Consider the following 53,898-nt stretch of genomic DNA (forward strand, 5'->3'; position numbering starts at 1 on the left):
CTCAACCTCGAAACCCCCGCCTACCGCCTCAACCAGCTACTTCTCGAAGCAAAAACCCCCGCGTTGCCCTGACCACTTGACTTTGCCGACGCAAAACGGCCGCGAACTCACGGCTCGGCGATCAAAACTCACGGCTCGGCGAGGCAGCCGCCACGAGATGCCACCTTCGGCCCCATGTACTGCCCAATGCTCGAGGCGGGGCGCGGAAAACGCGCGAACCTCTGCGAAACGCAGCAGGCAGCATCCGTTGTTGGCGCACTTAACGCCGTTAACAGAACGGGAGGCAATGGCCGCAGCCACCGCCTCCCGAGATCAGCCCGTCAGGCGCGTGAAACCTACGCGGCACCGTCGAACATCGAGGTGACCGAACCCTCGTCGAAGACCTCATGGATCGCGCGCGCGAGCAGCGGAGCGATCGGCAGCACGGTCAGGGTGGGGAAGCGCTTCTCCGGCGGGATCGGCAGCGTGTCGGTCACGACGACGGCGCTGATGGCCGGGTTCTGCAGCATGTCGACGGCCGGGTCGCTGAACACGGCGTGTGTCGCGGCGACGACAACGCCGATGGCGCCGGCCTCACGGAGGGCTTCGGCGGCCAGGGCGATGGTGCGTCCGGTGTCGATCATGTCGTCAACGAGCAGGCAGACGCGGCCGCTGACCTGGCCGACGATCTCGTGCACGGAGACGCGGTTCGGCACGAGCGGGTCGCGACGCTTGTGGATGATGGCCAGCGGCACACCGAGGCGGTCGCTCCAGATGTCAGCGACGCGCACGCGACCCATATCGGGCGAGACTACGGTGAGGGTGGCCGGGTCGAGCTTCTCGCGGAAGTGCTCGAGCAGCACCGGCATCGCGAACAGGTGGTCGACGGGGCCGTCGAAGAAGCCCTGAATCTGGGCCGCGTGCAGGTCGATCGACATGATGCGGTCGGCGCCGGCGACCTTGAACAGGTCGGCGACGAGGCGGGCCGAGATCGGCTCGCGACCGCGGCCCTTTTTGTCCTGGCGGGCATAGGGGTAGAACGGCGCGACCACCGTGATGCGCTTGGCCGAGGCACGCTTGAGGGCGTCGACCATGATGAGCTGTTCCATCAGCCATTCGTTGATCGGCGCGGTGTGCGACTGGATGACGAAGGCATCCGAGCCGCGCACGCTCTCGTCGAACCGGGCGTACAGTTCGCCGTTGGCGAAAGTGCGTGCGTCGGTGTGGAGCAGCTCAGAACCAAGCTCCGTGGCGATATCGAGAGCGAGCTGCGGGTGTGCTCGCCCCGAAACCAGTACTAGTCGTTTGTCGCCGCTGGTCTTGATTTCCGACACTTATTCTCCAGTCTCTGTGGTGCTGCTCGCTGCGGCTGCTGTCGCCGCAGCTGTGCCGGCCCGGTTGGTCTCGACCCAGCCGTCCATATTGCGTTGCGGGGCCACGTTAATGGCCAAAGCGCCGGCCGGAACGTTTTTGCGAACGACCGTGCCAGCCCCCGTATACGCCCCGTCTCCAATTGTAATCGGGGCGACGAACACGTTGTGCGACCCGGTGCGCACGTGCGAACCGATCGCCGAGTGGTGTTTGGCCACTCCGTCATAGTTAGCGAATATTGTTCCGGCGCCGATATTGGATTCGACCCCGACCGTGGCATCGCCAACGTAGCTCAGGTGCGGCACCTTGCTGCCCGCGCCGATCTGGGCGTTTTTGGTCTCGACGAAGGCACCGATCTTGCCATCGGCACCGAGCACTGTGTTCGGGCGCAGATATGAGAACGGGCCGACGGATGCCCCGGCCTCGATCACCGCGAGGGTCGCGTCTGTACGGTTGACGCGCGCGCCCTCGCCGATTTCGCAGTCGCGCAAGGTCGTGTCCGGGCCCACGATGGCGCCGGTGGCCACGACGGTGGCTCCCTCAATCTGGGTGCCCGGCAGCAGAGTGACGTCGGCTGCGAGCACGGCCTTAAGGTCGATCCAGGTCGTGGCCGGGTCTTGCACGGTCACGCCGGCCAGCTGCCAGCCGCGCACGATCAGGGCGTTGAGCTTCTGCGCGGTGTCGCCGAGCTGGGCGCGGTCGTTGATGCCGGCGACGATCCAGGCATCGGCGACGGGAACGGCGCTCACCTCGGAGCCGGCCCGGCGCAGCAGTTCGATCACATCGGTGAGGTACTTCTCACCCTGCGCGTTCGCGGTGGTGAGCTGCGCGAGCTGTTTGCGCAGCTCGGCCAGGCCAAACAGGTAGACACCGGCGTTGATCTCGGTGACGGCCAATTCGGCATCCGTCGCATCTTTTTGCTCGACGATGCGGTCGAAAACACCCTCGATCGAGCGGATGATGCGGCCGTAGCCGGTCGCATCGTCGGGGTAGGCGGAGAGTACGGTGCCGGCGGCGGCACCGGTACGGTGCGAGGCGATGAAGGAGGCGAGCGTGGAGGCGTTCAGCAGCGGCACGTCACCGTTAATGACGAGCACGTCACCGTCCCAGCCCGCAGGAAGCGCGGCGACGGCCTGCTCGACGGCACGACCGGTGCCGGGAATCTCGTCCTGGTCGATGATGGTGCTCTCCGGCAGGTCCTGCGCGACGACAGCGGCGAGCAGGTCGCGCTCGTGCCGCACGACGGTGATGACGTGGGCGGCGTCCAGTGCGCGCGCGGTCGCGAGAACGTGACTGACGATGGGCACCCCGGCGAGCGGATGCAGCAGCTTTGGCAGGCTGGACTTCATGCGGGTGCCCTGGCCGGCGGCCAACACGATGATGGCGAGGCGGGCGTCTGTCACAGGATTCCTAACGCATTTGGTGAAGAAAGTGAGGGCTCCGCCACCAGGATTCGAACCTGGACCGAACAACTCCAAAGGTTGCCGTGCTGCCGTTACACTATGGCGGACCATGCTGACCGGGGCCAGCAACCTGTCAAGTCTGCCAGATTCCGGCGGCCAGCATGCACCGCTGGCACCTGCAAGAGGCCTCTGGGCGAAGAAAGCACCCGGTAAGCGGGATAATGGAGCAATGCCTGGCCATGATGAAGTCGATCGAATCGTTGATTCGTGGCTGCGTGAACGGCCCGATCTCGACTTCGCGCCGCTGCAGGTGCTCAGCCGCGTCGCCCGGCTGTCCAAGCATCTCGACCGTGCCCGCCGTACCGCATTCTCCCGTTCGGAGCTCGCGTCCTGGGAATTCGACGTATTGTCGGCCCTGCGCCGGGCCGGCAGTCCCTTTGAGCTCAGCCCGAAGGCCCTGCTGCAGCAGACCCTGGTCTCAAGCGGCACCATGACGAACCGCATCGACGGGCTCGTCGAACGCGGGCTCGTGAAGCGCCGCTCCGCACCGAACGACGGTCGCGGAATCCTGGTGGGCATGACGCCCGCCGGCCTCAGCCGAGTGGACGCCGCGATCACCCGGCTGGTCGAAGCCGAGGCTGCTCTGCTCGCGACCCTCTCGGTGAGCGACCAGGAGCGCCTGGCCGGCCTGCTGCGCAAGTTGAGCCTCGACTTCGACTAAGCGCCGGCGCCAGCGCGGCCGTTTGCTGCACGCGCGGCAAGCGGATGCCCGCCCGCCGGCATCCGCTTGCCGCAGCCAGAAACCGGCTGGTTATCCAAACCGACCGTTGACGTAGTAGGCGGTGCGGCTGTCGATCGGGTCACCGAACATGGCGTCGGTGGGACCGTGCTCCACGATGCCACCGGGCGTGCCCTGGGCAGCCAGAAAGAAGGCGCAATTCTGCGATACCCGCTGCGCCTGCTGCATATTGTGCGTCACAATCACGATCGTGACCTCCTGAGCGAGCTCCAGCATGGTCTCTTCGATCACCCGGGTCGACGTCGGGTCGAGCGCGGAACACGGTTCGTCCATCAGCAGGATGCGCGGGGTAACCGCCAGTGATCGGGCAATGCACAAGCGTTGCTGCTGTCCGCCGGACAACCCGCTTCCCGGCGAGCGGAGTCGGTCTCGCACCTCCTTCCATAACCCGGCCTTGGTGAGGCAACTTTCAACGAGGTAGTCCTTTTCGGCACTCGATGCCCTGGTACCGGTGAGAGTCAGGCCCGCAATCACGTTGTCGTAGATGGACATCGACGGGAACGGGTTTGGTTTCTGAAAGACCATACCGATGCTCTTCCTGGCATCAACGAGCTTGCGTTCTGCGTTGTAGATGTCCTCACCGTCGAGGAGCACCTCTCCGGCGAGGCTGGCCGATGGCACGAGCTCGTGCATGCGATTCAGGATGCGCAGAAACGTGGATTTTCCGCAGCCTGAGGGGCCGATCAACGAGGTAATGACACCGGCCGGCATGGTGAGTGACACTCGGTCGAGCACTTGGCGTTCACCGAACCACGCTGAGACGTTGCGGCCTTCCAGGGTGGCCAGCGCTGGGATGTTTGTCTGTTCGGGAGCGGATACTCCCGCTGCTGCGACGCCCCGTGCCGATTCTGAGGAGTCGACCGAACGTCGGCTCCAGGGAGCGCGCGCACGTAGTTGATTCACGGGCGCGTGCAGCCGCCCGACCAGGCTCGAGCGCGACGCCCCCTGCATGGGCAATGTAAGGGTTCGGTCATTGTCGCGGAACAGTGGAGTCATGACCACATCTTTTCTTTAGTGCCCCGTGACTCGGGACGATATGAATAGTTGAAGGAAAAAATACTGGTGGCAGAGCGAGTTAGAGCAGGTTGGGCAGCAGCCGGACGACCTGGTCGGCGACGACCAGACCGCTCAGCACTCCCACCGGGATGAAAACGATCCAGGTCTTCTGTGCGCCAACGCGAGGAATGGACCAGACCACGGCAAATTCGACCAGCAGAAAGAATTGCAGGGCAAAGGCCAGCGCCCACACCGTAGACAGGTCACTGGCAAGTTCCCGCTCGGCCGGACGGAGAGTGGCAAAGGTGGTTTGGCGCTGACCGGCTGGGTGCGTTGTACTGACTAATTCGGCATCCACCCTGGCAATGCCATTGGGCACAAAGGCCAAACCGCGAGCCGTCTCCAGGATGAGACGACCCTGGTCAGCTCGGGGCGATGCCGGAGCCGGATCGCCGGCATACCGAACCCCGATGACCGAGAAAGTCGACTTGCCCTGACCGGTCAGCACGGTGAATTTCTGTCCGGGTCGCAGCTCCTGAATGCGCGCGAACGGTGCACCGTAGGCTGCGGCACGCCCCATCACCACGCTCACTCCCGCTTGGCCGGGGAGCACAGTGTCGCGGCGGTGACCCGGCCCGTTTTGGGTCGTACCCGAGTCCGTTCCCTCTACGATGATTTCGTGAACGTCAAGGGCCGGGATGTCGATGAGTGCAACCGGGGCACCATCGGCGAGCAGCACCTTCTCGACCGTGCCCTCACTGACCGGGGCCGTTCCCTCGGCCAGCTGGAGGCGAAATGTGTCGGTGAGCTGTTGTTGAGCGACGAGGTGTTGGAGTTGTCCAACAACGGTCACCTGCGCCAAAAAGCCGAAGAGAAGCGCGGCGACCATGGCCAGGGAACTCCGAACGAGCCGTTCTCGCGCGGTCAGCACGATCCGCGGGCTCGCCACCGGCGCCGCCCACAGTGGCGGTTTGGTTGGAAGGGTCTGACCCGGCTTCCAGCCACGTGGAGGCATAATCCGCTGGCGCGGCTGTGCTGGGCGGATCGACCGCAGTAGGCGTCGGGTCGACGGCAGGCTGCGCCTGGCACTCATCATGTTGTGGCCTCGACCGAGACTTCAGACGCACCGATTGCCGGCGCATTCTGGCGACGAGACCGCTGCCACGCCAATAAAAAGCGTGCAGCGAAGACAAGTACGCCAAGGATGCCCACAACAAGCATCACGAAGTAGGGGGGCAGGATCACCAGGGTGTCGCGGGTGACCGGTGTTAGCACGGCTCCGTTTACGGTATCTGGCGGAGTGAAGGTCATATGGGCGTTGAGAACGCCCCACTGGCCAACGTCAGACAGAGTGATGCTGACGGTCTTCGTTTGCCCCGGCTCCAGATCAATCACGCGACTGTCGGTGGGGTGGGCAACATCCATTCCAACGGAGTTCTCCAGCCAGAATCGCAAGTCAGCGCTGAGCGGCCACGAGGTGACATTCTTCGCCGTGAACGCGAGGGTGATGTCCCCACCCTCGGGACCAACGACCGACGCTGCGCTGCCAACCAAGCCGCTCAAGTAGAAGACGCCGCCCAAATCAAATGGGGCTTCACCCAGTGCATCGGCCGCGGCAGCCGGAGTGTTCGCCACGACTTCAGTCACGCCACCTAACGGGCTGGTGATGCTCCTCACTGACGGGATTATGGACGCCGCTGAGGGTGCCTCGCGCGTCTCCGGCTGTGCCAGGAGTCCACCGGCAGTGATCAGGAATTGTGAAATGATCCAGTCCGCTGCCGTCCCGTCTGCTCTCGTTCCGGTCACCGACACGGTGTGATTACCGGTTTCCAGCCCGGCGGGCAGAGCCACCGAAACGGTGAATGATCCGGCAGCATCAGCGTGACCGCTCGCGAGCAAGACCGGTGTGGAGTTGACGAAAATTTCTATAAACGAGAAAGGCTTGAGGCCTGTGAGGGTGATGACCACCGGCGCGTTCGTCGCTGACGACCCAAACGGCAGGGCGATAGTGGACTGCGGCTCTGTCGCCGTCGACGAATCAACGACGGGAACACTAATGCCGATACCGCTGTCATCGTTCGCGGCTTGGGCGCCCGATATTCCGGTGCTTGAGCCCAAGAAAACGAGAAGGGCAAGGACACCGACGAGTCGAATTCTTGGGGATCGGCGTTGGTTGGACACAGTCACGTCACTCCCCCCGAGCCTGGCGTCGCGCCTCGGCCTCGGTGTATTCGATCCAGGCGGCGGCACGTTGCGTGCCCCTGAGGCGAGTGAACCGCACTAGGAAATAAATCAGGCCTGCGAGCGACAGGATGATGAGAGCGCCCCACGGAACGACAATCAGGTCGGTGTCCCGACTCGCGGTGGGCAGCACCCCGGGGTTGATGGCTTCTTTGTCGATCGTTGCGGCAAGATTGACCTGCGGATTGAGGTAAATCCACGAACCAACACCTGGCACGGTCATGGTCAGGGTGCGCGTGCTGCCGGGCAGCATCTCGGGAATTTCTTCCCGGCTGATTCCTGATAGCGGAATGCCGAAGATGCCGCGCACTCGCGACACGGTCGTAGCACCGAGCGCCACATTGCCGGTGTTATTGAGCGTCACGGTGAGCTGGGTCTTGCCAGAAAACGGATTCAATTCGGCCTGATAGGACGACGCAATGCTACTAATGGTCAGGCCCGTTTGAAGTGCGCCCTTGACGCGAACGTAGAGACGAATGGCAACCCGTCGGTCCAGCGAAATTTGTCCGGATGGGGACAGCGCGGAGACAATTATGCCGCCGGCATGGTCCCCGGGACGGGCATCAGCGGGCGTCGTCACGGTGAAGGGAATCACCTGGGACGCGCCGGGCTCCAAGGTCGCTGTGATCTGGTCCGCGCCGTTGGCAAAGGTCACCCAGCGTCCGACGTCCACCGGGGATACGCCTCCGTTTAAGAGCGAGAAGGCGCCGTCATCCCCGTTGAAGGCGTCGGTAGCGTAGACGGTGACAGACTGGGCCGTCGTTCCGGTGTTCTGCACCAGGTACTCATCGGAGACCGCCTGTCCCGGATCCATCTGGTAGCTGTAGCGCGAGCGGGATTGGTCGACCCCACCGTCGGCTGAGGGGGCACCCGCAATACCGTCGGACTCGGCTGCCGATGAGCTCATGGCTTGCACCGCTCCCGTTCCCACGGTCAATCCGATGATGAGGAGCGCTCCGGCCAACAGACCGAGAGGGCGTATAAGGCGATGGATCATCACGCTGGACTTTCTCTTTTCTGCACAAATGTCGACAATTGAAAGCAAAGGAAGAGGCGCCCCACCACCTCTCCCCCTGCTATCGGGATCTTGCTTTTACCGAGGAGTCGTTACTTCGAGACGACCGTGAGGGTGAGGGTCGAGACGTAGGTGCCCGCAGCTTTGTTGGCTGGCGCCACAAACGTGAGGTCGGCGTTGAGCACAGTGTTGCCCACCGTGTTTGCCGCTGCGCCCGACGCGAAGAGCGACGAGTACGTTGCCAAACCGGCGACCTGGGCGGTACCAGCGGTCACGCCGGTCGCTTCGGAGGAGACGATCTTCGGTATCAGACCGAGCTGAGCCTTGCTGATCGTGTTGGTAGCGTCACTGGCGTTGACAAAGTCGGTGACGCTGGCATTCAGGTCCCAACCCTTACGGCTGACGCTACGACCGTCGGCGACGGTCACGTTGCCTAAAGTACCGGTCGTGGTCGACTTGTTGTTGACCAGGGTTGGGGCGGCGAATACAGCCGAGGCACCGACGGGAACGATCAAGCTGAGCACTCCGTCGTTGGCGCCGACAGTCTGGGGCGACATCGCGACGCTGCCGGTAGTGTCGGTGTTGGCGGGGGGCGGCGTCGTCGTCGTGTCTTCCGTCACCGCGGTCATCGTGTAGGAGCCGGTGCCGGCGGTGATGGATGCCGTACGGTAAAACGCTCCGACGATGGTGTTGCCGTTGTTGTTCGTGCACGCGATACCGAGGCTGTACGTTCCACCGTTGGACTTGACCGTGCCGTAGTTACCTGAGGTCAGCGCAACACCGGGGGTCAGGGTTGCGGCGATCACGTCTTTGGTTCCCGGTGCAAATGCGCTATCGCCATAGGCGCTCCACGCAGCCTTCGTCCGTTCGTTTCCGGCCGTTGCCACGAAGATGTAGGCATCATCGGCCGTTGTCGGACAGGTTGTCGGCGCATCGTAGGAGACCTTGTTACCCGAGCCAAAGTTGTCGGCGGTCCAGGTGAAAACCGTCGACGGATCGGTAACGAGGGCAATGTTCGCGTCATAGCTGTACAGCGCTGCGTCAGAACCATTCGGCTGGACCGCGGCCGAGGCAACCGCGGTCGCACCGGCCACGAGGGCCAGGGAGACGAAACCGACTGCTGCAATACGCATTTTCTTATTCATGTACATTTCTTAACCTTCCAGTGCTTAGGGGAATGGATTAAGCGGTCTTGGCAACGCGGAATGCGACGACACCTGCGGTGGGCGCTAGGAAGCCATACTTCTTCTTCACTGCTCCCGAACGCGACACCACGGGCGAGGAATTGGTCAGAGCACTCGATACGGCGGAGTCCATCAGCGTGGCGAGGCCGGCGTCGAACTTGGCGCTTGCCGGGTCAACCCGAGCATTCTCCACGACCAGATAGGTGTCGCGACCCCAGGTGGTGTCGGCGTAGTAGGGAGCGTTCGGAACCATGGACGATCCGGTTCCGGTCACCGGAACGACTCCGGCGACGAGAGAGCCGAGGGTGCCGGTACCGCGCTTGTCGTAGCTGGCGCCGGTGTTCATGGCGATCCAACGGGAAACAGCCATGGGCATGACCGACTCGGCCGTGAGGTTCGTCGCGTCGTGCTCCTGGTCTTCGACGACACAGCCAGCTTCGCTGATCGTCTTCATCAGGGTTTCGGTGGAGCCGATCTTGTTCAGGAAGTCCTTGCGGGTGCCCGAGCCAGCCTGCGGGATGATCGGCGTGACGGTTACGCCACCGATCTGGAAGCCAGCAGAGCACTCGTAGAGGCTCTTCATTTGTGATGCCGTCAAAGTTTCGATGCCGGTTGCCGAACCCTTGTAGGCGTAGGCGATGGCATCGCGGCCGAACGGAACGTACAGCAGTTCTCCCGCGGCGTTGGCCGTGCCACCACTGGATGAGCGGGCAATATCCACCTGACCGGTGATGACCACGCTCGCAGGGCTCCCGACCGTGGCGGACGTATACGCGGCACCGTCAATCGAGCGGCTGAGTGCCTTCACGCCATCGCCGGAACCGTTGGGTCGGCCGAACCTTACTCCGGAAGATTTTGTGGTGATGTAAGGAGAACCAGTGGCGTCAAACGAACCAATGGTGGTGTTGTTGACCGTGGAACGAACGCTCGAGCCGGTGATGGCTGTCCCGTTGGCGAGTGCGTTGACGACGTCTTCGAGGGTGTCGGAACCGACAATCGAGTAGCTGTTGGAAACGGGCTCGGCGTGTGCCGGAGCGGAGATGACGATGCCGGAAACGACAACGCCGACTGTTGCGCAAAGTGCAATAGTCCTCTTCGAAATCACTGTTATGCCTTTCGGTCTCTTACCTTGGAACGGACTCGATCGAGTCCGTTTTTCTCCTAAACCGATCCGACCGGAATGCTGGAGGTCGAACGGTCAAGCCTCAACGCCTCAAAGTCTTCTTCGGAAGCGCGAAATCATGGGGACAGCACCAGCAGCCGCGAGGCCGGATAATAGGCCGGCCGGTATAGCCAGTCCCGCCGGACCTGCCGGAGGGTCCTTGGGGGTGGCCAGCCCGAGCAAAGGTCCGGCGGCATTGCCGGTAACTGCCGGTGTCGTCACGACCGGCGCGGTCTCAGGCGCCATGACGGGTGATTGGACCGAACCCGGCCGGGGTGCGCTGGCCGCCACCGCCACCGCCGCCGATGTTGGGGCGACGTTCGCGACAGCCGCAGGGATCGGGCTGATGCCCTTCTCAATGGCGGTGGCCGCAGTCTGAGCCTGGGATACCCAGCTTGCCGGCAGCGGGGCATACCCCTCGGGCAGTTGCCCAATCTCCGGGCCGGATATCTGTCCGGCACCCACAGCGTAGCGGATCATATTGGCGTACTTGGCACGAAGAACGGCATCGGTCTGCAATGGGTTCAGCGCTGCATAGATTGGCATGGCCAGGGGGTAAGCATTGGATGCCGCGATCGCAGCCGATGAATCCGGATCAAATTCCACAACCTTCGGCTGGACCACAGAAGGTGTCATTGCCGCGGCGGCGGCGGTCAGAGACGACTCCGTTGGTGTGACGTACTCGCCGGCCGGATTCAACAGCGACGCCGTAACGTTTTGATACCGAGCGGCGGAAGCCGTTGTCGTCAACCCGAGAACACCCTGCTCACCAACTAGGCTGCGTGCGGTCTTGGCATATTTCGGCGGCGTGTAGCTGGTGTCCCAACCGCCGAGCAGCTGGCCGTCACCACGGAGGGTCAGATAGGCGCCATTTTCGAAGTCCGAGGTGTAGGGGCGCCAGGTTACGAGATTCACCGGACCCTCCCCATTGGACCCGGTCGTTCCGGCTTTCTCAACGGGGTCCGCCTTGGGAAAATTGTCCCGCGGCAGACTCAGGCCAACCGTGCTCGGATTGACCGTTGCACTCGTGGAATACCACGGGTTCACGATCATGCCCCAGGGATCCGGTGTTCCGGACAGGAAAGCAACGGCGTCCGGATCGCTCAGAACATAACGCCACAGAGCCACGGCTAGGTCTGACCGGCCGGAGGGAATCAGAAGGTCAGCCAAAGACGTACTGTTCAGGTCCTGAGAAGCCCATTCCTCGTCGTTGATCGCGAGAAAGTCACGATCGCGCGTGAGGTTGGCTGGATTTTTACCCTGATCAGCAAAACTGTGGTAATTCACGTGGGTCAGGTCAGCCCCCGGCGGCAGGGACGAAATGTAGGACGACGTTAAGAGCTTCGCCACGAGGCGCGGAGTGAGCTTGAGGCTCGAAAAAGCTTGCGTTTCCCGGTCTCTATATTCTTGTTTGATGCCGTCGATCGGTGTGACGCGGCGGTCGACGGCAAACGAAACGGACAGTCCAGAGATTCCGACGGGAGCGTACTGCAGAGGGTCAGCGGCTCCGTTCAAGAAGTCTGCGCCTAGGGGCCGGGACGTGAGCGCCAGCGGACTGGGCACGGTCTTGCTTGCCTTGAACGCAGCATCCGCTTCATTGCCCGTGCTCAAGACGAAGGCCGAGTTCGTGGTACCCGCGCAGAGGCTGGGCTGCCATGATGCGATCGCACCCCCGATCAGTTCACTGCCCGAAAGTGCGGCTTCGGCCCCACCGATTTCACAGCGGATGCCGACCGGTTTGAAATCTAGCTTGACGGCGACATGATGCTGCCAGGCATCCCAAAACAGACCCGGCCTGGTGATGCTCTTTACGCCGGAGTCGCCGGTGCCGCGGGGGATGATCACGAGCCAGCAGGACTGCCCAACAATGGGTCGACCGCTCACGATGATCGGCTGGCCACAGCCCAAACCCGGCGACTGCATCGACGTTTGAACCTCGAACTTTACGGAACCAGCTCCGGTGTCATCGGCGCCGGCCCATTTGATTTCGTTGGAGGTGAACTGGGTAAAGAACTCGTTCGTATTCACGTCAATGGACGTATCGTGTTTCAGCACGCCTTCGGCATTCGGCGCCACGGACGCGACCGTTTCACCGCTCACAGCCCGGAACGGAATGGACGTGTACGTTGGCACCAATCCGCCGGTGCCCTTGGCCGTGTATTGCTCGTCCTCCGGCGCGATGCTCTTAAGATTGAACGTCTCGTCGTTGGGGTCAGTGACGTTGTCGAGGACGTTGGAGTCGCGGCCGACGTTGGGGAACGCGCCGTACTGGCACGTCGTACGGTCGGGATGTCCCGGGTTCAGTGGGTCCTCGCCCCAGCACTGGGCGATCTGCATGAAGTTTTCGCCGCCAACGCTTCCCTGCGGTCGCACGGATTTTTTGCCTCCGGTCCAACTCACCAGAATTCCCTGGGAGACCAGTTCGCTGGTTTTCGACACCGTCACCGCGAGGTCGGGAAAGGGGGCATTGCCGTAGTCGAGGTCGTATCCCCGGGCGGCAACGGTCACCACACTCGAGGTTGAGGCCTCGGCCGGCGTCGGCAGCAGCGTTGACACCAACGACATCCCCATGCCGACGATCAATCCGACAACCACTCCGGTAGCGCCAGCGCGAGTCGCCGTCGACCTACCCAGGAACAGGCGCCGCTGGCGAGACATCATTGCACTCATTTGGCAACGACCTTGGCCGGCGTGCGCTTTAGCCGAGGCCAGATTAGGGGCGGAAGCAGTGCCGCTGCCAGAAGGAGGACTGCGGCGAAGAGCATGGTCGATTGGCCGGATCCCCACGCGGAGGATGCCAGGGTGAACGGTGAAGCAACCGCAGACCCTGAGATACCGGTTCCGCTAATCAAAGCGCCGTTTTCGTCGTAGCTTGCCGTCACGCCAGCGGTGGCGCCGGCGGCGCCGGCGGCCGCAGCGGTTGCCGGATCCGCTGAGCCAGCCACGGCATTGGACGCGGTCCCGCCGGTGCCCGCACCGGAAATGGGCGTCTCGGCCAAGGATCCGCCCGTGCCAGTGGTGCACTGGTTCGCGCCGACCTTGTCGCATTCCGCGGGCTGCGGAGCTGTCAGTGCGAGCTGGTTATTCGACGGGGAGTCGCCCGGCTTGAAAGTCGGGTTGTTGCAGGCGTTGGGATCGGGTGCGGGCGCTGCGCCAGGAATGCGGCCGATCTGGTCAAATCCGGCCAGGACCAGGTTCATAGGTAATGGCGAATAGCCGAGGGCTTCGGCCTGCTGCTGGCCCTCGCACAGCATGTAACTCGCGAAGGCACCGAGCGTGGCGCCCTTCTTCGCGGTGAAGACTCCTCCGGCGACCACTTCGGTCGGCACAATCATGTAGGAGTAGCTCGACAGTGGATAGGTGCGCGGGTCCGTGCTGTTATATACGCCATCCAGAATCTGGGTGAGGTAGTCGGGGCCGGGGGTGGTGTTGATCTGCGCCTGCATCAGGGCGACGGCTACGCTCGGCGCGGTGGGTTCGACATAATATCCGGAGGCGTTCAGCACCTTGGCCACCGGATAACCCGATTCCAAGGCATAGGAGTATTCGACGTAGGTGATGGCACCTTCGCCGTAGTCTTGGCTGACGTAGCCGGCGACGCCGGAGGAACCGCTCTGGCCCTTCATATTGCCGGTGAGTGGATACTGCGAAGTGAGTCCGCACGGGGTCGCCTTGCCAACGGATGCGCAGTACGAGTTCCACAGTGCCGGGTGCTGCTTCGACATCCACAGGGTGAACTGCGCCGTCGAGCCGGAGCCGTCAGAGCGCACGACCGGCACGATGCCTTTGTCCGGCATGGTTAGGCCCGGATTGTCGGTGGCGATGATCGGGTCGTTCCATTTGGTGATCACCCCGGTAAATATCTTGGTGATCGTTTCACCACTCAGTCGCAGGTTCGACACCCGCACCCCACCGATCTTCAGGTTGTACATGAAGGAGGAGCCACCAGCCACAATGGGCATGTACGCAAAACCGCGGGTGGGCACCTCCGGGGCCGAACCGTCTTCGGGTTTGGACTGAAAAGGGATCTCACTGACGGCGTAGTCCACGCTGCCGGCGGCAAAATCGCGACGACCGGCCGAGGAACCGACTCCCGAATAGTTCACGGTCATTCCATAATTGGCGGCAACGTTTTTACGCCACTGGTCGAGGGCGTTCTGCGACCACGTCGACCCGGTACCGGTGATCGGATCGTACGTGACTGCCTGGGCCGGAACCACGGTCGCCACGCTCAACGCCACGACGAAGGCCGCAGTCAGCGTTTGGGCTGCGCGCGCCCAGTAATTTTTCCGCGTCACGATGACGACTCCTCTTTCGATGGTGCGGGACGTTCTGGCGTGGAGGGAAGGCCTGGAGCTGGGTCAGGTTCCGGAACCGCGGCCACAGGCTGACGACGGTCCGCCGCAATCGTGATGCGCCGCACGTCTCGAGCGGATGCCTCCAGCACTCGACGCTGCTGACCGTGGGAGAGTTCTCCCGGTCCACGACCACCGATCAGCCGGGCCACCGCGAATAGGGCCAGCACGAGCAGGATTAGAACGGCCGCGGTACCGAAACCGCGGGCAATCATGTTCGGTTCTGGCGACTTGACGAAGTCGAAGACCTGCAGCGGCAACGAGATCATGGGGCCGGAGAACGGGTTGAGATTTGTCACCGCGGTGACTCCGGAGGTCAGCAGCACCGGCGATGTCTCGCCGATGCCGCGCGCTGTGCCGAGAATGACGGCCGTCGCCAGCCCCGGTCGGGCCGTGGGCAGCACGACATGCCAGACCGTACGCCAACGGGTAGCGCCCAAAGCGTACGCCGCTTCACGCAGGTTCCCGGCGACCAGCCGCAGCACAATGTCGGAGGCGCGAATGACGATGGGCAGCATCATGACGGTGATGGCCATGGCTGCTGCAAATCCAGAACGCTGGTGCGTGATCAACACGATGATCGCCGAATACACGAACAGGCCCGCCACAATCGAGGGCAACGCCGTCATGGCGTCGGCAATTGTTCGAACGAACTTCGCGAAGCGGCCACCAATCTCGTTTAAAAACAATGCGGTGAGAATGCCCAGCGGAATGGTGATCGCCAGCGCGATGCTGATCTGAATCAGAGTGCCGAGAACAGCGTGCAGGATTCCACCCGCGGACAGCGGATCGAGCGGGCCAGCCAATTCCATGTTCTCGATGAAGAAGTTGAGGTGCGGCAACGCGTCCTGCCCACGCACCAGGGTGTAAGCGACGACGAAGACCAGGGCGCCGAATAAGATCACGCCGGCGCTGGCCAGGAGCACCGAAACTACCCGGTCCTTGATTTCCTGGCGATCCGCCTTCATCCCCACCAACACGGCGTAGAACGTGATGAAGGAGAGGAAGGACACGATGGTCCACCCCACACCACCAGACAGGGGCGTGAACCAGCCGAAGAGCAGCGTTCCCACAGCGATGCCGGCTACACCAGCGCCAATGAGGTCGAAGCGATCGTCGAGGCGCACGGATCGAACCCGACGCCGCGGCCCGATCTCAATCCCCTCCGAGGAGGGAATGACGGTGGTCGTCTTGGTCGGCGCCGTGCCAGGAGTGAGAGTGTCGATGAGCATGCTCAGGCCTCACTATCGGCGCCGGAACGCGAACGGGCCACGATAGACGAGGCGGTGAAGTTGACCATCAGGGTAATCAAAAAGAGCACGAGGCCCGCCGCCATGAGCGCCGAGAGACCAAACTCGCTCGACTCGCCGTAGCGCAGCGCGATGAGCGCAGACACCGAGTTGCTGCCGGTCTTGAGCACCTGCCAGTTGATCGTGAAGATGGGCGAAATGATCATGTAGACGGCAATGGTCTCCCCGAGTGCTCGGCCAAGGCCGAGCATCGTTCCGCCGATGATTCCACCACGGCCAAACGGCAAAACAACGGAGCGGATCATGCCCCAGCGGGTCGACCCGAGGGCGAATGCAGCCTCACGCTCGCCGTTCGGGGCCTGCGAGAAGGCCTCACGCATAACGGATGTCTGGGTCGGCACGACCATCAGGCCCACGACGATTCCGGCGATGAAGGCCGATGACGTGAAGGCGCTGGCTTCGGTCAACACCTGACCGGAGGCATCCGTCACTTGAAAGAAGGGAATCCAACCGAAGTAGGTCGAGATCCAAGAAGCCACCGGGATGACGTTGGCCTGCAGGAAGAAGACGCCCCAGAGTCCGAAGACGACGCTGGGCACGGCCGCCATCAGGTCGACCAGGGTGATCAGGGTCTTGCGCAGCTGGCCCTGGGCTATCTCGGAGATGAGTAGTGCTGTGCCGAGGGCGAGCGGCACGGCAACGCACATCGCAATCAGGGCGATGGTGATGGTGCCAAAGAGGATCGATGCGATTCCGAAGACCTGAGTTTCCGGTGACCACTGCTGTTCGACCAGAAAGGAGAACCCGGATACCTGCAGCGCACTGCTCGCCCGGAACGAGAGGAACAACCCGACGGCAAGCATGATGCCCACTGTGGTCGCACCGGCTGTGACAGCGACCGACTTGAACACGGAGTCTGACAGCGATGGCCGCGGAAGCAGGGACCGGCGCGGAGCATCGTCGAAATCGGGTGTCCAGCCCACCGACGTGGCCGGTTGGCCGAGCGGCCCAGTGGGGTTAGTCGTAGTCACGATGCGTCCTCAGTCAGTCTCGGAAAGTGGCTGAAACAGTGGGAGCTTCGTGGCCTGAGGTCGATTTTGATTTTGGAAGGTGAACAGCAGGTGCCAATTAGGTTATCCACCGGTTATCTACTGGTTATCCACTGGTTGCGGGATGTGCAGTGCCGCTGGGTGTTGGAGACTCAGCCCATGAACGTTGTCGGTGCCGGAGGAGTAGTGTGCGTCGGGATAGGCGTTGGCGTTGGCGTTGGCGTTGGCGTTGGCGTGACCGCGGGGGTGCCAATGGGTGTCGGTGCCTGGCCGGTTGACACCACTATCGTGACGATCTCGCCCAGCCTGTGCACGACCCCCTCGTCGGGTTCGCTCGTCACAACCGTGCCAGCAAGTGCAGTTGCGCTGGTCCGAAAATCGATCTGCGTGCTGAATCCGGCGGCCTGCAGCACGGTTGTGGCGCCATCAGGTGAGCGATTCCGAAGGGAGGGAATCGGGTTGAACCCCGAGGCGATCGCCAGGTCGACGATCCCGCCGGAAACGATGCGGGTGCCCGCGACCGGCGCGAGCGCCAGCACGCTGTCACCCGGATTCGCTGAATTCTCTATGGTGAGTGTTCCCACTCTCAGCCCCGCAGCTTCGAGTACAGCTTTCGCCGCCGCAAGGCTGAGGGACACCAGCTCTGGAACGACGATCGAGGCAGCAACTGGCACCACAGACTGCTCCACCGGGGCCGCCACTGGCGGTGACACGCTGGGAGAAGCAACCGGAATCTGGCTCGCGGAGTCATTCGCCGGCTGGCCCTGTCCTTGGGCAGCCAGCACCCAGCCCCCGGCCACGGAGGAAGTGACGAGCAGAAGTGCGAGCCAGCCAGCGAATCCGGGATGAGGCCGTCTCCGGCGCGAAAGCGCCCGCACGCCCGGCTCGTTGCCCCGAGCGGTCGCCGTCGTCGCGGTCAGCTGCCGTGCAAGCACAGACGTGATCTGATCGGCAGCGCCCAGCGCTGGCCCGGTGAGAATTCTGGTTCTCGCCTCCGCAGTGGAAACGCTCGTCGCTGCGAGCGATTCGATCGACGAGAGCATGTCACCGGCACTCGCAAACCGATTTCCGCGATCCTTGAGCAACGCCTTGACCACGATGCCATCGAGCGCGCGGGATACGCCCGACCTCACCACGGAAGGGACCGGGGGCGGCGACTGCGCGTGTGCGCGCAAGACTGCGGCAACCGTCTCTCGCGCAAACGGCGGCCGGCCGGTCAGAGCGAAGTAGAGCACCCCGCCCATCTGATAGATGTCGCCGCGTTCGTCGACCGCCAGTCCCCGAGCCTGTTCTGGTGACAGATAGTTCATCGTGCCGAGAACCCCCGGCGGGGCACCCTGAACGGCACTCGGCGCAGCCATTTCTGCGCTTACGGTGGCGGTACTACGCCCCGCAGCATCGGCCAGGCCGAAGTCGAGCAACACAACTCGTTCGGGCCATAGGGAACCGTCTGGTTCCGGCGCCACCATGATATTGGCCGGCGACACGTCGCGGTGGATGAGCCCCGCGGAATGTACCGCGACAAGGGCCTGCAGCACTCCCTTGGCCATAGCGAGTGCACTACTGACAGATAGCGGGCCGTCTCTCTCCACCATCTCGGCCAGACTCAATCCGGGAGCAAGCGCCAGGGCAATCCAGGCCGGGGGTACGTCGACGGGTTCCCCCGTGCCGTCCTGGTCTCCGGCATCACGGTGCCGTACGACGGCGTCCTCTCCCCCGATACCGAGAACGTTGACGACGTTCGGATGGTGCACCTCGGAGGCCGAACGGGCCTCGGCGAAGAACGCCGCCCGGGACTCAACCGAACCAGACAGGTGCGGATGCAGAATCTTCAAAGCCACGGGCAGCCCCGAGGCGGCCTCGACGGCTGAGAAGACCGACGCTGTCCCTCCCGTGCCGAGCAGATTCCCCAGGCGGTACCGGCCAGCGATAAGACCGTCAGCGGAGGCATCCGTCATCGACGCTACCTACCCGAACGTCGTTGGGTCACCACGACAAAATTTTCGTCGCTTCTGGCTGCTCGTGTGCGCCGCTATTCTGTGGCACTGGAGCATCGGCTATGACCATCGCACCGCCCAACGCCTCGATGGTAGCCGCAGCAGCTTCGAGGCTCGCCGCGGCAGCAGCAAACCAGCGACCGTTGGTCATCACGACCGTTTCGTCCAGAAATATGCAGAAACCGTAAGTTCCCGACGCGGGGCCGATTACCGACGCTGCGCGCATTTCCGCCACGAGGCCCTGAAGCCGCAGAACGTGTGCCCGGGCACTCCCCAGCGAACTGTAAACCGACGCGCTGCGACCGAGTTCTCGATTGTTGGGGGCGAGAAGGCGCCACAGTCCAGCCTGAACGGCGGCCACATCAGGCAACGTCCGGGCAGCTACCGGGCGAGAGATGGGCGTCATCGACGGCGAACCAGCGTTAATTTGACCACGAAGAGTTGCCCAGCCCTGCAGTCGCGGATCGGCCAGTGTGCTAAATGCCGAAAACACGACGTGACTTCTGCCTGGCATGCTGGCTCCCGTAAACAATGAGCGCACACCTTGTCCGTCTCGGTGGTGCGACGGCTGGAGTAAACCCGGCTAGACGAGAACTTTCCGTCGCTAAGGTGACGATCAGTTGGCTGGCAGGTTACGAGGAGGTGAACGACGAGAGTCTAATCGGCGATTAGTCCGCACGCGCAGCCTCAACTAGCGGCGAAGCGCCTTGCGGGCGAGGTAGTTGCCGAAGAACTGCACGAACTGCACCAGCACGATGATCAGCAGCACGGCCGCCCAGGTCACGATCGGGTTGAACTGGCGGTAGCCGTACTGCAGGGCGAAGTTGCCCAGGCCGCCGCCGCCGACGTAGCCGGCGACCGCCGACATGTCCACGAGCGCCACGAAGATGAAGGTATAGCCGAGAATCAGCGGTCCGAGCGCTTCGGGCAGCAGCACCGTGAAGATGATGCGAATCGGCCCGGCACCGACGCTGCGCGCCGCGTCGATCACGCCGGGCGTCACGGTGAGCAGGTTCTGCTCGACGATGCGCGCCATGGCGAAGGACGCCGCGAGAGCGATCGTGAAGATGATCGCGTTATTGCCGATGCCGCTGCCGGTGACGGCCCGGGCCAGTGGTTGCGCCGCCGCGAGAAAGATGATGAACGGAATCGGGCGAATGAAGTTCACCAGCAGGTTGAGCACGAAGAACAACGGTTTGTTCTCGAGGATACTGCCGGCCCGGGTGAGGTAGAGCCCGAGGCCCACCACCAGCCCACCGAGGCCACCGAAGAAGAGAGTGAGCGCGACGATGTAGAGCGTCTCGTAGGTGGCCGTCCAGAGTTCGGGCAGCAGATTGATCAGGGCATCCATCAGCGCACCTCCGTGACGGTCGTGAGCGTTCGAATATGGGCGAGTACCTGGTCGACGACCGGGTCAGCGCCGGTGAGGGCGAGAGTGAGGTGCCCGAACGGGCGTCCCTGAATCTCGTTAATGCCGCCGTAGACGACCTCGAAGGCGATGCCGGCCCTGGCCAGTTCACCGAAGACGGCGCCCTGGTCGACCGCGCTGTCGCGAAAGGCCAGCGTGACGATGCGGCCGGCGTGACGTTCGCGCAGCACGGCGAGTTCGGCCGGAGATGGCACCCCCTTGACCACGGTTGAGACGAACCGAGCGGATGCCGCGGCTTGCGGGTTCGAGAACACATCAAAGACGGGTCCGCGTTCAATGACCCGGCCCTGGTCCATCACGGCGACCTTGGTCGCGATGGTCTGGATGACATCCATTTCGTGGGTGATCACGATGATGGTGACCCCGAATTCCGCATTCACTCGCTTCAGCAGGGCGAGGACTTCGTGGGTGGTTTCCGGGTCGAGGGCGCTCGTGGCCTCGTCGGCGAGCAGGATGCTCGGCTGGGTTGCGAGGGCACGGGCAATACCGACCCGCTGCTTCTGGCCACCGGAGAGCTGGTCGGGAAAGGACCCGGCCTTGTCGCTGAGGCCGACGAAGTCGAGCAGCTCGGCCACGCGTGCGGCGCGCTTCTCCTTGGGATATCCGGCGACTTCGAGCGGGTAGGCCACATTGCGGGCCACCGTGCGGGAGCCGAGCAGGTTGAACTGCTGAAAGATCATGCCGATGCCGAGGCGCACCTGGCGCAGCTCGCGCTCTCGCAGCGCGGCGATGTTCTGCCCGTTGACCCAGATTTCACCGGAAGTCGAACGCTCGAGAGCATTGACCAGACGCACCAGGGTGCTCTTGCCGGCACCGGAATAGCCGATAATGCCGTAAATATCACCGGCTTCAACGTCGAGGCTGACATCGGCGATCGCCGTGACGCTCGCGCCGTCTTTGGACGTGGGCGGGTAGATCTTGCCCACATTGCGCAGACTGACTACAGCCATCCGTTTGCCTCGCTCATTTCATGCTCCGTGATACCCGACACAACAGCGCAGTCCAGGGCGCCTGCTCCCCCGGACTGCGCTGATGAAGCGGATGCTTACTTGGCGGCCTTGATATCGGCCTGAACCGTCGCGAGCGACTTGGCCAGGTCGGAGGCGGGGGTGGTCACCATTTCGGCGGTGTCGCCCGAGACGGCCAGCACGCCGTCCTGCACGTCCTGGGTGTTCTGGTAGATCTCGACGAGCTGCTGGAAGGTCGCGTTGTCCTTGTCTTCGTCCCGCGAGGCGAAGATGTTGACGTAGGGCAGCGCCTGCGGGTCGGTCGCGTCATCGGTGGCGATGGCGTCCTCGAACTTGAGTCCGCCCTTCTCGGCGAAGTCGTTGTTGATGACCGCGGCGGCGACGTCGGGCAGCGACGCGACGGTGAGCGAGGCGTCGAGGGCCGTGACCTTGACCTTGGAGGCCTCCTCGTCGATGTCGGACAGGCTCGAGAAGATGGATCCGCCGTCTTTCAGAACGATGAGACCGTTGGACTGCAGAATGACGAGCGCGCGTGCCTGATTGCTGTCGTCGTCGGGCACGGCGATGGTGTCGCCCTTCACGATGTCATCGACGTTGCTGTACTCGGTGGAGTACAGGCCCAGCGGGTAGATGGCCGTGGCGCCGATCGGAGCCAGGTTGTCGCCGCTCGCCTCGTTGTATTCGGCGAGGTAGACGATGTGCTGGAACTGGTTGAGGTCGACCTCTCCGGCGGCGAGGGCCGGGTTCACCTGCGGGTACTGCGCGAAGTCGACGATCTCGATCTCAATGCCCTCGGCCGCTGCGGCCTCGGTGTAGATCTCCCAGTACGGGTCGCTCGCTCCGACGACGCCGATCTTGATGGCATCACCCTCGGTACCGGTGGCCGGTCCTTCGGAGGCTCCGGCACAGCCGGCCAGCAGGGCGACGAGCGGTACGAGGGCGAGACCAGCGAGCAGGCTCTTCTTGTTCACGATTTTCTTCACGGTAATTCCTTCAGGCGCTGTGGGTTCGGTTTCGTATGGCAGGGCGCAGCACAGTGCATTTCGTCACGGTTCAACGAGACGCACTGACAGCTTGCGGGCACACAACAACGACCGGTCAAACCAGAAGGCTGCGCCCACGAGGAGCTGTGTACCGCGGCTGCGCAGGCACCCCTTAACGATACGTGCCGAAGCTGCGACGCGTGGCCTGCACCGACACACTGCGTCACAGCTTCTGCGAAACTAGCCCTCGATCAGCTCAGTAAGTTCGACCCAGCGGGTTTCCAGCGTGGCGATGGTCTCTTCGAGTTCGGTCAGCTTCACGCCGAGTTCGCCGAGACCGGCAAAATCGGACTGGTCGTGGGCGGCGAGCTTCTCGTGCTTCTGCGCAATACGCTCCTGCAACTTGACCACCTTGCGGTCGATGGAGCCGAGCTCCTTCTGGGCGTTGCGCAGTTCAGCGCCGCCCAGGCTGGGGATCTTTTTGGTCTTGCCAGCGGCATCCGTTGGAGAACCGGCTGCCGGGCCGGCGACCGCCCTGCGGCGTACCTCGAGGTACTGGTCGACGCCGCCGGGCAGGTGACGAAAGCCGCCGTCCATGACCGCGTACTGGTTGTCGGTGACGCGCTCGATGAGGTACCGGTCGTGCGACACGACGAGCAGGGTGCCGGGAAAGGAGTCGAGCAGGTCTTCCATGGCGGCGAGCATGTCGGTGTCGAGGTCGTTGGTGGGCTCGTCGAGGATGAGCACGTTCGGCTCGCTCAGCACGATGAGCAGCAGTTGCAGACGGCGCTTCTGGCCACCGGAGAGGTCCTTGACCTGGGTGGTGAGCTGTGCGCTCAAGAAGCCCATGCGTTCGAGCATCTGGCCAGGCGTGATCTCTTTGCCGCCGGCCATGTAGCTGGTTTTCTGGCGGCCGATGACGTCGCTGACCCGGTCGTTGCGAATCTCGTCGAGTTCGAACAGCTGCTGGGTGAGCACGGCCACCTTGATGGTCTTGCCGCGCTTGACCGTTCCCGTCGTCGGCTGCAGGGTGCCGGCGACGAGGTTCAGCAGGGTGGACTTTCCTGCGCCGTTGACGCCCATGATGCCGGTGCGCTCCCCCGGCGCGATGCGCCAGGTGATGTCGTTCAGCACGGTCTTGTCGCCGAATTTCACGCCGATGTCGATGAGGTCGACGACGTCCTTGCCGAGGCGCTGCATCGCCATCGACTGCATCGTGACGGTGTCGCGGGGCGGCGGCTCATTCTCGATCAGCACGTTGGCGGCATCGATGCGGAACTTGGGCTTGGCGGTGCGGGCCGGGGCGCCGCGGCGCAGCCAGGCCAGTTCTTTCTTCATGAGGTTCTGGCGCTTGGATTCAACGACGGAACTCATGCGGTCGCGCTCGACGCGCTGCAGAATGTAGGCGGCGTAGCCACCCTCGAACGGCTCAATCAGGCGGTCGTGCACCTCCCAGGTGATATTGCAGACCTCGTCGAGGAACCACCGGTCGTGGGTGACGACCACGAGTCCGCCCGACTGGGCTGCCCAGCGGGTCTTGAGGTGACCGGCGAGCCAGGAAATGCCTTCCACGTCGAGGTGGTTGGTGGGCTCATCGAGGAAGATGCAGTCGTAATCGCCGATGAGCACGGCGGCGAGGGCAACGCGGCGGCGCTGGCCACCGGAGAGGTCGTCGACGAGGGCGTCCCAGGGGATGTCGCGCACGAGGCCGCCGATGACGTCGCGCACCTTGGCGTCGCCAGCCCAGACGTGTTCTTCGATCCCGCCGACGATGGTGTGGCCGACGGTCTGGCCGCTGGCGAGGTCGTCGGACTGGTCGAGCATGCCGATCGTGACGCCGCGGCGACGGGTGACCCGGCCTTCGTCGGGTTCCATGCGGCCGGCGAGCAGACGCATCAGGGTGGACTTGCCGTCGCCGTTCTTGCCGACGACGCCGATGCGGTCGCCTTCGTTGAGGCCAACGGTGACGCTGTCAAAGATGACGCGGGTGGGAAATTCGAGGTGCAGGGACTCAGCCCCGAGAAGATGTGCCATAGCCTCCAAGTTTACGGCACGCCGGGGCGTACGATTCCGGACTAGTCGTTGATCAGGCGGGCGCCGTGCACCGGGCCGGTGGCGCGCACGACGCGCAGGCGGGAGGCGGAGAGCGCGACCTGCAATTCGAGCGCGCTGTCGGCATCCGCTACCAGAAAGGCCACGGTCGGGCCGGAGCCGGAGAGGATACCGGCGAGGGCTCCGTTTTCTTCACCGAGCTGCAGCACCTTGCCGAGGCCGGGCGCGAGGTGCAGAGCGGGGGCCTGTAGGTCGTTGTGCAGCACGTCGGCGAGCATGTGCGGGTCGCCGGCCCGCAACGCCTGCAGCACGTTTGCGTCGACGGAGGGCTGGTGCTGGGCAGGAAAAATATCCTGGGCGTGGCGGTCGCGGTGCCGATCGAGTTCCTGATAAACACCGGGTGTCGACATACCGAAGTCGGCGAGGGCGAGCACCCACTGAAATTTGCCCTTGGCCAGCGCCGGGCTGAGCTGGTCGCCGCGGCCGGTGCCGATCGCGGTGCCGCCGGTGAAGGAGAACGGCACGTCGGCGCCGAGCTTGGCGGCGATCCCGAGCAACTCGTCCTTGGTGGCGTTGGTGCCCCAGAGCGCGTCGCAGGCTAGAAGGGTGGCTGCGGCGTCCGCGGAGCCGCCGCCCATTCCACCGGCAATGGGTACGTTCTTTTCGATCTCGAGGTGCACGCCGCCGCGATAGCCCGCCTTGCGGGCCAGGGCCCGAGCGGCCTTGATGGCGAGGTTGGTGCCGCCGGTCGCGAGGCCGGAGGCGTCGATGCTGCCGCTGAATTCGACCGAGAAGTCGGTAGCGGGCGTGGCGCGCACTTCTTCGAACAGGGAAACGGCCTGGTAGGCCGTCGCGAGGTCGTGGTAGCCGTCTTCCATGACGGCACCGACCTTGAGAAAGACGTTGATTTTGCCGGGAGCCCGCGCGTGCACAACGGGGCTGCCGGCGGTCGTCATCATGCTTTTAACTTAGCCCAGCCTGTCTACCCGCACGGACAGCACGCTCGTGCTAGGCCGGTATCCAGACCCGGGCGATGGCAAGAAAGTCGTGCACGGTCAGCTGTTCGCCGCGGGTGGTCGGGTCGATTCCGGCCTCCGACATGAGAGCGGATGCCGCCGACGAGTCCCCGAGAACGACCGACAGTGACTGGCGCAGCATCTTGCGGCGCTGTTGAAAAGCGGCGTCGACGAGCGCGAAGGTCTTCAGCCGCAGTTCCTCGGATTCCAGCGGGGTGGCGCGACGATCGAAGGCGATCAGGATCGAATCGACGTTGGGAACCGGCCAGAACACCTGGCGGCTGACCTTGCCGGCGGTGCGAAAATCGCCGTACCAGGCGGCTTTGACGCTTGGGCTGCCGTAGACCTTGTTGCCGGGAGGAGCGGCGAGACGCTCGCCGACCTCGGCCTGCACCATGACCACACCAGCGCGAATCGAATCGAAGTGCTCGAGCAGGTAGAGCAGCACCGGAACGGACACGTTGTAGGGCAGGTTGGCGACGAGCCGGGTCGGGTCGCCGGGCAGTTCGGTGATCTTGAGGGCGTCGGCGCGGATGACCGTGAGCGCAGCACCGGGCTGCATGAGATCGACCGTCAGCGGAAGCTGCTCGGCGAGGCGGTCGTCGATCTCCACGGCGACAACGGCCGCGCCGATTTCGAGCATGCCGAGGGTGAGTGAGCCGAGGCCCGGGCCGACCTCGACAACGGTGTCACCCGGCGCGACCCGGGCGACCTTGACGATGCGCCGCACGGTGTTGCCGTCGATGACGAAGTTCTGGCCGAGCTTCTTGGTGGGGTTGACTCCGAGCATCTCGGCGAGGTCGCGAATCTCGGCGGGGCCGAGGAGCGTCTTGGTGGGCTTGGCCGCGATGGCGGGGTCAGCGGGGACGGGCTCCGGGGAGTGGCGGCCGGTCATGCGAGGCCGCCGAGTGGGGCCTGATCGGGATTTTGCTCGTCGTTTGGGGCGGCGAAGGCAGCGGTGACGGGCTCGGCGTCCCAGCGTCCGTAGACCAGCTCGGTGTTGGCGGTGATTTGCGCGGAGAGCAGGGAGACATCCGTTTCGAGGTGGGCGGCCATGCCGCGCAGCGTGTTGGGCAGCAGGTACGGCGCATTGGGCCGGCCACGGTAGGGCAGCGGCGTGAGAAAGGGGGCATCCGTTTCGACCAGCAGCAGGTTGCGCGGGGCGGCGAACAGGGCTTCCCGCAGGTTGCCGGCGTTCTTGAACGTGACATTGCCGGCGAAGGACATATACCAGCCGTGCTCGGCGCACAGCCGAGCCATGTCGGCGTCGCCGGAGAAGCAGTGAAAGACCGTACGTTCGGGGGCGCCAACCCGAAGCAGAGTTTCGATCACGGCCTCGTGGGCGTCGCGGTCGTGAATTTGAAGTGCAAGGTTGTGCTCCTTGGCGATGCGGATATGCGCTTCGAAGGAGCGGAACTGGGCGGCGCGACCGTCGTGACCCGTACGAAAGAAGTCGAGGCCGGTCTCCCCGACCGCGACCACGCGCGGCTGGCCGGCGAGTTCGTTGATCACGGCGAGGGCGTCGTCGAGAGTTCCGGCTTCCTCGAGATCGGGTGCCTCGTTGGGATGGATCGCGACGGCGGCCAGCATGCGCGGCTCGATCCGGGCAGCAGCAGCCGACCAACGTGAGGTTTCGACGTCTCCGCCGACCTGGATCACACCACGCACGCCAACGCTCGAGGCGCGGTCGAGCTGTTCCCGATAGCTGAGCGGATGCTCCCCATCGGCGATTTCGAGATGGGTGTGGTTGTCGTAGACGGGAACCGTGAGTGGCTCCGGTAGCGGTGGGTAGCTCAGGTCGCGGCCCGCGGTATTGTCGCGGCGGCGAATGGCACTGCCGTAGCCGTCGATGCCGTCAGGAGCAGGCCCGTCATTAGGCACCGCGTCATTAGGCATCGGCTGGCTCCACGATCGATTCGATGCGCGGGAACAGCGGTTCGAGCGGGCTGACCTGGGCGCCGCCGGTCCACTCCCAGGCCCGGTCGACGCGCTGGTCGGTGAGGGCGCCGTCGCCGCCGAGGGCGGTCCACAGCTTGGCGGTGGCAATGGGAATGACCGGAGAGAGCAGCACGGTGAGGGTGCCGAGGCCGCGCACGGCCGTGTGCAGCACGGTCTCCAGGCGCGCCCGGGTTTCCGGGTTCTTGGCCAGGGCCCACGGTTCCTGCAGGGTGATGTAGCCGTTGAGTTCGTCGACGAGTTCCCACACGCTGGTGAGGGCGTCGTGGATGGCGAGGGTCTCGATGGCTTGCGCCGCGGCATCCGTCACCCGCTGTTCGGTGGCAGCAATCGCGAGGTCATCGGCTGTGAGCTCGCCGGCGGCCGGCACAACGCCGACGCAGTAGCGCACGACCATGGCGATCACGCGGGAGGCGAGGTTGCCGAAGCCGTTGGCGAGTTCGGACTGGTAGCGGGCCGAGAGGTCTTCCCAGCTGAACGAACCGTCTTGGCCGAAGCTGATGGCACGCATGAAGTAGTAACGAAAGGCATCGGAGCCGAAAGTGTCGGTGATCTGGCTCGGGGCGATACCGGTGAGCTTGGACTTGCTCATCTTCTCGCCGCCGACCAGCAGCCAGCCGTGGCCGAAGACCTGCTTGGGTACCTCGATACCGGCGGCCATGAGCATGGCCGGCCAGATGACGGCGTGAAAACGCAGAATATCCTTGCCGACGATGTGGGTCGCGGGCCAGCGGCTCGCGAATTCCTCGTCGTTCTGGCCGTAGCCGGCCGCGGTGATGTAGTTGAGCAGCGCGTCGAACCAGACGTAGACGACGTGCGATTCGTCCCACGGCACTTTGATGCCCCAGTCGAAGCTCGAGCGGGAGATCGACAGGTCACTCAGGCCGCGCTTGACGAAGGACATGACCTCGTTGCGGGCCGCTTCCGGCTGCACGAAGTCAGGGTTTTCTTCGTAGAGCGCGAGCAGACGGTCGGCGAAGGCGCTCATCTTGAAGAAGTAGTTCTTCTCGTGCAGCAGTTCGACCGGCTTGGAGTGGATCGCGCAGACCGGTTGGCCGGCGTATTCGCCGGTGCCGTCGACGAGGTCGGTGGTCTGCTTGTATTCCTCGCAGCCGACGCAGTAGTAGCCCTCATACTCGCCGGTGTAGATGTGGCCCTCGTCGTGCAGGTGCTGCAGAAACTTCTGCGCGTTCACCTCGTGGCGTTCGTCGGTGGTGCGGATGAAGTCGTCGTTGGCAATATTGACGGTCTCCAGCAGCGGCTTCCACGCGGTCTCGACCAGCCGGTCGGCCCATTCCTTCGGCGTGACGCCGTTGGCGGTGGCGGTGCGCAGAATCTTCTGGCCGTGTTCGTCGGTGCCGGTGAGCAGCCAGGCGTCATCGCCCGACTGCCGGTGCCAGCGCGCGAGCACATCGGCGGCGACCTCGGTGTAGGCGTGCCCGATGTGCGGCACATCATTCACGTAGAAAATGGGCGTGGTGATGTAAAAAGAGCCTGCGGACATGCGTTCATCTTATGCGCAGCGTGCGGACCTGACGTTTTGTTACTCGCTGTGGGAGCTCTCCGCCGCTGGGCCGGCGGCTGCCAGGTGGTGTCGGTGGCCGAAGACCGGCGGGAGCGCCTCGTGGATGGGCGGAACCGGCGGGCGGTTCGGGACATCCTTCGTTACCTCGCTCTCGCGCACGTCGATGCCACGTACCTTCTGGTGCGCATACTCGACTGGCATCATGCACAGCACGATCTTGCCGTGGGCATGCCCAGCTTCCAGCTCCCGATAGGCGTCCCGCACCCGTTCGAATGGGTAAATGGCGGCAACCGGAATCACGATCTGATGGTCGGCGATCAGGCGCGCAATCTTCTCAAGCACGACGGTGTCGGTCGAGTCAACATTCATCAGTCCGTTGTCGCCCAGGCGATTCAGCTCGGTATCAACACCATCGGGCGCAATCCGCCGCAACCGCTCGTCGAATCCTGGACCGTATTCCACCGGTATCACGCCGATTTGGCGCAGGTAGTCAAAACTGTTCGGGCTGGCGGTGCCGATAACTCGGGCTCCGCGTCGTTTGGCCAACTGTGCCGCGATCACGCCGACACCACCGTGTGCGGCGTGCACGAGCACCGTGCGACCCGGGCCGGGGCTCGCGCCGGAGACCGCCTGCCACGCGGTCGCTGCAGCAACGTAAAGGCTGCCGGCGATCTCCCACGGCAACCGCTCGGGCTTGTGAATGATGTTCCCTACCGGGACTGTGACAAAATTCGCCTGGGAACCGCGCACCGTGTGACCGAGCACCGCGTCGCCGATTTTCCACCCGGTGACGCCCGCTCCGGCGCCCGCGATAAAGCCGGCGAAGTCGCTGCCCTGTCCTGCCGGGAAGTGCGCAGGCCACTCGTTGTCGAGTCGCCCTTCCCGAATACTGGATTCGCCAGGGTTCAGGCCTGCCGCCATGACCTCAACGACCACCTCACCGACACCAGGAACCGGCGCGGTCATCTCGACCAGATCGAGAACTTCCGGCCCCCCATAGCGGGAGAATTGCACCGAGCGCCACATGAGAACCTCCCGAGGTTGGTCGCGACCGTGCGACTTACACTTATCGAACCTAACGCTGAAGAGGACTCGGGTATTCCGGTTTTTTTACGGCAGGTTTTCCCGGGCCGGCCTTCGCCTGCAGCGCGTGCTCGTACAGTTCACGCTTGCCAAGTCCGCTGGCCGCGGACACGTCGGCCGCAGCTTCTTTCAAGCGGATGCCGCCAGCCACCAAATCCAGCACCTCGGCCACGCCCATGGCCAGGTCCAGCACCCGCACTTCCGCACCGGCAACGACGACACAGATCTCGCCACGCACCCCCGCTGCCGCCCAATCGGCCAGTTCGCTTGCCGTGCCGCGCTTGACCTCCTCAAAAAATTTGGTCAGCTCGCGACAGACCACGACGCGGCGGTCAGGGCCGAGCGTTGCGGCGAGGTCGAGCAGCGAGTCCGCCAGGCGATTGGGCGATTCGAAGAAGACCATAGTGCGGCGTTCAGCGCTGAGATCGCGCAGCAGTTTGACCCGCTCGCCGTGTTTGCGCGGCAGGAACCCCTCGAACGTGAACCGGTCGGTCGGCAGCCCGGACACGGCGAGGGCGGTCAGCACGGCGGACGGGCCGGGCAGGGCGGTTACCTGCACGCCGGCGGCGACCGCGGCATCCACTAAATGAAAGCCGGGATCAGAGACGGTGGGCATGCCGGCGTCGCTGAGTACGAGAATGTCCGTGTCGCGAGCCAGTTCGACCAGTTCGGCGGCCTTGCCGCGTTCGTTGTGATCGTGCAGGGCAATGAGTCTGGGCCGATTCTCGATGCCGAGGGCCTTGAGCAGGTGAACGGTGACGCGGGTGTCTTCGGCCGCCACGATGGTGATGGTGCTCAGGGTCTCGATCAGGCGCCGGGAGGCGTCGCCGAGGTTTCCGATCGGGGTGGCAGCAAGAATGATCATGCTGCAATTCTCGCAGCACCAGCCGAGCATCCGTTCTTCGGTCCCTCTGTACGATGGTCACGTGCTCGCTACTAGTCGATGGGTTCGCTGGGGCGCTCCCCTCGCAGTGGTCCTCCTGGCCGCGGTGCTACGGCTGTGGAACCTCGGTGTGCCGCACGCGCTCGTCTTCGACGAGACGTTCTATGTCAAGGACGCCTGGAGCCTGTTCAATAACGGCTACGAGTCCACCTGGCCGGCAGACGCCAACGTTCAGTTCGAGGCGGGCCACACCGACATATTCACAACCGACCCGTCCTTTGTCGTGCATCCACCGCTCGGAAAATGGCTCATCGGGCTCGGCATGAATTTGCTCGGCCCCGGCAACCCGTGGGGCTGGCGGCTGGCGACGGTCGTGGTGGGGGTGCTCGCGGTCGTGCTCATCATGCTCGTGGCGCAGAAGCTGTTTCAGTCCCGCTTGCTCGCCCTGATCACCGGTTTTCTGCTCGCGATCGACGGTCACGCCATCGTCATGAGCCGCGTGGCGCTGCTCGACAACTTCGTGATGTTCTTCGCCTTGCTCGGTTTCGGGGCAATCTTGCTGGACCGCGAGTGGCACGCGACTCGACTGGCCAGCCGACTGGCCGGGCTCCGTGAGCAGGGCTGGGGTCCGGCGCTGTGGTGGCGGCCCTGGCTGCTCGCCGCCGGCCTCGCCTTCGGTCTGGCCAGCTCGGTGAAATGGTCCGGCGTCTATTTTCTCGCCGCGTTCGGCATCTACCTCGTCGTCGTGGATGCGCTGGCCCGGCGCCGTAATGGCGTGTCATTCTGGCTCAGCGCCGCCATCCTCAAACAGGCCCCGGTCACGTTTCTGCTGCTGGTTCCGATTGCCGTCATGACGTTCCTGGTTTCCTGGACCGGCTGGTTTGTCACGCGCGGTGGGTACTACCGCCAATGGGCCGATTCGACCGGGGCCGACGGGGCGGGGGCCGTCTGGACCGGTCCGCTCGCCTGGGTTCCGCATACCCTGCAGAGCTTCTGGCATTACCAGGCGGCTGCGTACACGTATCACGTGGGGCTCGCCACACCGCATCCGTACCAGGCAAACCCGTTGTCCTGGCTGTTCATGACCCGACCGACCAGCATGTACTACCGCGGTTCCAGCTCGGGTGAACTCGGCTGCCAGCTGCAGAGCTGCTCTGAGGCCATCACGTCGGTCGGTAACCCCCTCATCTGGTGGGCGGCGACGGCAGCGTTGTTCTACCTCGTCTACCGGCTGGCTCGGTATCGGGAATGGCGGGTCGGTTTCATATTGATGGGCATGGTCGCCGGCTACCTACCGTGGTTGATGTACCTCAACCGCACGGTTTTTCAGTTTTATACGATCGCCTTCGAACCGTATCTGCTGCTCGGACTCACCTTCGTCATTGGCCTGGTACTGAAGCAAATTCCCGACCAGGCGCGGCCCAAACGCAGGCATTCAGCACATTCGCAGGTACCGGAATACGATCCCCAACCTCAGCTTGGGGCTCTTCGGGCGGTCATCGTCGGCCTCGGCGTCGCCCTGCTGCTCACAGCGTTTTTCTTCCCGGTATGGACCGGAATGCAGACATCCTTCCTGTTTTGGCAACTGCATGTATGGATGCCAAGTTGGCGATAGAACGGTCGAATACATTCCATTTTTGGCATATAATGACTGGGAATGCTGTGTGAATAAAGCACGAATCGCGGTCGGACAACCGTAGACTGACGACTATCTGCACGACGAGTAATCGCTCACGTCCCGACTGAGAAGTCCCGATCCACTAAGGCCTCATGTCGGAAGCACTAGCCGCACCCTCGGTCCGTATCATCAGGACCCGCCCGGGTGGAGACACCAAGAACCCCACAACCGAATACTCCGCACTCCTGCACACCGTGCGCAATCTGGGCCTGCTCGGCCGGCGCACCGGTTTCTACTGGATGGTGTTCTCCATCCTCGTCGTCGCCACGGGCGGCGCTATTGCCGGTTTCGTTCTGCTCGGTGACACCTGGTATCAGCTGATCATCGCCGCAGCCCTCGGCCTCATCTTCACCCAGTTCGCTTTCTTGGCGCACGAAGCTTCACACCGTGCCGTGTTCACCTCCGGCAAAGCCAACGACCGAGCCGGTCGCATCCTGGCCAACCTGTTCGTCGGCATCAGCTACGCCTGGTGGATGACCAAGCACAGCCGGCACCACGCCAACCCGAACGTCATCGGCAAGGACCCCGACATCGAGCCCGACTTCATCGTGTTCCGCGAGGAAGACGCCAAGAAGGTTAGCCGCCTCGGCGCACTCGTCACCCGCAAGCAGGGCTACTTCTTCTTCCCGCTATTGATGTTCGAGGGCATCAACCTGCACATTCAGGGCTTCAAGACGGTCTTCGGCAAGCACAAGGTCGACCAGCGCTGGATCGAGATCACGATGCTCGTCACCCGCATCTCGCTCTACCTCGCCGTCATCTTCTTCTTTCTGCCGCTCGGCATGGCCTTCGCCTTCGTCGGCGTGCAGATGGCCGTGTTCGGCGTCTACATGGGTGCGTCCTTTGCCCCCAACCACAAGGGGATGCCGCAGCTTCCGGCCGAAAGCAAGGTCGACTTTCTGCGCCGCCAGGTGCTGACCAGCCGCAATATTCGCGGTGGTACCTTTATCGACACCTATATGGGCGGGCTCAATTACCAGATTGAGCACCACCTGTTTCCGAACATGGCCCGACCGCACCTGCGCAAGGCGCAGGAAATCGCCAAGGAATACTGCCAGTCGCACGGCGTGAAGTACACCGAGACCGGCGTCTTCGAAAGCTACGGCATCGTCATCGCTTACCTCAACAAGGTCGGCCTGGCCGCTCGTGACCCGTTCGACTGCCCGATGACCGCACGGTTCCGCACGCACTAGTTCCACACGCACTAGTTCCACACGCACTAGTTCCGCAGCACCGAAAACCTGAAGGCCGTCCCTCCGGAGGCGGCCTTCGTGCATCGCAGCTGGACCATTTCTGAGAATGTGTCAAATGGGTGCTGTTCGGTGTCAAATGGGTATTGTTTGGTGTCAGAGCTTGCTACTGGCCGCCGCCCTGCTCGCGCCGGTTGGTCTGGCCCTGGCCATTCCACAGTCGGCCCAGGCCATCGATGACGGAACCCTGGGCATCCGTCCCCCACTTGAGTCTGACTTCGTTCACATTGCTCTCGCGCCGAGGGCGCCTTCGCCCTGGCGGCGCAGGCAGACACGAGCGTGGGAGTGGGCGCCTGGGTCGCCCTCGATGCTGGGGAAATACCCGTTCCGGCCAACGCTTTCCGCTCCAACTTCGCCGGCGTTTATGGCAACACCGTCAACCCGTACATCGCGACCATCACCTTCACGATCGCCTAACGAACGGTTCGCCCCCAGCTAGTGAGCCCCCTTATTACCGCAAGGGAGGCTCAAGTAATTAACCCGCAACGCCGTCCTGGCCGGCCTCCGGGGGCTTCGACCCGAAACCTGCGATCCGAGTGACGTGCGCGCGGCCTGGTCCGGCCTCGACACCGGCGCGACCATCACGCTGCTCGGCGGGCACACGATCCCGATCCTCCAGAGTGATGTGCACTTCGAACCGCATACCCGGCTCCCCGGGCATCCGAACGCGCTGACCCTGTCCGCGTTTGGAGCCGATCCGTTTGGCACCGACGACTCGACGGCGCTGTTCGAGGAGACGTACTATTTCATCGGCGGCGGTTTTATTCGGCACGACGGCGACCAGATTCGCGTGGCCGCTCCTCAGCAGCCGATCCCCTTCGAGTCCAGTGCCGAATTGCTCGCGCTGTGCGACGCGCACAAGCTCAGCATCTGCGAGGTCGCGCGCCGCAACGAAGAAGCCATCCATGGCAGCGCCGCATTCGATGCCGGACTCGACGCCATCTGGGACGCCATGCACGTCTGTGTCGAAGCCGGCCTGGTCGCCGAGGGCACGCTGCCGGGCGGACTCAAGGTCAAGCGTCGGGCCGCAGCGGTACGTATGCGCTTAGAGGAATATGACCGCCTGCCCACACACGACCGGGACACCTCGACCGAGTGGCTGCACGCCTTCGCGCTCGCGGTCAACGAAGAGAATGCGGCCGGCGGCCGCGTGTCACCGCGCCGACCAACGGGGCGGCTGCCAGGTCGAGGTCGGAGCTGCGTGTGCCATGGCGTCCGGTGCGCTCTGTGCCGTGCTCGGCGGCACACCGCGCCAGGTCGAAAATACGGCCGAGATCGCGATGGAGCATCACCTTGGACTGACCTGATACCCGGTCGGCGGCCTGGTCCAGGTACCTTGCATCGAACGCAACGCCATCGCCTCGTCGACGGCCGTCTCGGCGGCCCGGCTGGCGCTCCACGGCGATGGGACACACCTGGTCTCCCTCGACACCGTGATCGAAACCATGCGCCAAACCGGACTCGACATGATGACGAAGTACAAGGAAACCAGCAAGGGTGGCCGCGCGGTCAACGTGATCGAGTGCTGATCTGATCCCCAAATGGGGGTAGTGATGCCTGTCCGACCGGACCGGTCTCCCCCTAAGCTAGCTGAACGCGTGGGTCGGCCGGGCCGCACCGTCTTTCTTTGAAGGGTTCCACCATTCGCACCGTTTTCGCACGTCGCCCCCCGGGCATCGCCGTCGCTGCCCTCCTGCTCGTTGCGCTGGTCGGCTGCGCCGGTGAACCAGCACCCGCGGTGACGGTGACCATCACGCCGAGCGTCGCACCGATGCCTTCGCCGACGCCCACCCCGACGCCCACGCCCACTCCGACACCCACGGAGGAAGCGGCATTGATTCCCAACCCGGAAGTACCCGATCTCGTGCCGAACGCGGAACCCGTGCCGCTGCCCCAGGGGCCGGCCGTCGACCTCGGCAGCACACCCGGCGCGCGCGGCACCACGATGTCCGATGGTGCCGGCGCGCTGCTCACCTACACGGTCATCGAAGGTGACGCATTCTTCGATATTGCCCAGCGATTCAATATCCCGGTGCAGCTATTGCTCACCATGAATCCCTCCGTGCCCGGACTCGGCGAGAACATCTACATCAAACAGAAAATCAACCTCGATTGGACCACGACGCTGTAGCTGTGTGTCTCTGAACGACCTGAACCGACTCCGATTCCGGCCGGTGTCGGCGGCCACCGCTAGCCTTGAATTATGACTTCACCCGTGCCATCCTCGCTCGTCGTGTCCAGCCCCATTGTGTCCACGCAATGGCTGGCCGACCATCTCGGTTCCGACAATCTGGTCATTCTCGACGCCACCGTGTTTGCCCTGGCACCCGTCACCCCCGATGGGCCGCGTTACCTCAGTGGGCGCGAGGACTACCTCACCAAGGGACACATCCCCGGTGCCGTGTTCGCCGACCTGTTCGACGTTTTCTCCGACCCGACCGGCGAATTCGACTTCTCGCGGCCGAACGCCGAACTGTTTGAAGCGGCCGCAGCATCCGTCGGCATTGACAATGAGACCACGGTGGTCGTCTACGACGCCGTCGTCGGTCAATGGGCGGCGCGCATCTGGTGGCTGTTCCGATCCTTCGGCTACGACAATGTCGCCGTGCTCGACGGCGGCCTGACCAAGTGGCACGCCGAAACGCGCCCGTACGCCACCGGCGCCGTACGCCCGCGGGTCGCCGGCGGCACGCACCCAAGATTCTCCGGCGGCTTTGTGGCAACGCCGCGGCCCGAGCTGTGGGTCGACAAGAGCTTTGTCGAGTCGATCGTCGCCGGCCACGCGGATGCCGCCCTCGTTTGCTCCATACCGCCGGCGGAGTTCGCCGGTACGGCCGGAACCCGCCCGCGCGCCGGGCACATTCCGGGCAGCATCAGCCTGCCAGCCGCGAAGCTCGTCGACCCCGTCACGAACGCGTTCCTCCGTGGTGACGCGCTCAAAGCGACCCTCGCGCCCACCGTGACCTCAAGCGCTCACCTCGTGACCTACTGCGGCGGCGGGATCGCCGCGGCGGCCAGCGCTCTCGCGCTCATCCGCGCCGGCAACGAGCACGTCTCGATCTATGACGGGTCGCTCAACGAATGGACGGCCGACGCGGCCGCGCCACTGAGCGGTCCAGGCGCGTAGCGGCGCAGCACGCCGACACCGCACGCGCACGCCCGATCTGGGTAGCCGCTATGCCCGTTACCGTAGCGGCTACCAGTCTCGGGCGTGGGCGCGGTCAAGACCCTGTGCGCGATTAAGGGCGCGGGCGCGGTTAAGGGCGCGGAGCCGCGCTACAGCCGGTTGACCCCGGTGACGCGCACGACGGCTTCGCCGAGCTCGTCAGAGTCGGCGAGGTTCACGCTCGCGCTGATTCCCCAGTCGTGGTCCCCGGCCGGGTCGTCGAGAATCTGGCGCACGATCCACTCTTCGGTGCCCTCCTCGATCATGAGCAGGTCGGAGCTGCGCGCGTTGCCGCCGGTGAGCAGCTCATTGTGCTCGGCGAAGTAGCCATCCATCGCCTCGGCCCAGACGTCACTGGAATAGCCGTGCTCGCGGTCCAGTTCGCCGAGCTGGTCGTAGTGCTCGAGTGCGGCCAACTGCACCCGGCGGAACAGTTCGTTCCGCACCAGAATGCGAAAGGCCCGCGTGTTGGTGGTGAGGCGGCGCGGCGGCGGCGGCAGAATCGCGTGCGATTCGGCGGCGTGCACGGCGAGATCGGGGTGCAGCAGTTCCTCCCACTCGTCGAGCAGGCTCGAGTCGACCTGGCGCACGAGCTCGCCGAGCCATTCGATCAGGTCGAGCAGGTCTTCGTTCTTAGCCTCGTCGGGAATGGTCTGTCGGGCCGCCCGGTAGGCGTCAGACAGGTAGCGCAGCACGACACCCTCGCTGCGGGCGAGCTTGTAGAACGCGATGAATTCCCCGAACGACATGGCCCGCTCATACATGTCGCGCACGACGGTCTTCGGTCGCAGCTCGAAGTCGGCGATCCATGGCTGGGAGGCCTTGTAGGTCTCGAAGGTGTAGTTCAGCAGCTCCTCGAGGGGCTTGGGGTAGGTGATCTCTTCGAGCAGCGCCATCCGCTCGTCGTATTCGATGCCTTCCCGCTTCATCGCATTCACAGCTTCACCGCGGGCGGCGAACTGCTGCCCCATGAGCACCGGCCGCGGGTCGTCCAGGGTAGATTCCAGAATCGAGATCATGTCGAGCGAGTAGGTGGGCGCTTCGGGGTCGAGCAGCTCGAACGCGGCCAGCGCGAACGGCGAGAGCGGCTGGTTGAGCGCAAAGTTGGCCTGCAGGTCGACGGTCAAACGGATGCTGCCGCTCGCGCTCTGCTCCACAATTCCGGCTTCGCGGAGGGTCTTGTAGATGCCCAGCGCGCGCCGGGCCAGCACCAGCTGTCGCCGCCACGGTTCGTGGTTGTCGAAGACCAGCGAGTACACGTGCGCGAAGGCGTCGCCGCCGCGCCCGATCACGTTGATCAGCATCGCCGCGGTCATCTGCATGCTCGACGACAGGGTCTCGGGTTCGGCGTCGACCAGTCGGCGAAAACTCGGTTCGCCCCAGGACACAAAGCCGTCGGGTGCCTTCTTGCGCACGATCTTGCGCTTCTTCTTCGGGTCGTCGCCGGCCTTTTCAATGGCCTTGAGGTTCTCGCTCTCGTGCTCCGGCGCCTGGATCACGACCGTGCCGGCGGTGTCGTAGCCGGCCCGCCCGGCCCGCCCGGCGATCTGATGGAACTCGCGCACGTTGACCTGGCGCATTTTCACACCGTCGTACTTGGTGAGCGCGGTGAACAGCACGGTGCGAATGGGCACGTTGATGCCGACGCCGAGGGTGTCGGTGCCGCAGATCACGCGCAGGTAGCCGCGCTGGGCGAGCTGCTCGACCAGCCGACGGTATTTGGGCAGCATGCCGGCGTGGTGCACGCCGATTCCCATGCGAATGAGCCGCGACAGGGTCTTGCCGAAACTCGTGGTGAACCGAAACTCGCCGATCAGTTCGGCGATCACATCACGCTGCTCGCGGGAGGCGACCTTGGCGCTCGCGAGGGCCTGGGCGCGTTCCAGGGCGGCCGCCTGAGAGAAATGCACGATATACACCGGGGCTTTGTCGGTGTGCAGCAGTTCTTCGACGGTTTCGTGCACGGGCGTCTGCTCGTAGTAGTAGCTGAGTGGGACCGGGCGTTCCACCCCGGTGACGACGGCCGTGTCCCGTCCGGTACGCCGGGACAGGTCGTCGCTGATGAACTTCACGTCACCGAGCGTGGCCGACATGAGAATGAATTGCACCCGCGGCAACAACAGCAGCGGCACCTGCCAGGCCCAGCCGCGCTCCGGGTCACCGTAGAAGTGGAATTCGTCCATCACGACGAGGTCGACTTCGGTGTCCTCACCGTTGCGCAGCGCGAGGTTGGCGAGGATCTCCGCCGTGCAGCAGATGATCGGAGCATCGGCGTTGACGCTCGAATCGCCGGTCATCATGCCGACGTTCTCCGCTCCGAAGGTCTCCACCAGGGAGAAGAACTTTTCGCTCACCAGGGCCTTGATCGGCGCGGTGTAGAAACTGCGCTTGCCGGCCGAGAGCGCGGCGAAGTGGGCCCCGACAGCCACGAGTGACTTGCCGGTTCCGGTCGGTGTGCTCAAAATGAGGTTGGCACCGGAGACGATTTCGATGACCGCTTCCTCCTGCGCCGGGTACAGGGTGAGGCCCTGCTCGGCCGCCCAGCTTTCGAACGCCTCGAAGAGAACATCGGGGTCGGTTTCGTTTTCGAGGCGTTCAAGCACAGACATAGTCCCTCAAGACTGCACTACCGCGCGCACAAGATGTGACGGATGTCTGACGAAACTGATCCTGCGCCCCCGCTGGGTGGTAATCACAGCAGCCCGTTCTAGGCTGGCGACATGGTCTACGTCACCCCGGACACCGCTGCTGTTGCCACGCCAAGTCGTGCCCGGTCACTCTGGCGCCCGGCGGCTGCCGGGCTCGCCGCGGCGCTGGCTGGCCTCGGGCTGGCCGAGCTGACTGCCGCGTGGATCGCCCCCGGCGCGAGCCCGGTACTCACGGTCGGCGCGCTCGTCATCGACATCGTTCCTGCCGGCGTCAAAGACCTGGTGATCGGCCTGTTCGGCACGGCCGACAAGATCGTGCTGATCGTCACCATCGTGCTCGTGCTGCTGGTACTCGCCGCCCTCGCCGGAATCCTGGAGAGCCGGCGCCCGCCGTTCGGCCGACTGCTCGTCGTACTCATCGGGGGGATCGCCCTGTTCGCGGCGCTGTCCCGCTCGAGCGCCTCTACCCTCGACGTGGTGCCCGCCGTCGCCGCCATGGGGGTCGCGGCGATCGCGCTGACCCTTCTCACGACCCGGTTGCCGCGGTCCGCGCCGGAACCGGCCGGCGCACCCCGCGACCTGAACCGCCCTGACCGTCGTCGGTTTCTCGTCTACACCGGCGTGACCGCCGGCATCGGGCTGCTCGCCCTGGCCGGCGGCCAGATCAGCGCCGCAGCGACCCGGGCAGCGGATGCCGCGCGCGCGCTGTTCACGCTGCCACCGGCATCCGTTCGACAAGCCGCCATACCGGCCGGGGCGAGCCTCGACGTGGCGGGAATCACCCCGCTGATCACCCCGAACGCCGACTTTTACCGCATCGATACCGCCCTCAGCGTGCCGCGCATCGACCCGCGCGACTGGCGGCTGAAGATCACCGGAATGGTCGAGAACGAGGTCGAGATCGACTTCGCCGAACTGCTCGCCCTGCCGCTCGAAGAGAGCACAACGACGCTCGCCTGCGTCTCCAACTATGTCGGCGGCGACCTGATCGGCAATGCCACTTGGCTCGGCTATCCGATTCGCGAGCTGCTAGCCCGGGCGAAACCGCAGACCGGGGCCGACATGGTGCTCTCCCGAAGCCAGGACGGTTTCACCGCCGGCACCCCGATCGAGGCGCTGACCGACGGGCGCAACGCCATTCTGGCGGTCGGCATGAACGGCGAACCGCTGCCGCTCGAACACGGCTACCCGGTGCGCATGGTGGTACCCGGCCTGTATGGCTACGTGTCAGCGACAAAGTGGGTGGTGGAACTCAAGCTCACGCGCTTCGCCGATGAGCAGGGTTACTGGACGCCGCGCGGTTGGTCCGCCCTCGGGCCGGTCAAAGTCTCCTCGCGCATCGACGTACCGCGCGCCGGAACGTCGGCTACGGCCGGGTCGGTCGTCATTGCCGGTGTCGCCTGGTCCCAGCACGTGGGCGTGAGCGCCGTCGCGGTGCAGATCGACGACGGCCCCTGGCAGGACGCTACGCTCGCCGACGCGATCTCAGTCGACACCTGGCGGCAGTGGGCGTACACCTGGACCAACGCCATCGCCGGCGACCACACCGTAAGGGTGCGGGCAACGGATGCCGCTGGCCTCGTTCAAACGTCGGCCACAGCCGACGTCGCCCCCGACGGCGCCACCGGACTGCACGAAATCTCGGTGTCTGTCTCGTAGTTCATTCGGAGTCAGTTGCCCTCATAGGCGGCGCGCAGCCAGCCGAGCAGCTCCGGGTCGACCTCGGCGAGACTCGTCACCGACAACGTGTGGGTGCATATCCCGCCGGCCAGCAGCAATCGGTCGGTGGGCGAGGCATCCGCCAGATTGACGCCCAACTGCAGGCGCTTGACGCTCGCCGCTGCGATCAGGGCGAATGGCCTGTGGCGCCGCAGCGAGACGCGTGGGGGCTGCGCCAGAACGCGGGAATTCGGGTAGCGGGGTGAGGCCGGGCGAGCACGGTGCGCGGGAGACGCGCCGAAACGCGGGAGTTCGGGCGTGGCCAGAACTCCCGCGCCACCCGTCGCGCGGGGGCTGCGCCGGAGTTGCGCCTACCGCGCACTGGCGCAAGTCCCGCGCCGCGTGACGCTCCCCGTTCGAGGACGACCGACTAGCCGTTGGCCCCGCTCGTGTTGATCACGCCGTTGACGCCGGCCGGGAAGAACCCGCCCGAACGCACCGGGGCCGCGTTGAGATACGTGATATTGAGCACCTGGGCGGCGCTGCGGCTGAAAGCCAGACCGTTGGCATCGGTCGGCACGAGGTTCGCCTTCGACGCGTTGCCAATGCCCTGGTCGAGGTCGGACGAACCATCGACGGCGTCGCGCACATCGGAGATCGCCTGGGCGGTCGTGTAGACCGACGGCAGGGCAATACCGAGCGCGTAGAGCGTGCTGCGAATGACACCGGCGTGGTATGCCTCGACCGCGAGCAGGCCAGCCGCCGCCTCCAGGAACGTCTTGTTCGAGATCAGGGGCGCTGCGCCCTTGTAGGCGGTCACTCCGACGTCTTCGAAAATGAAGGCACCGAACAGAAAGTTCGCCTCGTTGGCGTAGACGTCGAACTTTTGCCCCGGCTTGACCAGCCCGGCCGCCTGGGCGGCAGCAGTGAAGCTCGCATCGAGGTTGATCTTGGGGCGGGACACGGCGACGCTGCCGAGCGCTGACCGCAGGAAGGCCACGTGCGCCTTCTCGTCGGCGGCGATCTCGTCGGCGTACTTCTTGATAATGGCCGTCTTGAAGTGCACCATGCGACCGCCGGTCACCCCGCCGCGGGTTCCGGTTCCTGTGGTCAGGCCGTCGGGCAGCCCGCTGCCGGTCGTGGCGCGCAGGTAGAACTCAGCCTCGAGGTATTCAAGGTTGAGTGCGAAGTTCAAAATGGAGGCGTCGCTGGGCGCGGCTGCTGGTGCCACGGCAGCTTCCGCCGCGAGCGCCGGACCGCCGGTGGCGAGTACCGCCGCTCCCACGCCGAAGCCGGCCACACCGGCAGCCCGCAGAAAGTTGCGGCGGTCCGTGGAATTCTCTGCACTGCGGTTGATGGCATTCGTAATGAAACCCTGATCGAACATCCTTGTTCTCCTGACGTTGTATGAATGTGCCGAGCGTGTCTGAACAGACCTCGTCAACCTACCCGCGCAAAACAGATCGCCCCAACGGCTGGACACGGACGTAAGCAAACGATAAGGAGTACGTGCGCTTTAAGCGGATGCTGATCCACGATCAGAGCAGCAGCCCGTCCGCTCCGACGGGAGCCAGGCGCCGGGCGGCCCGGCGGTCGTGCAGCACGGTGATGCCGTAGGCGGCAAAGTAGAGCGCGACCATGGGCGCCGCGAGCAGGAACATCGATACGACGTCGGCGGCCGGCGTCGCGATGGCGGTGAACAGAATGATCACGAGGATGGCCACCCGCCAGGATTTGATGACCGAACGGGCGCTGATCACCCCGGCGAAGTTCAGCAGCACGATGAACACCGGCAGCACGAACGCGATGCCGATGGCGATCATGAGTTTGAGCACGAAATCAAAATAGTTCTGGGCGTTGATGAGCGCTGCGTCCTGCTGCGGCGCGAAACTCGTCATGAGCTCGACGACGTGCGGCAGCACGTACCAGCCAGCCGCACAGCCGATCAGAAATAGAGGAACGGCCGAGAAGAAGAATCCGAAGGTGTATTGCTTCTCGCGGCGGGTCAGCCCGGGGACCAGAAAGGCGAAGATCTGGTAGAGCCACATCGGGCTCGAGACGATCAACCCGACGTAGAACGAGATGCGCAGCTTCAGGTCGAACGCACTCGTAATGTCGGGGTAGTTGATCTGCGCGTTGCGGTTCTGCGCCCGAACGATGGCATAGATCGGCTCGCGCAGCCCGTCCCAGACGAATCCGGACAGCAGCCAGCCCGCAATCGCACCGACCAGGATCCCGGCAGCGGCGAGAAAGAGGCGCTTGCGCAATTCCAGCAGATGCTGCCCGAGCGACATTTTGCTCTTGTCGGGAGTGCTGCGAACCCCCTGAACCACCATCAGGCTTTCGGGTGTGGTGCGCCGCGCGAGTCTGTACTGGGGCTGCTGTGGGCGCTCGTGCTGCCGTCGGTGTCGTCGGCTGGCCGAGTTTCACTGTTGCGGTCCGGCGTGATCTCGCTCTTGAAGATCTTCATCGACTGGCCGAGGCTGCGGGCGAGCCCTGGCAGCTTCGGCGCGCCGAACAACAACAGGATCACAACGAGAATGATCAGAAAATGCCATCCGGTCAGGTTGGCCAGCATATGAATTCTCCTTCGAATCAAGTCGGTCGTGCAGCAGTGTATCCGCCGCAGCACCGACAAATCCGGGAAAAGCTCAGCATTTCCTGCGGCCGTAAGGTTTCTGCTAGCCGGTTATCGTCAGCTGGCTGACTCGGCCGTCGCCGCGGCGAAGCGCTCGAGAACATCCCCGATCCGCGCTTTGCAGCCGCCACATCCGGTACCGGCACGAGTGGCCGCACCGATGCCGGCGATGGTGGTGATGCCGGCTTCGGCAGAGTCGGCAATGGCGCCGACGGTGACGCCGTTGCACCAGCACACGGTCGCGTCCCGCGCGAACGCGCTGCCAGCCTCGGGCTCGTAGTCCGGTCCGTCGTAGCGCAGCAGGACAGAGCGGTCCGCCGGCAGCTCACTGCCGCGCTCGAACAGCAGGGTCAGCTCGGCGGCCGTGCGCGGCATCCCGATGCAGACGAAGCCGTCGAGAATGCCGTCCCGGGTGACCATTTTCACATAGCGTCCGTGCTCAGGGTCAGCCCACTGCGACACGTGCAGCGGAGCGGATGCAAACCCCGCAGCGTGGTCGTCGACTGAAAGGTCCCAGGGGTCAGCGGAGGTGTTGCCAACCGAGACGACGTCGATTCCCTCGGCTTTGAGCATGACGACGGCCGAAGCGGATGCCGCGAGCGCCGCCGTGTCGGGCCGGCCCAGCACCGCGGCGGTGAATCGTGCGGCGAGCCAGTCGGCCTGGCGCCAGCCCGGACCGATCAGGCCGCTCGGCCCGCCGGCCGGCGGCGCCGTCGAATCGCCGGCGCGGGGCGCGGCTGCCACGTGGGCACAGTCGCCGATCGCGTAGATGCGCGCATCGGTCCAGCTCTGCAGGTTCTCATCGACCAGGATCCCGGTCGAGACCGGCAAACCGGCCAGCTGGGCCAGTTCGGTGCGGGCGCCGACCCCGCAGGAGAGCAGCAGCAGGTCGCCATGAATCTGTTTGCCGTCGGCGCAGATCAGGGCGTCGAAGCGGTCGACGCCGTCGTCGTCCTGGTGAAACAGCAGGCTTTCGGCGCGGGAGTGGTTGACCATGGTGACGCCGGCCCGCCGGGCACTCCGGGCGAGCACGCTGCCGCCGCCCCGGTCGAGGTTGCGCGCCATCGGAATCTCTCCGTGGTAGACGACACAGGCCTCTCCCCCGGCGGCGGCAGCGGCGAGCGCGATCTCCATGCCGAGCACTCCGGCGCCGAGCACGACGATGCGTTTGCCGGCCGTCACTGCTGCGAGTACCCGCTCAGCGTCGTCCAGGTCACGCAGCACGGTAACCCCGCGCGGGAGCGGGGCCCCGCTTGTGTCGAGGGTGGCGGCATCCGTTGGAGGTATCTGGCGGTCTCGGCGCACCCGGGTGACGCCGTCGAGCGTGGGGATATTGGCGCGGGCGCCGGTCGCGAGCACGAGCCGATCGTAGGGCAGCAGGGTGCCATCGCTGAGGGACACCACCCGGCGGCTGCGCAAAATGGCCGTGACACCCACACCGCGGCGCAGGTGCACGCCGGCCTCCCGGGCGGCGAGCGTGTCGGTGATATCCAGGCTCTCCCGGTCGGCGTTTCCGACGGCATATTCGGCGATCAGCACCCGGTTGTAGGCGTCGGCGCTCTCGGCCCCGACCACGGTCAGGGTGGCCGCGCCCTGGCGCACGAGCGGTAGCAGCTCTTCAACGAAACGGGCACCGACCGGGCCGTAGCCGACCAGCACGATGCGCTCGGGTTGCTCAGACATGGGCGCCTGCTTCCACGAGTGCTTTCACTCGAACGGTCGTCTTCTTGAATTCGGGCATGCCGCTGATGGGATCGGTCTCGTCATCGGTCAGCAGGTTGGCGCGCTGGTCGCCGGCAAAGTGAAACGGTAGAAACACCGTGTCGAAGCGGATGTCGGTGCTCACCTGGGCGCGGCAGCGCACCGTTCCGCGGTCGCTGCTGACTTCGACCCAGGCCTCGTCCTCGATCCCGAGCTGCTCGGCGGTGGCCGGGTGCAGCTGCAGGCGGGCCTCCGGCCGCGCATCGGCCAGTTCTTTCACCCGCCGGGTCTGGGTTCCGCTCTGATAGTGCTCGAGCAGGCGACCGGTGATCAGAGTCAGGGTGCCGCCGACCTGGGCCGGCGCGCCGAGGCGCCGCGCCGTGACGGCGACGAAGTGCGCGCGGCCGTCGGGGTGGGCGAAGCGATCCAGAAAGAGCCGCGGCGTTCCGGTGGACCCGACCGGGTAGGGCCAGAAGGCCGGTTCCTCGGAGTCGAGCAGGGCATAGCTCAGGCCGGAGTAGTCGGCCAGCCCGCCCGCGGAGGCCTGGCAGAGTTCGTCGAACACGGCAGCCGCCTCGGCACTAAACGTTCCCGGGGAATTCAGCCGTCTGGCGAGTTCCTGCCAGATCCACAGTTCGCTGCGCACTCCCCCCGGAGCCTCGACGGCCTGGCGACGACGAATGACGCGGCCCTCGAGCGACGTCATGGTCCCCTCTTCCTCGGCCCACTGGGTCACCGGCAGCACCACGTCCGCCAGCACCGCGGTTTCGGAGAAGAAAAAGTCGGCCACGACCAGAAAATCGAGCGTTTTAAGAGCGGCCCGCACCCGGTCGGCGTTCGGCGCGGAGACGACGACGTTGGAGCCGTGTACCAGCAGACAGCGGATGCCGCCCGGCTCGCCGAGTGCGCTCAGCAGCTCGACCGCGGGCAGGCCCACACCGGGCAAGCTGTCGGGGTCGACGCCCCAGACCCCGGCGACGTGGGCCCGGGCGGCAGGGTCGGTGATCTTGCGGTAGCCCGGTAGCTGGTCGCACTTCTGCCCGTGCTCGCGACCGCCCTGCCCGTTGCCCTGGCCGGTGAGGGTGCCGTAACCGGAATGGCTCGTGCCGACGAGGCCGAGCACGAGGCTGAGGTTGATGGCCGCGGTCGCTGTGTCGGTGCCGTCGGCGTGCTGCTCAACGCCGCGCCCGGTGAGAATGTAGGTGCCACTGCCGGTCGCGGCTCCCCGGGCAGCGCCGGCGGCGAGGCGGCGGGCGAGTTCGCGCAGCTGCCAGACCGGAACGCCGGTCTGTTCCTGCACGCGGGTCGGCCACCACTGGCTCACGCTGCGGCGCACGGCGTCGAACCCGGTGGTGCGGGCTTCGAGGTAGTCCTGGTCGACGAGTTTCTCGGCGATGACGATGTGGGTCAGCCCGAGCAGCAGCACGAGGTCGCTGCCCGGGGTCGGCTGCACGTGCATGCCGGCGCCGTCCGCGGTGAGCCGGGCGGTCGCGGTACGCCGTGGGTCGACGACCACGAGGCCACCGGCGGCGCGGGCTCCGTCGAGGTGGCCAATGAACGGAGGCATGGTCTGTGCCACGTTGGAGCCGAGAATGAGGATGGTGTCGGCCGCATCGAGCTCGTCCACCCGAAACGGCAGCCCTCGGTCGAGGCCGAAGGCACGGTTGCCGGCCGCGGCGGCGCTCGACATGCAGAACCTGCCGTTGTAGTCAATGCGGCTGGAGCGAAGCGCCACCCGGGTGAATTTGCCGAGCTGGTAGGCCTTCTCGTTGGTCAGGCCGCCGCCGCCGAACACGCCGACCGCGTCGGCCCCGAACTCCGCACGGGTCTCGCGCAGCTTCGCGGCGACGAGGTCGAGCGCGTCGCTCCAGGCGGCCGGCTCGAAGGTTCCGTCGGCCTGGCGCAGCAGGGGTTCGAGAATCCGGTCCGGCGAGACGAGCAGTTCGGCCGAGGTCCAGCCTTTCTTGCACAGGCCGCCACGGTTGGTCGGAAAGTCCCGGCCCGCGACCGTTACCGCGGCGGCCAGCGAAGCGGAGCCGTCAGCATCCGCTTCTCTCGCTGTCGCAGCAGCGGAACTCAGTGTCATCGCGCACTGCAAAGCGCAGTACGGGCAGTGGGTGGCGGTCGCGGTCATAGGGTCCTAGATCTTCTGGCCGGCGACGGAGGAACCGCGGCGGAGATAGACGAACGCGGTGACGCACATCATCACAACATAGGCGATGGCGAAGGCGTAGATCGCGCTGGAATAGTCCCCGGTGGTGGTCTTGGAATAGCCGAGCACCTGCGGAATGATGAACCCGCCGTAGGCGCCGACCGCGGAGATGAGGCCGAGGGCCGCGGCCGTTTTACGCTGGGTGTTGACGTCGCCCGAGTTCTGGTGGGCGTCTTTCACACCGCTGCGGGCCGAGAACACGCTCGGAATCATGCGGTAGGTCGAGCCGTTGCCGATTCCGGTGGCGACGAAGATGAGCAGGAAACTGCCGAGGAAGGCCCAAAAGTTACCGAGCGGCAGCACCGCGACGACCACGAGAGCTCCGACGGCCATCACGCCGAAGGCGGCGACGGTGACGGATGCCCCGCCAAAGCGGTCGGCCAGGCGTCCGCCGGCCGGGCGGGCCAGCGAACCGACGAGAGCGCCGATGAAAGCGAGCGACAGGGAGGCGGATGCGACCTGGAAGGTGGAGTATGCCGGAAACTGGTCGGCGATGAGCTTGGGGAAGACGCTCGCGAAGCCGATAAATGAGCCGAAGGTGCCGATGTAGAGCACGGCGAGAATCCAGAAGTGCGGTTCCTTGACCGCGGCGATCGAACCGGCGAAGTCGGCCTTGGCGTTGGTGAGGTTGTCCATGTACTTCCAGGCGCCCCACATGGCGACGAGGATGAGGGGAATCCAGAACCAGCCGGCGAAGCTGATGTTCAGGGTGCCGACGGCACCGAGGGTGATCACGATCGGCACGATGAGCTGGGCCACCCCGGCGCCGAGGTTGCCGCCTGCGGCATTTAGGCCGAACGCGTAGCCCTTCTGGCTCTGCGGGTAGAAGTAGGTGATGTTCGACATCGAGCTGGCGAAATTGCCGCCACCGAAGCCGGCGAGCGCGGCGACAAACAGCATGACGCCGAACGGGGTGTCCGGATTGCCGACGCAGATTCCGAGGGCGATCGAGGGTATCAGCAGCAGGCCGGCCGAGATGATGGTCCAGTTGCGACCGCCGAACTTGGGCACCATGAACGTGTACGGAAAGCGCAGGGTCGCGCCGACGAGGCTCGGCATCGAGATGAGCCAGAACACCTCGGTGGTGGAGAAGGTGAAGCCGGCGGCCGGCAACGACACGACGACAATGCTCCACAGTTGCCAGACCACAAAGCCGAGGAACTCGGCAAAGATCGACCATTTGAGGTTGCGGGCGGCGATGAGCTTGCCGCCCTGTTCCCACTGCTTCTTGTTCTCCGGGTTCCAATTGTCGATCCACCGGCCCGGACGGTGCACGAGCACGGCGGTGTCTGTATCGATCACGTTCGGTGCTGATTCAACGGTGCTGGATGTCATCGAAGTCCCCTCGGGATGAAGCGGCAGGCAGCCCGAGCGGCTAGCCATGACTTCGACGTTAGCCAGCGCGTGTTTCCGGCAACCGTGGCACCGGTTACCTTTCGATCACGAGATGATCACACCAGCTCGGGGGACGTGATGGGGCGCTGTTACATGACGGACACAATACGGGCAACGGATGACGAGGGTGGCAGACTTAGTCAACCTGCGCTCCGCTGTTTGAAAGGCCACCTAATGACGATCACCGCTGCCGCCGACGGTTCTGCCCTCGGAAACCCCGGACCAGCCGGTTGGGCCTGGTACGTCGACGACTCCTCCTGGGCGGCTGGCGGCTGGAAGCACGCGACCAACAACCAGGGTGAGCTCAAGGCCGTGCTCGAACTGTTTCGGGCGACCGCACACATCGATGACGATCTGCTCGTGCTCTGCGACAGCCAGTACGTGATCAACTCCGTCACCAAGTGGATGAAGGGCTGGAAGGCGAAGGGCTGGCGCAAGGGCGACGGCAAACCGGTCATGAATCTGGATTTGCTCAAGGACATCGACGAGGCCATCGCCGGGCGTCGCTACCGGTTCGAGTGGGTCAAGGGGCACGTCGGGCATCCGCTCAACGAGGCCGCCGACGAGCGTGCGCGCGGGGCGGCCGAGGCGTTTCAGCGCGGCCGTCCGGCACCGGCCGGGCCGGGTTTTCGCGCGGGCGGAGCGGCGGCCGAGCCTGGTGTTAGCGGAGGGCGCGCTGCGACGGCTGCGGCATCCGTCGGTCAGCGCTCGCCGACGTTGACCGCGGACCGGATGACGGAGCAGGCTTCGGCCTACGCACACGATGAGCTGTTCTCTTTCGACGATCTCGGTCACGACATCGGCGAGAATTTTCGCGACCTGACCGACCCACACGGCACGAGCGCGGTGCGCAGCGCGGGCGAGTTGCACCGGGTGACCCTGTCGCTCAGCGCCGAGGAGCACCAGCGCCTGGTGCAGCGGGCCGCTGCCCGCAACGTGACCGTCGAGGAGTACCTACGCGGTCTGATCTAGGGCGTGAGACCATGGAACATGATCGTTTCACCCTTTAATCCCACGCAATTGCACGTTTTCGAGACCGCACTCGGCGAACGCCGCCTCGAACTGACCGAGAAGTCCCAGCGTCTCGCCGACACCTTCGCCGGCGTGCAAAGCTCCCGTAGCGACGGCTCGGCCGATGGCGCCCACGACGCTGAGGCTTCCTCGCTGCGCACCGAATGGTCACGCATGTCGGGATTTCAGGGCGAGGCCGTCGAAGAGCTCGCGGCCATCGACCGGGCCCTGCAGCGCATCGTCGATGGCAGCTACGGTTGGTGCGTGCGCGGCGGCGAGATTATCCCCGAGGGCCGGCTGCAGATCAAGCCCGCCGCCGACCTCTGCATCGCCTGCGCCGAGACGGCCGCGCAGCGACGACGCTAGCTGCACCCACTTTCACGCTACGCGGGAGTTGTGCAGCAGCAGATGCCGCGTCAACGCACGCCGATCAGCGAGCGCAGCCCGAACTCGGAGACGATCGGGATGCCGTAGTCGCGGGCCTTGCCGGTCTTTCCGGTGAACGACTCCGGGTTGGCGGCGACCAACAGCCGGGTGCGCATCGTGACCGCCGTGCCCAGAGACAGTCCGCGGGCAACCAATTCTTTGCCCCAGTCGGCGCGGGCGCGGGCCATGTCACCGGTCAACACGACGATATCGCCGCGTTCCAGCAGTACTTCGTCGATGGAGGTAACCGGTTGACGCGGCGCCAAGGCGGGCGCCGCCAGCGCGGTCGCGACGACCTCGGGGGCAACATCGAGCATGCGGGCGACGGCGATCAGCTCGGCCGAATCGGCAATGCTCAGCGCGCCGCTCGACCACGCGACGCGCACGAGGTCTTCGAAGTAGCCGCGGTGCAGGGCGGTGCAGTCGGTCGGGCTGATCCCACTGACTTCCGCCTGTATGCGCAACTCACGCGTGTCACGAGGCAGAAGCACGCGATCGAGCAGACACAGATCGAGCAGGGCGAGATAGTCGAGGTGCTCCTCCGGGCCGGTGTAGTCGGGCAGCTTCACGGTCACCCGGGCGAGAAAACTCGGCGTCGCCAGGACAACCGTGGGTGTCGGGTCGCGGTGCACCCAGGCCGGCGCAGTGCCGACCGGCGCAGTGCCCGTGGTTGCGCGCGGGAGGGCCGGCCAGACATTCAGCTCGGCCCGGTCGAGGGCGTCGGTCCACGGGGCAGCGCTCGGCGAACCGTGCAGATAGGCCGCCAGCAGGCTCGCACCGGCGACGGCCTGCACGAGTGCTCCAGGGCCGGGCTCGATCTCAATGTCGTAGGCCGCGCAGCAATCCACCAGCAGTCGTCCGGCACCCGGCAGGTAGCTGCGGGCCAGTTGCATGGTGCAGACAGCTTCGAGTCCGCGACCGGGGGCGTAGCCGATCTGGTCGAACTCGCTCATCAGAAAGCCGGTGACGAACTGGGCATTGTGGGTGACCAGCACGCGTCCGCTGAGCAGATCGACCAGGCGCGGAGCGATCTGGGCAAACGTCGGTGCGCGCAGCAGCTCGGCCGTGCTGACGCCATGGTTCGTCGCGCCCCCCACGTTGCTTTCCGGGTTGACGACAGTCTCCCACCGCGCAGTAATGTGACCACCCTCGTCGAGGTGCACCACGGCGACCTCGACGACCCGGTCCCGTTGGTACGGGAACAGTCCAGTGGTTTTCAAACTTATAACGGCGTATCCACGTTCGGGCATGGTCACACTCCACAATCTTGTGTTGTGAAGTTATCGACAAACCGCCGGCTGTGCGAATTCCCCTTCGGGGGCTTGACGCGTCGCCTGAACCACTGATTTATGCGCAGTGGGTCTCGTCGTGTGGCCAAAAACTGCTCACGCGTTGGGTCTAACCCAGTACGGCCGAGGCTGAACGCTGCAGGCGCGAGCGGACGCTGCTCACGCGTCCGGCAGGCCAGGCGTGCAAACAGCTTTCGGGCACAATCACAAATTTGCAGCCACGACAGCGGTCTGGGCGAAGGCGCCCGGGCTAGCGTGCCGGGGCGGCGGCGGCCGCCTTCTTCGCCGAGTTCTTCGGCGGCAGCAGGGTATCGGCCTCTTCGAGGGACATACCGTTCGTCTCGGGAACCTTGCGCAGCACGAACCAGAACGACAACCCGGCGAACAGGGCGTAGAGGCCGTAGGTGATCGGCAGTGAGGCATCCGCCATCGGGGGGAAGCTGACTGTGATAAGGAAGTTCGCGATCCACTGGGCCGCCGCGGCGAGCCCGAGTGCCTTGGCCCGAATCGAGTTCGGGAACATCTCCCCGAGCAACACCCAGACCACGGGACCCCAGGACGCGCCGAACGAGATCACGAACAGGTTGGCCGCAACGAGCGCGATCGGCGCCCACGCCCCCGGCAGGCTCAACTCGCCACCCACCGTCACCGACTGGCTGAACGCGATAGCCATGGTGGCGAGCGACACCGTCATGCCGATGGAACCGGTGAGCAGAATCGGTCGCCGTCCGATCCGGTCGACCAGGGCGATCGCGACCAGGGTGACCAGGATATTGGTCACCGAGGTGATCACCGAGATGGTCAGCGAGTTGGATTCTTCGAACCCGACGGCCTCCCAGAGGGTGGTCGAATAGTAGAAAATCACGTTGATGCCGACGAACTGCTGGAACACCGACAGTATGATACCGACCCAGACGATCGGCTTCAGCCCGAAGGTACCCCCCCGCAGCGAGCCCGATTTCTGGGATCGCGCGTCGACCTCGATCGACCGTCGCATGTCGCGAATCTCGCGATCGACGTCGCCGCTCGGCCAGAGCCGGGTGAAGACGGCGCGGGCATCCGCTTCTTTATCTTTCAGAATGAGAAAACGCGGGGATTCCGGCAGGATGAACGCGATTCCGCCGTAGACGATGGCCGGAACCGCGCCGGCCAGGAACATCCAGCGCCAGGCTTCGAGGCCGAACCAGAACTCGCTGCCGGCGCCGCCGGCGCTCTCGGCGAACAGGGCATCGGAGAGCAGCGCGGTGAAGATTCCGAGGGTGATCGCGAGCTGCTGCAGCGAGCCGAGGCGCCCACGCATCTGACGCGGCGAAATCTCGGCGATATAGGCCGGTGCGACAACGGATGCGAGACCAATACCGAGTCCGCCGACCACCCGCCAGATGATCAGGTCGACGACGCCGAAGGCGAAGCCGGAGCCGATCGAGCTGACCAGGAACACCACGCCGCCGACCACCATCATGGGGATGCGGCCGTAACGGTCGGCGAAGCGCCCGCCGAAGAACGCTCCGGCCGCGGCGCCGAGCAGCGCGCAGGCCACGGCGAACCCGGTCAGGGTGGCGTTCAGCCCGAATTCCTGCTGGACCGCGTTGACGGCCCCGTTGATGACCGAGGAGTCGAAGCCGAACAGAAACCCGCCGAGGGCACCGGCGATGGCCAGCGCGATGACCTTTCGGTTCGTGCTCGGAATGCCGCGGTCGGTCGTGGATGTCGTGCTGTCGGTCAAGTGCCGCCCCCTGAGTCAGGTGACCCGCGCTGTACGCGCGCGTCTGGTGCATCGATTGTGCAACCTGACCAGCCTACTTCGGGTGCCACTCGTTTCTGAAGTCCTGCCCTCAGCCTTCGCCGATGTCCGCGTTCCTCTGGTCGAGCTGGTCGAGACCGCGGTGCGCAGCAAACGATCCAGTTTTGACAGCGCGCCCATTTCCATTGGTCGCGCTTGTCGGGACCGCCATCGACCAGCGCAGACTGTTTGTGAAAACCGGCCATGGGGCCTGTCGAAGCGAGCGAGACTGTCACAGACCCATCCGACCCGGTAGCGGCGTCGCGCCCAGCGCGGTGGCGCTCACTTTTCCCAGTGGGGTTTCTCGGCTGGGGTGGCGGCGCGGTTTTGGCCGGCGGGGCGCCAG

Annotated in this window: 43 protein-coding genes, 1 tRNA gene and 1 pseudogene; 10 read left to right on the plus strand and 35 right to left on the minus strand. The window is 64.8% G+C overall.

The features are described 5' to 3' along the window. Window positions 1–335: 335 nt before the first annotated feature. From CXY80_RS03725 to CXY80_RS03735, 3 genes are all read right to left on the minus strand, one after another. Window positions 336–1,313, minus strand: coding sequence for a ribose-phosphate diphosphokinase (locus CXY80_RS03725; RefSeq protein WP_092340644.1), 978 nt, complete (start codon window positions 1,311–1,313; stop codon window positions 336–338). Next, complete coding sequence (gene glmU, locus CXY80_RS03730; protein ID WP_104131657.1) at window positions 1,314–2,753, minus strand: bifunctional UDP-N-acetylglucosamine diphosphorylase/glucosamine-1-phosphate N-acetyltransferase GlmU; 1,440 nt, start codon at window positions 2,751–2,753, stop codon at window positions 1,314–1,316. A gap of 35 nt (window positions 2,754–2,788) precedes the next feature. Then, window positions 2,789–2,860: transfer RNA gene (locus CXY80_RS03735), tRNA-Gln, on the minus strand. Between the two features lie 122 nt (window positions 2,861–2,982). On the opposite strand from CXY80_RS03735, the gene CXY80_RS03740 reads away from it, so the two are divergent. Then, on the plus strand, window positions 2,983–3,474 hold the full coding sequence (locus CXY80_RS03740) for a MarR family winged helix-turn-helix transcriptional regulator (RefSeq protein ID WP_092451627.1): 492 nt from the start codon (window positions 2,983–2,985) through the stop codon (window positions 3,472–3,474). Between the two features lie 90 nt (window positions 3,475–3,564). Here the strand turns inward: CXY80_RS03740 and CXY80_RS03745 are convergent, their stop codons facing one another. The 22 genes from CXY80_RS03745 to rsmI form a co-directional block, all read right to left on the minus strand. Further along, window positions 3,565–4,338 carry a phosphate ABC transporter ATP-binding protein gene (locus tag CXY80_RS03745; RefSeq protein WP_233194931.1) on the minus strand — a complete coding sequence of 258 codons (774 nt, stop codon included), beginning with the start codon at window positions 4,336–4,338 and terminating at the stop codon, window positions 3,565–3,567. A 289-nt stretch (window positions 4,339–4,627) separates the two neighbouring features. Continuing rightward, window positions 4,628–5,497 carry a sortase gene (locus tag CXY80_RS03750; RefSeq protein WP_233194925.1) on the minus strand — a complete coding sequence of 290 codons (870 nt, stop codon included), beginning with the start codon at window positions 5,495–5,497 and terminating at the stop codon, window positions 4,628–4,630. A gap of 143 nt (window positions 5,498–5,640) precedes the next feature. Continuing rightward, on the minus strand, window positions 5,641–6,666 hold the full coding sequence (locus CXY80_RS03755) for a hypothetical protein (RefSeq protein WP_104131658.1): 1,026 nt from the start codon (window positions 6,664–6,666) through the stop codon (window positions 5,641–5,643). A 70-nt stretch (window positions 6,667–6,736) separates the two neighbouring features. Next, complete coding sequence (locus tag CXY80_RS03760; protein WP_158251558.1) at window positions 6,737–7,696, minus strand: WxL protein peptidoglycan domain-containing protein; 960 nt, start codon at window positions 7,694–7,696, stop codon at window positions 6,737–6,739. 200 nt (window positions 7,697–7,896) lie between these two features. Then, entirely contained in the window at window positions 7,897–8,949 is a 1,053-nt protein-coding gene (locus tag CXY80_RS03765) for a hypothetical protein (RefSeq protein WP_104131660.1), read from the minus strand. A 37-nt stretch (window positions 8,950–8,986) separates the two neighbouring features. Then, window positions 8,987–10,093 carry a hypothetical protein gene (locus CXY80_RS03770; RefSeq protein WP_092451617.1) on the minus strand — a complete coding sequence of 369 codons (1,107 nt, stop codon included), beginning with the start codon at window positions 10,091–10,093 and terminating at the stop codon, window positions 8,987–8,989. 108 nt (window positions 10,094–10,201) lie between these two features. Further along, window positions 10,202–12,811 carry a hypothetical protein gene (locus CXY80_RS03775; protein WP_146070669.1) on the minus strand — a complete coding sequence of 870 codons (2,610 nt, stop codon included), beginning with the start codon at window positions 12,809–12,811 and terminating at the stop codon, window positions 10,202–10,204. A 5-nt stretch (window positions 12,812–12,816) separates the two neighbouring features. Then, window positions 12,817–14,448 carry a phosphate ABC transporter substrate-binding protein PstS gene (gene pstS / locus CXY80_RS03780; RefSeq protein WP_233194926.1) on the minus strand — a complete coding sequence of 544 codons (1,632 nt, stop codon included), beginning with the start codon at window positions 14,446–14,448 and terminating at the stop codon, window positions 12,817–12,819. After that, window positions 14,445–15,737, minus strand: coding sequence for a phosphate ABC transporter permease PstA (gene pstA / locus CXY80_RS03785; RefSeq protein ID WP_092451613.1), 1,293 nt, complete (start codon window positions 15,735–15,737; stop codon window positions 14,445–14,447). Before pstA ends, pstS begins: the two co-directional genes overlap by 4 nt. Window positions 15,738–15,739: 2 nt before the next feature. Further along, on the minus strand, window positions 15,740–16,786 hold the full coding sequence (gene pstC / locus CXY80_RS03790) for a phosphate ABC transporter permease subunit PstC (protein WP_233194927.1): 1,047 nt from the start codon (window positions 16,784–16,786) through the stop codon (window positions 15,740–15,742). A 170-nt stretch (window positions 16,787–16,956) separates the two neighbouring features. Next, window positions 16,957–18,762: a PASTA domain-containing protein gene (locus tag CXY80_RS03795; protein WP_104131662.1), complete on the minus strand. Its 1,806-nt coding sequence runs from the start codon at window positions 18,760–18,762 to the stop codon at window positions 16,957–16,959. Window positions 18,763–18,790: 28 nt separating this feature from the next. Then, a complete protein-coding gene (locus CXY80_RS03800) occupies window positions 18,791–19,333 on the minus strand; it encodes a hypothetical protein (RefSeq protein ID WP_134479420.1) in 543 nt (180 codons plus the stop codon). Between the two features lie 159 nt (window positions 19,334–19,492). Next, a complete protein-coding gene (locus tag CXY80_RS03805) occupies window positions 19,493–20,152 on the minus strand; it encodes a methionine ABC transporter permease (RefSeq protein WP_104131664.1) in 660 nt (219 codons plus the stop codon). Next, entirely contained in the window at window positions 20,152–21,180 is a 1,029-nt protein-coding gene (locus CXY80_RS03810; RefSeq protein WP_092451603.1) for a methionine ABC transporter ATP-binding protein, read from the minus strand. Before CXY80_RS03810 ends, CXY80_RS03805 begins: the two co-directional genes overlap by 1 nt. Window positions 21,181–21,275: 95 nt before the next feature. After that, window positions 21,276–22,172: a MetQ/NlpA family ABC transporter substrate-binding protein gene (locus tag CXY80_RS03815; RefSeq protein ID WP_233194936.1), complete on the minus strand. Its 897-nt coding sequence runs from the start codon at window positions 22,170–22,172 to the stop codon at window positions 21,276–21,278. A gap of 249 nt (window positions 22,173–22,421) precedes the next feature. After that, window positions 22,422–24,215, minus strand: coding sequence for an ABC-F family ATP-binding cassette domain-containing protein (locus tag CXY80_RS03820; protein WP_104131665.1), 1,794 nt, complete (start codon window positions 24,213–24,215; stop codon window positions 22,422–22,424). 41 nt (window positions 24,216–24,256) lie between these two features. Then, on the minus strand, window positions 24,257–25,189 hold the full coding sequence (locus CXY80_RS03825) for a 4-(cytidine 5'-diphospho)-2-C-methyl-D-erythritol kinase (protein WP_104131683.1): 933 nt from the start codon (window positions 25,187–25,189) through the stop codon (window positions 24,257–24,259). A gap of 52 nt (window positions 25,190–25,241) precedes the next feature. Then, complete coding sequence (rsmA, locus tag CXY80_RS03830) at window positions 25,242–26,039, minus strand: 16S rRNA (adenine(1518)-N(6)/adenine(1519)-N(6))-dimethyltransferase RsmA (protein ID WP_233194940.1); 798 nt, start codon at window positions 26,037–26,039, stop codon at window positions 25,242–25,244. Between the two features lie 101 nt (window positions 26,040–26,140). Then, entirely contained in the window at window positions 26,141–27,145 is a 1,005-nt protein-coding gene (locus CXY80_RS03835) for a TatD family hydrolase (protein WP_104131666.1), read from the minus strand. After that, entirely contained in the window at window positions 27,138–28,709 is a 1,572-nt protein-coding gene (gene metG, locus CXY80_RS03840) for a methionine--tRNA ligase (RefSeq protein WP_092451596.1), read from the minus strand. The genes CXY80_RS03835 and metG overlap by 8 nt, the downstream gene beginning before the upstream one ends. Before the next feature lie 39 nt (window positions 28,710–28,748). Next, window positions 28,749–29,756, minus strand: a complete 1,008-nt coding sequence (locus tag CXY80_RS03845; RefSeq protein ID WP_104131667.1) for an NADP-dependent oxidoreductase — start codon at window positions 29,754–29,756, stop codon at window positions 28,749–28,751. Window positions 29,757–29,805: 49 nt separating this feature from the next. Continuing rightward, window positions 29,806–30,678 carry a 16S rRNA (cytidine(1402)-2'-O)-methyltransferase gene (gene rsmI, locus CXY80_RS03850; protein WP_104131668.1) on the minus strand — a complete coding sequence of 291 codons (873 nt, stop codon included), beginning with the start codon at window positions 30,676–30,678 and terminating at the stop codon, window positions 29,806–29,808. Between rsmI and CXY80_RS03855 the strand changes: the two genes are divergently transcribed. From CXY80_RS03855 to CXY80_RS03875, 6 genes and pseudogenes are all read left to right on the plus strand, one after another. Beyond that, window positions 30,677–32,311: a dolichyl-phosphate-mannose--protein mannosyltransferase gene (locus CXY80_RS03855; protein ID WP_233194929.1), complete on the plus strand. Its 1,635-nt coding sequence runs from the start codon at window positions 30,677–30,679 to the stop codon at window positions 32,309–32,311. The genes rsmI and CXY80_RS03855 overlap by 2 nt on opposite strands. Window positions 32,312–32,466: 155 nt before the next feature. Then, a complete protein-coding gene (locus CXY80_RS03860) occupies window positions 32,467–33,567 on the plus strand; it encodes an acyl-CoA desaturase (protein ID WP_092451590.1) in 1,101 nt (366 codons plus the stop codon). A gap of 336 nt (window positions 33,568–33,903) precedes the next feature. Next, entirely contained in the window at window positions 33,904–34,041 is a 138-nt protein-coding gene (locus CXY80_RS20010) for a hypothetical protein (RefSeq protein ID WP_233194930.1), read from the plus strand. Between the two features lie 61 nt (window positions 34,042–34,102). Continuing rightward, a pseudogene (locus CXY80_RS03865) lies at window positions 34,103–35,153 on the plus strand (L-serine ammonia-lyase, iron-sulfur-dependent, subunit alpha); the annotation flags it as partial. Between the two features lie 98 nt (window positions 35,154–35,251). Further along, window positions 35,252–35,755, plus strand: coding sequence for a LysM domain-containing protein (locus tag CXY80_RS03870; RefSeq protein ID WP_158251559.1), 504 nt, complete (start codon window positions 35,252–35,254; stop codon window positions 35,753–35,755). 72 nt (window positions 35,756–35,827) lie between these two features. Next, window positions 35,828–36,751, plus strand: coding sequence for a sulfurtransferase (locus tag CXY80_RS03875; protein ID WP_104131670.1), 924 nt, complete (start codon window positions 35,828–35,830; stop codon window positions 36,749–36,751). A gap of 149 nt (window positions 36,752–36,900) precedes the next feature. Here CXY80_RS03875 and CXY80_RS03880 read toward each other — a convergent pair whose 3' ends face one another. Then, window positions 36,901–39,399 (minus strand): RNA helicase, encoded by a 2,499-nt coding sequence (locus tag CXY80_RS03880; RefSeq protein ID WP_104131671.1) that lies wholly within the window; start codon window positions 39,397–39,399, stop codon window positions 36,901–36,903. Window positions 39,400–39,510: 111 nt separating this feature from the next. Here CXY80_RS03880 and CXY80_RS03885 point away from each other — a divergent pair, with 111 nt between their 5' ends. Next, a complete protein-coding gene (locus tag CXY80_RS03885) occupies window positions 39,511–41,097 on the plus strand; it encodes a molybdopterin-dependent oxidoreductase (RefSeq protein ID WP_104131672.1) in 1,587 nt (528 codons plus the stop codon). An 11-nt stretch (window positions 41,098–41,108) separates the two neighbouring features. Here CXY80_RS03885 and CXY80_RS20670 read toward each other — a convergent pair whose 3' ends face one another. The 7 genes from CXY80_RS20670 to CXY80_RS03915 form a co-directional block, all read right to left on the minus strand. Next, entirely contained in the window at window positions 41,109–41,423 is a 315-nt protein-coding gene (locus CXY80_RS20670; RefSeq protein WP_369828615.1) for a DUF5655 domain-containing protein, read from the minus strand. Between the two features lie 104 nt (window positions 41,424–41,527). Beyond that, a complete protein-coding gene (locus CXY80_RS03890) occupies window positions 41,528–42,484 on the minus strand; it encodes a ferritin-like domain-containing protein (protein WP_092451571.1) in 957 nt (318 codons plus the stop codon). Window positions 42,485–42,635: 151 nt separating this feature from the next. Beyond that, on the minus strand, window positions 42,636–43,391 hold the full coding sequence (gene tatC, locus CXY80_RS03895; RefSeq protein WP_104131685.1) for a twin-arginine translocase subunit TatC: 756 nt from the start codon (window positions 43,389–43,391) through the stop codon (window positions 42,636–42,638). Window positions 43,392–43,432: 41 nt separating this feature from the next. Then, entirely contained in the window at window positions 43,433–43,675 is a 243-nt protein-coding gene (gene tatA / locus CXY80_RS03900; RefSeq protein ID WP_104131673.1) for a twin-arginine translocase TatA/TatE family subunit, read from the minus strand. 117 nt (window positions 43,676–43,792) lie between these two features. After that, window positions 43,793–45,418 carry an FAD-dependent oxidoreductase gene (locus CXY80_RS03905; RefSeq protein ID WP_104131674.1) on the minus strand — a complete coding sequence of 542 codons (1,626 nt, stop codon included), beginning with the start codon at window positions 45,416–45,418 and terminating at the stop codon, window positions 43,793–43,795. Beyond that, entirely contained in the window at window positions 45,411–47,570 is a 2,160-nt protein-coding gene (locus CXY80_RS03910; protein WP_104131675.1) for a molybdopterin oxidoreductase family protein, read from the minus strand. Before CXY80_RS03910 ends, CXY80_RS03905 begins: the two co-directional genes overlap by 8 nt. A 6-nt stretch (window positions 47,571–47,576) precedes the next feature. Then, a complete protein-coding gene (locus CXY80_RS03915) occupies window positions 47,577–48,983 on the minus strand; it encodes an MFS transporter (RefSeq protein ID WP_104131676.1) in 1,407 nt (468 codons plus the stop codon). A gap of 234 nt (window positions 48,984–49,217) precedes the next feature. Between CXY80_RS03915 and CXY80_RS03920 the strand changes: the two genes are divergently transcribed. Together CXY80_RS03920 and CXY80_RS03925 are read left to right on the plus strand one after the other, a co-directional pair. Then, window positions 49,218–50,015 (plus strand): RNase H family protein, encoded by a 798-nt coding sequence (locus CXY80_RS03920; protein ID WP_104131677.1) that lies wholly within the window; start codon window positions 49,218–49,220, stop codon window positions 50,013–50,015. A gap of 18 nt (window positions 50,016–50,033) precedes the next feature. Then, window positions 50,034–50,420: a TraR/DksA family transcriptional regulator gene (locus tag CXY80_RS03925; RefSeq protein ID WP_104131678.1), complete on the plus strand. Its 387-nt coding sequence runs from the start codon at window positions 50,034–50,036 to the stop codon at window positions 50,418–50,420. A gap of 50 nt (window positions 50,421–50,470) precedes the next feature. Here CXY80_RS03925 and CXY80_RS03930 read toward each other — a convergent pair whose 3' ends face one another. Continuing rightward, window positions 50,471–51,730 (minus strand): exonuclease domain-containing protein, encoded by a 1,260-nt coding sequence (locus tag CXY80_RS03930; RefSeq protein ID WP_104131679.1) that lies wholly within the window; start codon window positions 51,728–51,730, stop codon window positions 50,471–50,473. 289 nt (window positions 51,731–52,019) lie between these two features. Beyond that, window positions 52,020–53,495 (minus strand): sugar porter family MFS transporter, encoded by a 1,476-nt coding sequence (locus tag CXY80_RS03935; RefSeq protein WP_104131680.1) that lies wholly within the window; start codon window positions 53,493–53,495, stop codon window positions 52,020–52,022. Between the last annotated feature and the right edge of the window lie 403 nt (window positions 53,496–53,898).

This window comes from Cryobacterium sp. M91, from assembly GCF_002929615.1.
In the GTDB taxonomy this organism is placed as follows: Bacteria; Actinomycetota; Actinomycetes; order Actinomycetales; family Microbacteriaceae; genus Cryobacterium; species Cryobacterium levicorallinum.

Excerpts from the sequence above, each read along its gene's own strand:
- CXY80_RS03740 (WP_092451627.1), top strand. The coding sequence starts at position 2,983 with ATGCCTGGCCATGATGAAGTCGATCGAATCGTTGATTCGTGGCTGCGT.
- CXY80_RS03760 (WP_158251558.1), bottom strand. The coding sequence starts at position 7,696 with ATGAGCTCATCGGCAGCCGAGTCCGACGGTATTGCGGGTGCCCCCTCA.
- CXY80_RS03765 (WP_104131660.1), bottom strand. The coding sequence starts at position 8,949 with ATGAATAAGAAAATGCGTATTGCAGCAGTCGGTTTCGTCTCCCTGGCC.
- CXY80_RS03775 (WP_146070669.1), bottom strand. The coding sequence starts at position 12,811 with ATGATGTCTCGCCAGCGGCGCCTGTTCCTGGGTAGGTCGACGGCGACT.
- pstA (WP_092451613.1), bottom strand. The coding sequence starts at position 15,737 with ATGCTCATCGACACTCTCACTCCTGGCACGGCGCCGACCAAGACGACC.
- CXY80_RS03795 (WP_104131662.1), bottom strand. The coding sequence starts at position 18,762 with ATGACGGATGCCTCCGCTGACGGTCTTATCGCTGGCCGGTACCGCCTG.
- CXY80_RS03805 (WP_104131664.1), bottom strand. The coding sequence starts at position 20,152 with ATGGATGCCCTGATCAATCTGCTGCCCGAACTCTGGACGGCCACCTAC.
- CXY80_RS03810 (WP_092451603.1), bottom strand. The coding sequence starts at position 21,180 with ATGGCTGTAGTCAGTCTGCGCAATGTGGGCAAGATCTACCCGCCCACG.
- CXY80_RS03820 (WP_104131665.1), bottom strand. The coding sequence starts at position 24,215 with ATGGCACATCTTCTCGGGGCTGAGTCCCTGCACCTCGAATTTCCCACC.
- CXY80_RS03825 (WP_104131683.1), bottom strand. The coding sequence starts at position 25,189 with ATGACGACCGCCGGCAGCCCCGTTGTGCACGCGCGGGCTCCCGGCAAA.
- rsmA (WP_233194940.1), bottom strand. The coding sequence starts at position 26,039 with ATGCTCGGAGTCAACCCCACCAAGAAGCTCGGCCAGAACTTCGTCATC.
- CXY80_RS03835 (WP_104131666.1), bottom strand. The coding sequence starts at position 27,145 with ATGCCTAATGACGCGGTGCCTAATGACGGGCCTGCTCCTGACGGCATC.
- metG (WP_092451596.1), bottom strand. The coding sequence starts at position 28,709 with ATGTCCGCAGGCTCTTTTTACATCACCACGCCCATTTTCTACGTGAAT.
- CXY80_RS03845 (WP_104131667.1), bottom strand. The coding sequence starts at position 29,756 with ATGTGGCGCTCGGTGCAATTCTCCCGCTATGGGGGGCCGGAAGTTCTC.
- CXY80_RS03855 (WP_233194929.1), top strand. The coding sequence starts at position 30,677 with ATGCTGCAATTCTCGCAGCACCAGCCGAGCATCCGTTCTTCGGTCCCT.
- rsmI (WP_104131668.1), bottom strand. The coding sequence starts at position 30,678 with ATGATCATTCTTGCTGCCACCCCGATCGGAAACCTCGGCGACGCCTCC.
- CXY80_RS03860 (WP_092451590.1), top strand. The coding sequence starts at position 32,467 with ATGTCGGAAGCACTAGCCGCACCCTCGGTCCGTATCATCAGGACCCGC.
- CXY80_RS03875 (WP_104131670.1), top strand. The coding sequence starts at position 35,828 with ATGACTTCACCCGTGCCATCCTCGCTCGTCGTGTCCAGCCCCATTGTG.
- CXY80_RS03880 (WP_104131671.1), bottom strand. The coding sequence starts at position 39,399 with ATGTCTGTGCTTGAACGCCTCGAAAACGAAACCGACCCCGATGTTCTC.
- CXY80_RS03885 (WP_104131672.1), top strand. The coding sequence starts at position 39,511 with ATGGTCTACGTCACCCCGGACACCGCTGCTGTTGCCACGCCAAGTCGT.
- CXY80_RS03890 (WP_092451571.1), bottom strand. The coding sequence starts at position 42,484 with ATGTTCGATCAGGGTTTCATTACGAATGCCATCAACCGCAGTGCAGAG.
- tatC (WP_104131685.1), bottom strand. The coding sequence starts at position 43,391 with ATGTCGCTCGGGCAGCATCTGCTGGAATTGCGCAAGCGCCTCTTTCTC.
- tatA (WP_104131673.1), bottom strand. The coding sequence starts at position 43,675 with ATGCTGGCCAACCTGACCGGATGGCATTTTCTGATCATTCTCGTTGTG.
- CXY80_RS03905 (WP_104131674.1), bottom strand. The coding sequence starts at position 45,418 with ATGTCTGAGCAACCCGAGCGCATCGTGCTGGTCGGCTACGGCCCGGTC.
- CXY80_RS03910 (WP_104131675.1), bottom strand. The coding sequence starts at position 47,570 with ATGACCGCGACCGCCACCCACTGCCCGTACTGCGCTTTGCAGTGCGCG.
- CXY80_RS03915 (WP_104131676.1), bottom strand. The coding sequence starts at position 48,983 with ATGACATCCAGCACCGTTGAATCAGCACCGAACGTGATCGATACAGAC.
- CXY80_RS03920 (WP_104131677.1), top strand. The coding sequence starts at position 49,218 with ATGACGATCACCGCTGCCGCCGACGGTTCTGCCCTCGGAAACCCCGGA.
- CXY80_RS03925 (WP_104131678.1), top strand. The coding sequence starts at position 50,034 with ATGATCGTTTCACCCTTTAATCCCACGCAATTGCACGTTTTCGAGACC.
- CXY80_RS03930 (WP_104131679.1), bottom strand. The coding sequence starts at position 51,730 with ATGCCCGAACGTGGATACGCCGTTATAAGTTTGAAAACCACTGGACTG.